The sequence below is a fragment of the Allobosea sp. 05T438 genome, assembly GCF_056396025.1.
On the sequence record NZ_JBFTKQ010000005.1, the window covers coordinates 279,549 to 335,258 of the forward strand.

53 protein-coding genes, 1 tRNA gene and 1 pseudogene (2 of these 55 running past the window's edge) are annotated in these 55,710 nt (G+C 67.0%); 17 read left to right on the top strand and 38 right to left on the bottom strand.

All coding sequences use genetic code 11. The features are described from left to right. From AC1DIN_RS13890 to yajC, 5 genes are all read right to left on the bottom strand, one after another. On the bottom strand, nt 1-569 hold the 5' portion of the coding sequence (locus tag AC1DIN_RS13890; protein WP_476810222.1) for a phytoene/squalene synthase family protein. 319 nt of this gene lie to the left of the window's left edge; the window shows 569 of its 888 coding nt (coding positions 1-569); it begins with the start codon at nt 567-569; its stop codon lies off the left edge, out of view. Between the two features lie 110 nt (nt 570-679). Beyond that, nucleotides 680-1,057: an Mth938-like domain-containing protein gene (locus AC1DIN_RS13895; protein WP_441470662.1), complete on the bottom strand. Its 378-nt coding sequence runs from the start codon at nt 1,055-1,057 to the stop codon at nt 680-682. Between the two features lie 8 nt (nt 1,058-1,065). Further along, on the bottom strand, nt 1,066-2,028 hold the full coding sequence (secF, locus tag AC1DIN_RS13900) for a protein translocase subunit SecF (protein WP_476810275.1): 963 nt from the start codon (nt 2,026-2,028) through the stop codon (nt 1,066-1,068). A 33-nt stretch (nt 2,029-2,061) separates the two neighbouring features. Next, complete coding sequence (gene secD / locus AC1DIN_RS13905) at nt 2,062-3,672, bottom strand: protein translocase subunit SecD (protein ID WP_441470663.1); 1,611 nt, start codon at nt 3,670-3,672, stop codon at nt 2,062-2,064. 88 nt (nt 3,673-3,760) lie between these two features. Beyond that, nucleotides 3,761-4,036 (bottom strand): preprotein translocase subunit YajC, encoded by a 276-nt coding sequence (gene yajC / locus AC1DIN_RS13910; RefSeq protein WP_441470748.1) that lies wholly within the window; start codon nt 4,034-4,036, stop codon nt 3,761-3,763. 324 nt (nt 4,037-4,360) lie between these two features. Between yajC and AC1DIN_RS13915 the strand changes: the two genes are divergently transcribed. Beyond that, nucleotides 4,361-5,245 (top strand): ATP-binding protein, encoded by an 885-nt coding sequence (locus AC1DIN_RS13915; protein ID WP_476810223.1) that lies wholly within the window; start codon nt 4,361-4,363, stop codon nt 5,243-5,245. A 199-nt stretch (nt 5,246-5,444) separates the two neighbouring features. Here AC1DIN_RS13915 and AC1DIN_RS13920 read toward each other — a convergent pair whose 3' ends face one another. From AC1DIN_RS13920 to AC1DIN_RS13990, 15 genes are all read right to left on the bottom strand, one after another. Further along, nucleotides 5,445-6,833, bottom strand: a complete 1,389-nt coding sequence (locus AC1DIN_RS13920; protein ID WP_476810224.1) for a peptidoglycan DD-metalloendopeptidase family protein — start codon at nt 6,831-6,833, stop codon at nt 5,445-5,447. Between the two features lie 169 nt (nt 6,834-7,002). Next, complete coding sequence (locus AC1DIN_RS13925) at nt 7,003-7,665, bottom strand: protein-L-isoaspartate O-methyltransferase family protein (RefSeq protein WP_441470666.1); 663 nt, start codon at nt 7,663-7,665, stop codon at nt 7,003-7,005. A 19-nt stretch (nt 7,666-7,684) separates the two neighbouring features. Then, complete coding sequence (gene surE, locus AC1DIN_RS13930) at nt 7,685-8,446, bottom strand: 5'/3'-nucleotidase SurE (RefSeq protein WP_476810225.1); 762 nt, start codon at nt 8,444-8,446, stop codon at nt 7,685-7,687. Nucleotide 8,447: 1 nt separating this feature from the next. Beyond that, complete coding sequence (serS, locus tag AC1DIN_RS13935) at nt 8,448-10,007, bottom strand: serine--tRNA ligase (protein WP_476810226.1); 1,560 nt, start codon at nt 10,005-10,007, stop codon at nt 8,448-8,450. A 144-nt stretch (nt 10,008-10,151) separates the two neighbouring features. Next, the gene (gene tatC, locus AC1DIN_RS13940; protein WP_441470669.1) at nt 10,152-10,955 is read right to left on the bottom strand and encodes a twin-arginine translocase subunit TatC; all 804 of its coding nucleotides are present in this window, start codon (nt 10,953-10,955) and stop codon (nt 10,152-10,154) included. Beyond that, nucleotides 10,952-11,653 (bottom strand): Sec-independent protein translocase protein TatB, encoded by a 702-nt coding sequence (tatB, locus tag AC1DIN_RS13945; RefSeq protein ID WP_476810227.1) that lies wholly within the window; start codon nt 11,651-11,653, stop codon nt 10,952-10,954. The genes tatC and tatB overlap by 4 nt, the downstream gene beginning before the upstream one ends. A gap of 99 nt (nt 11,654-11,752) precedes the next feature. Beyond that, entirely contained in the window at nt 11,753-11,998 is a 246-nt protein-coding gene (locus AC1DIN_RS13950) for a twin-arginine translocase TatA/TatE family subunit (RefSeq protein ID WP_441470671.1), read from the bottom strand. An 81-nt stretch (nt 11,999-12,079) separates the two neighbouring features. Further along, a complete protein-coding gene (locus tag AC1DIN_RS13955; protein WP_476810276.1) occupies nt 12,080-13,120 on the bottom strand; it encodes an ABC transporter ATP-binding protein in 1,041 nt (346 codons plus the stop codon). A gap of 243 nt (nt 13,121-13,363) precedes the next feature. Next, nucleotides 13,364-14,062 carry an SMC-Scp complex subunit ScpB gene (scpB, locus tag AC1DIN_RS13960; protein WP_476810228.1) on the bottom strand — a complete coding sequence of 233 codons (699 nt, stop codon included), beginning with the start codon at nt 14,060-14,062 and terminating at the stop codon, nt 13,364-13,366. After that, complete coding sequence (locus AC1DIN_RS13965) at nt 14,059-14,889, bottom strand: segregation and condensation protein A (RefSeq protein WP_441470673.1); 831 nt, start codon at nt 14,887-14,889, stop codon at nt 14,059-14,061. The genes scpB and AC1DIN_RS13965 overlap by 4 nt, the downstream gene beginning before the upstream one ends. A gap of 46 nt (nt 14,890-14,935) precedes the next feature. After that, nucleotides 14,936-15,946 (bottom strand): beta-N-acetylhexosaminidase, encoded by a 1,011-nt coding sequence (gene nagZ / locus AC1DIN_RS13970; RefSeq protein ID WP_476810229.1) that lies wholly within the window; start codon nt 15,944-15,946, stop codon nt 14,936-14,938. 117 nt (nt 15,947-16,063) lie between these two features. Next, complete coding sequence (locus tag AC1DIN_RS13975; RefSeq protein ID WP_441470675.1) at nt 16,064-17,158, bottom strand: TRAP transporter substrate-binding protein; 1,095 nt, start codon at nt 17,156-17,158, stop codon at nt 16,064-16,066. A 182-nt stretch (nt 17,159-17,340) separates the two neighbouring features. Beyond that, a complete protein-coding gene (locus AC1DIN_RS13980; protein ID WP_476810230.1) occupies nt 17,341-18,942 on the bottom strand; it encodes an SPOR domain-containing protein in 1,602 nt (533 codons plus the stop codon). Nucleotides 18,943-19,039: 97 nt separating this feature from the next. Further along, the gene (argS, locus tag AC1DIN_RS13985) at nt 19,040-20,806 is read right to left on the bottom strand and encodes an arginine--tRNA ligase (protein WP_476810277.1); all 1,767 of its coding nucleotides are present in this window, start codon (nt 20,804-20,806) and stop codon (nt 19,040-19,042) included. Nucleotides 20,807-20,995: 189 nt separating this feature from the next. Beyond that, nucleotides 20,996-22,249 (bottom strand): deoxyguanosinetriphosphate triphosphohydrolase, encoded by a 1,254-nt coding sequence (locus AC1DIN_RS13990; protein ID WP_476810231.1) that lies wholly within the window; start codon nt 22,247-22,249, stop codon nt 20,996-20,998. An 86-nt stretch (nt 22,250-22,335) separates the two neighbouring features. Between AC1DIN_RS13990 and AC1DIN_RS13995 the strand changes: the two genes are divergently transcribed. Continuing rightward, a complete protein-coding gene (locus tag AC1DIN_RS13995) occupies nt 22,336-22,686 on the top strand; it encodes a HesB/IscA family protein (protein WP_306223936.1) in 351 nt (116 codons plus the stop codon). A gap of 4 nt (nt 22,687-22,690) precedes the next feature. Here AC1DIN_RS13995 and AC1DIN_RS14000 read toward each other — a convergent pair whose 3' ends face one another. The 3 genes from AC1DIN_RS14000 to AC1DIN_RS14010 form a co-directional block, all read right to left on the bottom strand. Beyond that, nucleotides 22,691-23,572, bottom strand: coding sequence for an HD-GYP domain-containing protein (locus AC1DIN_RS14000; RefSeq protein WP_476810232.1), 882 nt, complete (start codon nt 23,570-23,572; stop codon nt 22,691-22,693). Nucleotides 23,573-23,951: 379 nt separating this feature from the next. Then, the gene (locus tag AC1DIN_RS14005; protein WP_441470680.1) at nt 23,952-24,566 is read right to left on the bottom strand and encodes a cold-shock protein; all 615 of its coding nucleotides are present in this window, start codon (nt 24,564-24,566) and stop codon (nt 23,952-23,954) included. A gap of 185 nt (nt 24,567-24,751) precedes the next feature. Next, on the bottom strand, nt 24,752-25,507 hold the full coding sequence (locus AC1DIN_RS14010; RefSeq protein ID WP_476810233.1) for an SIR2 family NAD-dependent protein deacylase: 756 nt from the start codon (nt 25,505-25,507) through the stop codon (nt 24,752-24,754). 107 nt (nt 25,508-25,614) lie between these two features. Here AC1DIN_RS14010 and AC1DIN_RS14015 point away from each other — a divergent pair, with 107 nt between their 5' ends. Next, complete coding sequence (locus AC1DIN_RS14015) at nt 25,615-26,799, top strand: aminotransferase (RefSeq protein ID WP_476810234.1); 1,185 nt, start codon at nt 25,615-25,617, stop codon at nt 26,797-26,799. A gap of 156 nt (nt 26,800-26,955) precedes the next feature. Here AC1DIN_RS14015 and AC1DIN_RS14020 read toward each other — a convergent pair whose 3' ends face one another. Next, complete coding sequence (locus AC1DIN_RS14020) at nt 26,956-27,348, bottom strand: hypothetical protein (RefSeq protein ID WP_476810235.1); 393 nt, start codon at nt 27,346-27,348, stop codon at nt 26,956-26,958. 293 nt (nt 27,349-27,641) lie between these two features. Here AC1DIN_RS14020 and AC1DIN_RS14025 point away from each other — a divergent pair, with 293 nt between their 5' ends. Next, nucleotides 27,642-28,616: a VOC family protein gene (locus AC1DIN_RS14025; RefSeq protein WP_476810236.1), complete on the top strand. Its 975-nt coding sequence runs from the start codon at nt 27,642-27,644 to the stop codon at nt 28,614-28,616. A gap of 18 nt (nt 28,617-28,634) precedes the next feature. Here AC1DIN_RS14025 and AC1DIN_RS14030 read toward each other — a convergent pair whose 3' ends face one another. After that, nucleotides 28,635-30,164: a UxaA family hydrolase gene (locus tag AC1DIN_RS14030; RefSeq protein WP_476810237.1), complete on the bottom strand. Its 1,530-nt coding sequence runs from the start codon at nt 30,162-30,164 to the stop codon at nt 28,635-28,637. A 344-nt stretch (nt 30,165-30,508) separates the two neighbouring features. Continuing rightward, nucleotides 30,509-30,811, bottom strand: a complete 303-nt coding sequence (locus AC1DIN_RS14035) for a hypothetical protein (protein WP_476810238.1) — start codon at nt 30,809-30,811, stop codon at nt 30,509-30,511. Between the two features lie 128 nt (nt 30,812-30,939). On the opposite strand from AC1DIN_RS14035, the gene AC1DIN_RS14040 reads away from it, so the two are divergent. Next, nucleotides 30,940-31,734, top strand: coding sequence for a GNAT family N-acetyltransferase (locus tag AC1DIN_RS14040; RefSeq protein WP_476810239.1), 795 nt, complete (start codon nt 30,940-30,942; stop codon nt 31,732-31,734). Nucleotides 31,735-31,890: 156 nt separating this feature from the next. Here the strand turns inward: AC1DIN_RS14040 and AC1DIN_RS14045 are convergent, their stop codons facing one another. Beyond that, on the bottom strand, nt 31,891-32,238 hold the full coding sequence (locus AC1DIN_RS14045; protein ID WP_441470687.1) for a phasin family protein: 348 nt from the start codon (nt 32,236-32,238) through the stop codon (nt 31,891-31,893). Between the two features lie 293 nt (nt 32,239-32,531). Between AC1DIN_RS14045 and AC1DIN_RS14050 the strand changes: the two genes are divergently transcribed. Next, a complete protein-coding gene (locus AC1DIN_RS14050; RefSeq protein WP_476810240.1) occupies nt 32,532-34,196 on the top strand; it encodes an SPOR domain-containing protein in 1,665 nt (554 codons plus the stop codon). Between the two features lie 157 nt (nt 34,197-34,353). Here the strand turns inward: AC1DIN_RS14050 and AC1DIN_RS14055 are convergent, their stop codons facing one another. Further along, a complete protein-coding gene (locus AC1DIN_RS14055) occupies nt 34,354-35,073 on the bottom strand; it encodes a DnaJ domain-containing protein (protein WP_441470689.1) in 720 nt (239 codons plus the stop codon). Continuing rightward, a complete protein-coding gene (locus AC1DIN_RS14060) occupies nt 35,073-35,810 on the bottom strand; it encodes a VWA domain-containing protein (protein WP_476810241.1) in 738 nt (245 codons plus the stop codon). The genes AC1DIN_RS14055 and AC1DIN_RS14060 overlap by 1 nt, the downstream gene beginning before the upstream one ends. A gap of 248 nt (nt 35,811-36,058) precedes the next feature. Between AC1DIN_RS14060 and panC the strand changes: the two genes are divergently transcribed. Both panC and AC1DIN_RS14070 read left to right on the top strand, forming a co-directional pair. After that, a complete protein-coding gene (gene panC, locus AC1DIN_RS14065; protein ID WP_476810242.1) occupies nt 36,059-36,907 on the top strand; it encodes a pantoate--beta-alanine ligase in 849 nt (282 codons plus the stop codon). A 117-nt stretch (nt 36,908-37,024) separates the two neighbouring features. Continuing rightward, nucleotides 37,025-38,119, top strand: a complete 1,095-nt coding sequence (locus AC1DIN_RS14070; RefSeq protein ID WP_476810243.1) for a linear amide C-N hydrolase — start codon at nt 37,025-37,027, stop codon at nt 38,117-38,119. Between the two features lie 9 nt (nt 38,120-38,128). Here the strand turns inward: AC1DIN_RS14070 and AC1DIN_RS14075 are convergent, their stop codons facing one another. Together AC1DIN_RS14075 and AC1DIN_RS14080 are read right to left on the bottom strand one after the other, a co-directional pair. Continuing rightward, nucleotides 38,129-38,566, bottom strand: a complete 438-nt coding sequence (locus AC1DIN_RS14075) for a DUF1489 family protein (RefSeq protein WP_476810244.1) — start codon at nt 38,564-38,566, stop codon at nt 38,129-38,131. Between the two features lie 65 nt (nt 38,567-38,631). Further along, entirely contained in the window at nt 38,632-38,988 is a 357-nt protein-coding gene (locus tag AC1DIN_RS14080; protein WP_476810245.1) for a VOC family protein, read from the bottom strand. Between the two features lie 33 nt (nt 38,989-39,021). On the opposite strand from AC1DIN_RS14080, the gene AC1DIN_RS14085 reads away from it, so the two are divergent. Further along, nucleotides 39,022-39,789, top strand: coding sequence for an SDR family NAD(P)-dependent oxidoreductase (locus AC1DIN_RS14085; RefSeq protein WP_441470695.1), 768 nt, complete (start codon nt 39,022-39,024; stop codon nt 39,787-39,789). Further along, on the top strand, nt 39,786-40,631 hold the full coding sequence (locus AC1DIN_RS14090; RefSeq protein WP_476810246.1) for an aminoglycoside phosphotransferase family protein: 846 nt from the start codon (nt 39,786-39,788) through the stop codon (nt 40,629-40,631). Before AC1DIN_RS14085 ends, AC1DIN_RS14090 begins: the two co-directional genes overlap by 4 nt. Nucleotides 40,632-40,785: 154 nt before the next feature. On the opposite strand, the gene AC1DIN_RS14095 is transcribed toward AC1DIN_RS14090, so the two are convergent. From AC1DIN_RS14095 to AC1DIN_RS14105, 3 genes are all read right to left on the bottom strand, one after another. Continuing rightward, entirely contained in the window at nt 40,786-42,771 is a 1,986-nt protein-coding gene (locus AC1DIN_RS14095; RefSeq protein WP_476810247.1) for an acetyl/propionyl/methylcrotonyl-CoA carboxylase subunit alpha, read from the bottom strand. Between the two features lie 31 nt (nt 42,772-42,802). Beyond that, a complete protein-coding gene (locus AC1DIN_RS14100) occupies nt 42,803-43,495 on the bottom strand; it encodes a cation efflux transmembrane domain-containing protein (protein ID WP_476810248.1) in 693 nt (230 codons plus the stop codon). Between the two features lie 157 nt (nt 43,496-43,652). Next, nucleotides 43,653-44,414: an SDR family oxidoreductase gene (locus AC1DIN_RS14105; protein WP_476810249.1), complete on the bottom strand. Its 762-nt coding sequence runs from the start codon at nt 44,412-44,414 to the stop codon at nt 43,653-43,655. 153 nt (nt 44,415-44,567) lie between these two features. Between AC1DIN_RS14105 and AC1DIN_RS14110 the strand changes: the two genes are divergently transcribed. Both AC1DIN_RS14110 and AC1DIN_RS14115 read left to right on the top strand, forming a co-directional pair. Continuing rightward, nucleotides 44,568-45,653: a Kelch repeat-containing protein gene (locus tag AC1DIN_RS14110; RefSeq protein WP_476810250.1), complete on the top strand. Its 1,086-nt coding sequence runs from the start codon at nt 44,568-44,570 to the stop codon at nt 45,651-45,653. Nucleotides 45,654-45,841: 188 nt separating this feature from the next. Next, nucleotides 45,842-46,507 carry a hypothetical protein gene (locus tag AC1DIN_RS14115; RefSeq protein ID WP_441470701.1) on the top strand — a complete coding sequence of 222 codons (666 nt, stop codon included), beginning with the start codon at nt 45,842-45,844 and terminating at the stop codon, nt 46,505-46,507. A gap of 192 nt (nt 46,508-46,699) precedes the next feature. Here AC1DIN_RS14115 and AC1DIN_RS14120 read toward each other — a convergent pair whose 3' ends face one another. Both AC1DIN_RS14120 and lipB read right to left on the bottom strand, forming a co-directional pair. After that, nucleotides 46,700-48,307, bottom strand: coding sequence for a carboxyl transferase domain-containing protein (locus AC1DIN_RS14120; RefSeq protein ID WP_476810251.1), 1,608 nt, complete (start codon nt 48,305-48,307; stop codon nt 46,700-46,702). 214 nt (nt 48,308-48,521) lie between these two features. Then, nucleotides 48,522-49,226 carry a lipoyl(octanoyl) transferase LipB gene (lipB, locus tag AC1DIN_RS14125; protein WP_476810252.1) on the bottom strand — a complete coding sequence of 235 codons (705 nt, stop codon included), beginning with the start codon at nt 49,224-49,226 and terminating at the stop codon, nt 48,522-48,524. Between the two features lie 134 nt (nt 49,227-49,360). Between lipB and AC1DIN_RS14130 the strand changes: the two genes are divergently transcribed. From AC1DIN_RS14130 to AC1DIN_RS14150, 5 genes and pseudogenes are all read left to right on the top strand, one after another. Beyond that, on the top strand, nt 49,361-49,630 hold the full coding sequence (locus AC1DIN_RS14130) for a FliM/FliN family flagellar motor switch protein (RefSeq protein WP_441470704.1): 270 nt from the start codon (nt 49,361-49,363) through the stop codon (nt 49,628-49,630). Nucleotides 49,631-49,756: 126 nt separating this feature from the next. Next, a tRNA-Leu gene (locus AC1DIN_RS14135) sits at nt 49,757-49,841 on the top strand. Nucleotides 49,842-50,056: 215 nt separating this feature from the next. Further along, nucleotides 50,057-50,830: pseudogene (locus AC1DIN_RS14140) on the top strand (glycoside hydrolase family 25 protein); the annotation flags it as partial. 423 nt (nt 50,831-51,253) lie between these two features. Next, on the top strand, nt 51,254-52,225 hold the full coding sequence (locus AC1DIN_RS14145) for a glycoside hydrolase family 25 protein (RefSeq protein ID WP_476810253.1): 972 nt from the start codon (nt 51,254-51,256) through the stop codon (nt 52,223-52,225). Between the two features lie 90 nt (nt 52,226-52,315). Further along, entirely contained in the window at nt 52,316-53,308 is a 993-nt protein-coding gene (locus tag AC1DIN_RS14150) for a CorA family divalent cation transporter (RefSeq protein WP_441470706.1), read from the top strand. Between the two features lie 55 nt (nt 53,309-53,363). Here the strand turns inward: AC1DIN_RS14150 and AC1DIN_RS14155 are convergent, their stop codons facing one another. Together AC1DIN_RS14155 and dmeF are read right to left on the bottom strand one after the other, a co-directional pair. Further along, complete coding sequence (locus AC1DIN_RS14155; RefSeq protein ID WP_476810254.1) at nt 53,364-54,977, bottom strand: M14 family metallopeptidase; 1,614 nt, start codon at nt 54,975-54,977, stop codon at nt 53,364-53,366. 102 nt (nt 54,978-55,079) lie between these two features. Continuing rightward, nucleotides 55,080-55,710, bottom strand: the 3' portion of a protein-coding gene (dmeF, locus tag AC1DIN_RS14160) for a CDF family Co(II)/Ni(II) efflux transporter DmeF (RefSeq protein ID WP_476810255.1). 356 nt of this gene lie beyond the right edge of the window; only the last 631 of its 987 coding nucleotides appear in the window; its start codon lies beyond the right edge, outside the window — the gene reads right to left on this strand; it ends in the stop codon at nt 55,080-55,082.

Genomic DNA, 55,710 nt, shown 5'->3' on the forward strand with positions numbered 1-55,710 from the left:
TCGGCCGCATGCCACGGGAAAGCGCGCATCAGCCCGGTCAGCGCATAGGCGACGCCGGCATGGCCGCAGGCCGTCGCCCCGCCCGGATCGCGTCCGCCTGCCAGGATCAGGCAGGCGAGTCGGATCAAGGCGCTGGAGGTTTCGCCGGCATAGCCCTCCAGGTCGCGGAGAGAGGGCATCGGATCGTCGTAAAGGTCGAAGATCCGGGCATCGATCAATGCCGTCAGCGGCGCGATCGGCAGGCGGTAGCGCCGGACCGTGTCGAGCAGGGCCGCGGCCACGGGATGCGCCTGCGTCTCGCCGGCCGGCTGGCCTTCCAGCACGTCGCGCCACCATTGCAGCCTGACCTCGCCCGGCAGCGGCTCGCTGACCAGCGCCCTTACCCGTGCAATCTCGAGGCTGAAGGCATAGAGGGCGTAGAGCGCCGCCCGGCGGTCTTCGGAGGCGTAGAGACCGGCGATATAGCGATCCTGATCCTGCTCGCGCACGAGCGTCGCACAATGGGCATAAGCCTCCGGCAAGCGCGCCGGCGCGATATCCCTGCGATCATCAGTCTCGGTCTGCGGCATTGTCCCGCCTCGGCCCGCCAATCGTTAGGCCGCCCCTAATGTAGGGCACTCGCCCTGCCCCTGCTACGCGTCGCTCGCATGGCCGGCTTTCCAAACTGCCGGCAGGGTTCCTAGTCGATCGCGATCAACGCAGCGGCGACGCGTCGGTCCTCTGCGACGAGGATATTGTAGGTGCGGGCAGCCGCGCCTGTCGCCATACCCTCGACGGTGATCCCGGCCAGCCTCAGCGGATCACGCAGAACGGGCGGAATGAAGGCAATGTCGGCCCCTGTCCCAATCAACAGGAAGTCGATGCTCTCGGCCTCGTCCAGCACCGGCTGCAGGCTCTCGATCGTCACCTCGGAAAAGCGCGTCACCGGCCAGATGCGGATGCCCGCCGGCGTCGCGATAATCGAGCCCTTGTGGCTCATCTCCGCGAAGCGGAAACCGCCCGCCCCGATCGCATCGAGCGGGAAACGGCCGGGAACGAAGCCGTCGAAGCGCGGCATGAAGCCGCTCAGGCCTTCGCCTTGGCGGCCGACGAAGCCTTGGCGCGCGCCGCCTCCTGCGCCTCCTCGCGGGCGCCGGCCGAGCGGACATCCATATAGAGCAGCACCGGCGTCGAGATGAACATCGCCGAATAGGTGCAGATCACCACGCCGAAGAGCATCACGAGCGCGAAGCCCTCGATCGCGGTGCCGCCGAACAGCACCAGCGCCAGCAGCGACAGGAAGGTCGTCGTCGCCGTCATCGCCGTGCGCGACAGGGTCGAGTTGACCGACAGGTCGAGAAGCTCGGCAACCGGCATCGTCTTGTAGCGGCGCAGCAGCTCGCGGGTACGGTCGAACACCACGACGGTCTCGTTCAACGAGTAGCCGACGATGGTCAGGATCGCCGCGATCGAGGTCAGATTGAACTCGAGCTGGGTGATCAGGAAGAAGCCGATCGTGAGCACGATATCGTGCAGCGTGCCGAGGATCGCGCCGATCGCCAGCGGCATCTCGAAGCGGAACCAGAGATAGATCAGCACGCCGACGATCGCGAGCACGACGCCGAGCGTTCCCGCCTGCACCAACTCGCCCGAAACACGCGGGCCGACCGTCTCGACGCGGCGGAATTCATAGTTCGAGGCGAAGGCCTCCCGCGCCTTCACCACGACAGCCTGCTGAGCCGTCTCGCCGCCCGGCTGCATGCCGAAGCGCATCGAGACCTCGCCGCCCGTGCCGAATTCCTGCACCTCCGCTTCGCCGAAGCCGAGCCCGTTCGCGGTATGGCGGATCTGGCCGATGTCGACGGTGCCCGCCTTCGACTGCATCTCGATCAGCGTGCCGCCTTTGAAGTCAATGCCGAAATTCAGGCCGACCGTCAGGAACAGCACGATCACGAGGACCGAATAGGCAGCCGACAGCGGATAGCTGAAGCGACGGAACCAGACGAATTTGAAGCGGGTGTTATCGGGAACGATACGAAGCAGGCGCATGCGCATGGCCAATCTCCTGAAGGGTTGGCAGCGTCAGAACGGGAGGTGCTTGGGCTTGGCCCAGCGATACCAGAGCGCGATCAGCATCCGGGTCAGCGTCACCGCCGTGATGACGGTGGTGAGGATGCCCAGGATGAACACGACCGCGAAGCCACGCACCGGGCCGGAGCCGAGCGAGAACAGCGCCACCGCCGCGATCAGCATGGTGACGTTGGAATCGATGATCGTGGCGAAGGCGCGCTGGAAGCCGGCCTCGAGCGCCGAGACGAGGCTGCGGCCCTGATGCTCCTCCTCGCGCATGCGTTCATAGATCAGAACGTTGGAGTCGACCGCCGTGCCGATGGTCAGCACGATGCCGGCGATGCCGGGCAGCGTCATCGTCGCGCCGAGGAAGGACATCAGCCCGAAGATCAGGCCGACATGGACCAGCAGCGCGATGCTCGCGATCAGGCCGAAGATGCCGTAGGTCGCCAGCATGTAGATCACCACCATCACGGTCGCGATCAGGGTCGCCATCTTGCCGGCGCGGATCGAGTCGGCGCCGAGGCCGGGGCCGACGGTGCGTTCCTCGACGATGGTCATCTTGGCGGGCAGTGCGCCGGCGCGCAGCAGGATCGAGAGGTTGTTGACCTGCTCGACCGTGAAGTTGCCGGAGATCTGGCCCGAGCCACCCGTGATCGGCGACTGGATCACCGGCGAGGAGATCACCTTGTTGTCGAGCACGATCGCCAGCGGGCGGCCGAGATTCTCCGTGGTGATCTGGCCGAAACGCTGGGCGCCGCGGATGTTGAAGCGGAAGTTCACGATCGGCTGGCCGCTGCGCGAATCGAAGGCCGGCTGCGCGTCGATCAGGTCGGCGCCGTCGACGGATGGCTGGCGCAGCACCGGGACGGTCTGGCCGCCGGCATCCTGCGAGGGCAGCATGTCGACTTCGCTGCTGTTGGCGTCGCCGACGAGGCGGAACTCCAGCTTGGCCGTGTCGCCGAGGATCTGCTTCAGGCGCTGCGGATCCTGCAGGCCCGGCACCTGGACCAGGATGCGGTCGAGGCCCTGGCGCTGGATGTTCGGCTCGGTCGTGCCGAGCGCGTCGACGCGCCGGCGCAGAACTTCCATCGCCTGCTCGACGGCGCGGCGGATGCGCTCGTTCGAGCCGGCTTCCGTCACCGTCAGCTGGATCAGCCCGTCAGGCTGCTCGGCAATGGCGATCGACTGGTTGCCCGAAGGGCCGAAGGCGCCGAGCGTGCCGATCGGCTGGGCGAGCTCGCGCAGCTTCGGCAGCACGCGGGCGCGCTCGGCCGCATCCGGGACGCGCACTTGAACACCGCGCGTCGTGGTCTGGATGCCACCTTGAATGCTGATGCGCTCTTCGCGCAGGACGCGGCGGACGTCGTCGCGCAGCTGGGTCACCTGGCTGCGGACCAGCTCGGCCCGGTCGATCTCGAGCAGGACGTGCGAACCGCCCTGCAGGTCGAGGCCGAGCACCACCGCATGGATCGGCAGGAAGATGCGCGGAATCCAGGACGGCGCGTTCTCGGCAATGGACTTGCGCGTCTCCGGGGAGAACAGGTTCGGCACGGCGAGCCCGCAGCCGACGATCAGCACGAGCAGGACGAGAATGACCTTGCGGGCCTGGAGACGAAGCATCTGCGTGAACAGCCTTGTTGTCGTGCCTCAGATCACGTCGCATTCGGACGATTCCGTCCGAATGCGAAAACGCGATCGATTGTCAAAGTCAGCTTTTGACCGGCTCGCTCTTGGAGCGGACGTCCTGAATCATGCCGCGCACGATGCGCACGCGCACGCCATCGGCAATCTCGGCCTCCAGCTCGCCGTCGTCGACGACCTTCGACACCTTCGCGATCAGGCCGCCCGAGGTCACGATCGTGTCGCCGCGGCGGACGTTCTTGATCATCTCCTGATGGGTCTTCGCCCGCCGCTGCTGCGGCCGGATGATCAGGAACCACATGATAACGAAGATCAGCAGGAACGGCACGAGCTGGATCAGCATGTCGGCGCCGCCACCGGCTCCTGTCGCCTGGGCGAAAGCGGGGGTGATCACTGAAGGACTCCTCTCTAACGACGGCGCAGCAGGCCGCCGGCCGCAAGACGCGGCAAAAGCATCGCCCGGCCAAAATCGCGCGGACTATAGCCAGCAACGCCGTGAAATCAATCGGACATGCCCGGTCTCCCGGGCACGGCTCCTCACCTATGGGCTTGCTGCCATTCGCGCAATGCCCCTTGCGCTCGATCCACGACGCGGTTTAGCTAGCCACCGGAACCGTACCGGACGGTACGGTACGGTTCGACAGGATGAAATGAAGGCGCCAGTGCCATGACCACGACCGAGATCACCCCCGACCAGACCCTCGCGACGCTGCTGCGGATCGCCGATGCGCTCGAGCGCATCGCTCCGCCGCGGCACAAGCCGGCCGACCTCAAGGCCGCGGACGCCTTCGTCTGGCAGGCGGCAGGCTCGGAGCTGGTGCCGGTGCCGAAGGTCAACCGCGTGGCGCTTTCGCTGCTGCGCGGCGTCGACCGCGTCCGTGACACGCTGGCCGAGAACACCGAGCGCTTCGCCAAGGGCCTGCCGGCCAACAATGTGCTGCTCTGGGGCGCGCGCGGCATGGGCAAGTCCTCGCTGGTCAAGGCGGTGCATGCCGACACCAACCAGCATCTGCCCAAGGGCGCCCTGCCGCTTAAGCTGATCGAGATCCACCGCGAGGACATCGAGAGCCTCCCTGCCCTGATGAGCCAGCTGCGCAACGATCCGCACCGCGCCATCGTCTTCTGCGACGATCTGTCCTTCGACAGCGACGACACATCCTACAAATCGCTGAAGGCGGTGCTGGACGGCGGCGTCGAGGGCCGGCCGGAGAATGTCGTCTTCTACGCCACCTCGAATCGCCGCCACCTGCTGCCGCGCGACATGATGGACAATGAGCGTGCGACCTCGATCAACCCGGGCGAGGCGATCGAGGAGAAGGTCTCGCTCTCGGACCGCTTCGGCCTCTGGCTCGGCTTCCACAAATGCAGCCAGGACGAGTATCTGGAGATGATCAACGGCTATGCCGGCCATTTCGGGCTGGCGGTCGGCCCCGAGGAGTTGCGCCGCGACGCTCTGGAATGGGCGACGACGCGCGGCTCCCGCTCCGGCCGCACCGCCTGGCAGTACATTCAGGACCTTGCCGGCCGGCTGGGCAAGAAGCTGGAAGGATGAGGACACGTCATTCTCGGGCTTGACCCGGGAATCTCATGACCAGAAGGCACCGGCTTCCGAGATACTCGGTCAAGCGCGAGCAGGACGGCCTGGGGCAAACGAAAACGGGGCGGCCCTTCCTGGGGCCGCCCCGTCCTTTTTTCGATCGGGAGGGTCTCGCGAACCGATCGAAGGCTTAAATCTTGCGCCCGGGCCCGGCTCAGTTGTTGAGGTAGGGCGTCGGGTCGACCGGGCTCGAGCCCTTGCGCAGCTCGAAGTGGAGCTGCGGCGAGGAGACGTTGCCGCTCTGGCCCGAATTCGCCACCACCTGGCCGCGCTTGACGGTGTCGCCGCGCTTCACCTTGAGCTCGCCGTTGTGGGCGTAAGCCGAGACATAGCCGTTCGGGTGGCGGATCAGGACGAGGTTGCCGTAGCCCTTCAGCTCGCTGCCGGCATAGGCGACGGTGCCGCCCTCGGCCGCCTTGACCGGCGTGCCTTCCGGCACCGCGATGTTGATGCCCTCGTTGCCGCCCTTGCTGTAGCCGTTGATCACGCGGCCGCGGGCCGGCCAGCGAAAATCGGCCTTGTCACCCGAAGACGCCTCCTCTTCCTGCTTGGGCAGGCTGGCGGTGGTCTTCGGCTCGGATGCAGGCTCGGCCTTCGGGATCGCAGTCGGCTTCGGCAGTGCGGACGGCTTCGGCTCGGCGGCAGGCGCGTTCGCCACCACGACCGGCTTCGCCGGCTGCTGAGCAGGAGCGGCGGCTTTCACCGGCTGCTGGACGGGCGCGGGCTTCACATCGACGGCAGGCTTCGCGGCGGGCACGGCCGCCACGGTGGCGCCGACCTTGCGGGCATCGGCCTTGGCCTTGGCTTCGGCAGCGAAACGGGCACGGGATTCGCGCATGGCCTGAGCGTCTGCTGCGGCCTTCGCCTTGGCTTCCGCGGCAGCGTTCGCCTTGGCATCGGCAGCGGCCTTGGCCTGCGCCTTCGCATCGACAACCGGAGCGGGCTGACGGACCGGAGCCGGGCCGGCGACGAAGCGTTGCGAAGGAGCCGGAGCCGGAGCCGGCGCGGCCTGGGGCGCCGGCGCAGCAGCAGCAACCGAAGCGGGGGCGCCGCTCGCATTATAAACCGGGATCGTGATCCGTGTGCCCGGCGGCACGTTAGCGCTGCTTAGCCCGTTGGCGGACATGAGCGCCGCACGCGGCACGCCGTAGCGCGACGAGATCATGTCGAGGTTTTCGCCCTGCGCCATCACGACCGGCGTGCCGCCCTGCGCCGACCAGCCGGCGGCGCTGCCGGAAACGGCCTGCGGGGGCGCCGAGCTCAGCGCAACGGCAGACTGCGGCGGCGGCAGGGGCTGAGCCCGCACCACCGGGGCCGACGGAACCGGCTGCAGCGGCGCGCTGGCAGAGCGCCCGATCGAACCGGTGGTAGCCGGGTCACGAGCAGGCGCCGGGGCCTGTGCAGTCCTGAAGGGGTTGTCGAAAGGAGTCTCGGTGAAGCGCAGCGCATCCGAGGAGCAGGCGCTGACACCGACGGCAAGCAGGCACACCGTCGAAAGGCGACGGAGAGCGCGATGATTGATCGATCCGGCTTGGCTACGCATGAACAGAGTACTCGCGAACGACGCAACTCGATGACGGTCATTAAACTCCCGTTGAGGTTACGAAAGCGTTTCGCTGGCGAAGCCGTCTTCACTTTTTTGGATTTTCGCCGGCGGGCGCTGGCCCCCCCTTGCCATGTCACCGCGCGCCGCCGGTTGGTGCGGCCAGGCGTCAGAGCGCGCGCGAAATCCCGGGCACCAGCGGCGGCAGGCGCAGCACGGGCCCGGTCGCATGGTCGAACTGGTCATCGCCGAGGCGCGTGACCACCACCCGCCGCGCCACCCCCTCGATTCGCAGGGCGCCGACCAGCCGCCCGCCATTCGACAGCCGCATCAGCAGCGCCTCGGGCACCGTCTGTGTGACACCGTTGACGAGGATACGGTCGAAGCGGCCGAGCGTGCGATCGGGCTGGAAACCGTCCGCATGGCGCAGATCGATCAGTTGGCCGAAACCGCTGCCGCTGACCCGCTCATGCGCGGCGAGCGCCAGCGAACGATAACGCTCCAGTGAAACCACCTCGCCGCCGAGCGCCGCGAGCAGCGCCGAGACGTAGCCGGAGCCCGTGCCGACTTCGAGGACGCGCGCGCCGATTTGCATATCGAGCGCGCCGAGCAGATTGGCGACGGTATGCGGCGCGGTCATCGTCTGGCCGCAGGGCAGCGGCACCGAGACGTCCTCGCGCGCGAGATCGGCAAAGCGGGACGGCGCGAACCGATCGCGCGGCACCCGCTCCATCGCGCGCAGCAGCGGGAGGTCGCGCACCCCCCGCGCCCTCAGCGACAGCAGGAAGGCGACAGTGCGTTCGCCCTCGCTGGCCGGCGCCTCCTCGCTCATACCCCCTCCCCACCGCCTCTCAGGCGAAGACCTGCGCGAAGCGGGTCAGTGTCGGCTCATGGGTCAGGTCAAGTTCCAGCGGCGTGATCGAGATTCGGTTCTCGGCCATCGCGCGCAGATCGGTGCCGTTCGCCGGCTCCTTGCGGCTGCGCTGGAAGGCGATCCAGTAATACGGATTGCCGCGCCCATCCTTGCGGGGCTCGAGCTGGACAAGTTCCTGGTCGCGCCGGCCCTGCACCGTGACGGAGACGCCCTGCACCTCGGCCGGCCCCGCATTGGGGAAGTTGAGGTTGAAGAGCACGCCCTCGGGAATGCCCTCCTCCAGCAGCCGGCGGATGATGCCGGGCGCATGATGCTCGGCGCAATCCCAGCGGATATTGGTGCGGTCGCCCGGCGTATAGGCCTGACTGACGGCGATCGACGGGATGCCGAGCAGCGTGCCCTCCATCGCCGCCGCGATGGTGCCGGAATAGGTCACGTCCTCCGCGACGTTGGAGCCGCGGTTGACGCCCGAGAGCACGAGATCGGGCTTGGCCTCGGCCAGGATCGAGCGAACGGCCATGATGACGCAGTCGGTCGGCGTACCCGCCACGGCAAAGCGCCTCTCGCTGATCTGGCGGAGTCTCAACGGGTTCGACAGCGACAGGGAATGGGCGACGCCGGACTGGTCGCTCTCCGGCGCCACGACCCAGACGTCGTCCGAAAGCTGGCGCGCGATCCGCTCCAGCACCTCGAGCCCTTCGGCATGGATGCCGTCGTCGTTGGTTACCAGGATACGCATGTCAGGCCGCCTTCTCGATCTTCGTCACGCCGCGCATATAGGGCACCAGCACCTCCGGCACGGTGATCGAGCCATCGGCGTTCTGGTAGTTCTCCATCACCGCGATCAGCGCGCGGCCGACGGCCGTGCCCGAGCCGTTGAGCGTGTGCACGAAGAACGGGCCCTTGCCGTCCCTGGTCTTGTAGCGGGCATTCATGCGCCGCGCCTGGAAATCGCCGCAGACCGAGCAGGACGAGATCTCGCGATAGGCCTTCTGCCCGGGCAGCCAGACCTCGATGTCCCAGGTCTTCTGCGAGGCGAAGCCCATATCGCCGGTGCACAGCGTCATCACGCGATAATGCAGGTCGAGCTTCTTCAGCACGTTCTCGGCGCAGGCGAGCATGCGCTCATGCTCCTCGCGCGACTTTTCGGGGGCCGTGATCGAGACGAGCTCGACCTTCTCGAACTGGTGCTGGCGCAGCATGCCGCGCGTGTCGCGGCCGGCAGAGCCGGCCTCGGCCCGGAAGCAAGGCGTGAGCGCGCTGAATCGAAGCGGCAGCTCCTCCTCGGAAAGGATTGATTCCCTTGCCAGATTGGTCAGCGGAACCTCGGCGGTCGGGATCAGCCAATGTCCGCCGCCGAAGGCCTCGCCCCATTGCTCGGCACGGGCCTGCCCATGGCGCGCGACGGCAAGGTCGCGACGCTGCTTCTCGAAGAACGCCGTGATCTGCTGGCGTTCTTCCGCAGAGACCTTGTCGTCGTAGAGCGCCTGCATCACCGAGTTGAAGGTCGCCTGCTCCAGCTTGCCCTCCTCGGAAGCCCCGCTTTCCGCCAGCGACTCCCAGAGTTCGGCGGCTCGGCCATGGTCCTTCAGATGCTCCGGCATCTCGAAGGCGACGGCACGGAACTGGTCGCCCGCGAATTTCGGCAGCTGCGCCGTGCCGAACATTGCATCGTCGCGCACCAGCAGCGGCGGGTTCACCTCGGTATAGCCATGCTCCTCGGTGTGCGTATCGAGCATGAACTGCCCGATCGCCCGCGAGAGCCGCGCGATCTGCTTCTCAAGCACGACGAAACGCGAGCCCGAGAGCTTCGCGGCCTTCTCGAAATCCATCTGGCCGAGCGCTTCGCCGAGCTCGAAATGCTGCTTCGGGTCGTTGACACCCCTGAGCAGCCCGCGCTCCTCCGGCTTCACCCCATGGACATGCGACACGACGTTGTCGTGCTCGTCGGCACCATCGGGCACGTCGTCGAAGGGTACGTTCGGGATGGCGGCGAGCTTCTCGTCCAGCGCCTCCTTGGCGGCCTTCTCCTCGGCCTCCAGTGCCGGCTGCGCTTCCTTCAGCGCCGCGACCTCGGCCTTCAGCTTCTCGGCGAGCGCGACATCCTTCGCGCCCATCGCCTTGCCGATCTCCTTGGAAAGCGCGTTGCGGCGCTCCTGCACGCCCTGAGCCTTGGCGATGGCGGAGCGACGGACATCATCGAGCGCGAGCAACGACGACGACAGCGGCTCCAGGCCCCGTCGCGTCAAGCCTCCATCGAACGCCGCGGCGTTCTCGCGAATCCATCTGATGTCGTACATCGTCGTCCGGCCGTGCATCGCTGCGGAATGCAGCGCAGGATGCTCTAGACCGGGACGACGCGTGAGGGAACAGGGTTCCTCGCCTCAACGCCCCGTCATTCCGGGCGAAACGCCGGAATGACGTAAGACGTTGCGCAAAAGGCCCTACTCGGCAGCCTCTTCAGCCGCCTCTTGTTTCTTCTCGACGCGGCGGACCGAGAAGATCGAGAGCTCGTAGAGCAGCAGCATCGGCACGGCCAGCATCAGCTGCGAGATCACGTCCGGCGGGGTCAGCACCGCCGCGACGACGAAGACGAAGACGATGGCGTAGCGGCGCTTGTCCTTGAGGAACTGCGAATCGATGATGCCTGCCTGCCCCAGCAGCGTCAGGATCACCGGCAGCTGGAAGGCGACGCCGAAAGCGAAGATCAGGGTCATGATCAGCGAGAGATATTCGCTGACCTTGGGCAGGAGCGCTATACCGGCCTGCGTCTCGGTCGCTGCCTGCTGCATGCCGAGCGAGAATTTCATCAGCACCGGCATGGCGAAGAAAAACACCAGCGCCGCGCCGAGCGTGAAGAACACCGGCGTCGCCACGAGATAGGGCGCAAAGGCCGCCTTCTCGTTCTTGTAGAGGCCGGGCGCCACGAATTTGTAGATCTGCGTCGCGATCACCGGGAAGGCGAAGAAGCCCGCGCCGAAGGCGGCCACCTTGATGTGCGTGAACAGCAGCTCGAGCGGGCCGGTATAGATCAGTTGCGCATTGGCTGCACTGCCGGCCGCCCAGACATAGGGCAGCACCAGCAGGTTGTAGATCTGCGTCGAGAAACCGAAGCAGATGAAGAACATGATGAGGAAGGCGATCAGCGACTTGATCAGCCGCGAGCGCAGCTCGATCAGATGCTCGATGAGCGGCGCGCGCGAGGCCTCGATCTCATCGTCGCCCTCGCGAGGATTGGCGACGCTCATGCGGAAGTCTCCTCACCCTTGGCGGTATCGGCCTTGGGCTTGCGCTTGCGGGTGGGCTTCGGCGCGCCCTGCGTCGCCTCGCTCGAAGTGGCCTCCGGGGCGGGCGCTTCAGGCTCCTCCGGTGCATCCGCCGCGACCTTGGTTCGGCGCGAGCGTGCCGGCTTCGCCTTCTCGGCAGTCTCGCTCATCTCGGCAGCGGGTGCGGCTTCGGCAGCCGGGGCGCTATCGGCCACCCGCTCGTCCTGAGCCTTCGCCTTGCGCGTCCGCTTCGGCTTGGCGGCCGGAACAGGCTCGTCGGCGGGCGTCGGCGTCTCGGCGGCGATGTCGACCGGCGGCAACTCCGGCATCGGCAGCGCAGCAAGCTTCGCCTCGGCCTCCTTCAGCGCCGCGTCATCGGGCGCAGCGGTCTCGCCCGCGCTCGACGCCGAAAAATCCTTCGGCTCCTCGATCGGCTTATAGTCGCTGTTGAGCGCGCTCGACACCGACCCGCCGACATCCTCGACCTGTTTCTTGAGGTCGGCGAGTTCGGCCTCGCGCATCGCCTCGTTGAACTGCCCCTGGAATTCGGTCGCCATGCGGCGAATACGGCCGACCGTCTGGCCGACCGTGCGCAGGGCTTTGGGCAGATCCTTGGGGCCGATCACCACCAGCGCCACCGCGCCGATCAGCACCATCTCGCTCCAGGCGATGTCGAACATCGACGGCTCGTCCTCCCGGCGCGCCTCCGTTCGGCCGTCAAGGCCGAGGGATCAGAACGCGCGCATCACCAAAACCGCGTCCAGCGGACGCAAGCCGCATCAGCCCTTGTGCTCGGCCTTGGCCTGAGCCTGCGCAGCCGTGTTGCTGGCCTGGGTATGGTCGATCACCTTGGGGTCGACATTCGTCGCGCTCGGCGTCGGCTCATCGTCCTCCGCCATCCCCTTCTTGAACGATTTGATGCCCTTGGCGACATCGCCCATCAACTCGGACACCTTGCCGCGCCCGAACAGCAGCATCACGATGACGCCGACGACGATCCAATGCCAAATGCTCACGCCACCCATGGCGAAACTCCTCCGAAATTGCCTCGACCGGGGGAAATCCCCAACCCAATCCCTGCCCGGTCGATCGCTCGGCGGCGGAACCTATTGATCTGCCGCCGGAAACACAAGGACTTCGTCGGACGGAATCTCAACGCCGACCTCGTGGCCCACCGCGATCTCATCCGACAGCGCCGCCCGCACCGAGAGCGCACGGTCGAACCCCTCCACGGCGATCAGCAGATGATCGACCTCGCCGAGGAAGCGCCGCGCGACGAGCCGCCCGGGCAGGTAGTAGCCCTTAGGCACAATCCGCACCCGATGTGGCCGGATGCAGGCGATCGCCTCGCTTCCCTCCGGCAGCCCCGGCGCCGCGAAGCGCCCCAGCGGCGTATCGATCGCGCCTCCCGAGACGCGACCTTCGACCTCGGTAAAATCGCAGAAAAATCGGGCGGCAAAGAGGCTGGCGGGCTTCCGATAGAGTTCCTCGCCCGTGCCGATCTGGACGATGCGCCCGGCCCGCATCAGCACGATGCGGTCGGCGATCCGCATCGCATCCTCCGGATCATGCGTCACGATGATCGAGGTAGCACCGGTTTCCTCCAGCAGCGCCGCGGTTTCGTCGCGCACCACGTCGCGCAGCCGCCGGTCGAGATTGGAGAAGGGCTCGTCCATCAGGAGCACGCCGGGACGCGGCGCGATGGCACGCGCCAGCGCCACGCGCTGCTGCTCGCCGCCGGAGAGCATATGCGGAAAGGCCCCGTAGAAATCGGCAAGGCCGACGCGCGCGAGCGCCCTGAGCGCGGTCGCCTCCGCCGATGCGGCGCTCTGCCCGCGCAGGCCGAAGCAGACATTCTCGCCGACGGTCAGATGCGGGAACAGCGCGTAGTCCTGGAAGACGAAGCCGACACCGCGATGCTCCGGCTCGACGAACCGGCCGGGCGCCGAAACGTCGCGCCCCTCCAGCAGCACCCGTCCGGCGCTCGGCCGTTCGACACCCGCGGCGAGCCTCAGCAGCGTCGTCTTGCCGCAGCCCGATTGGCCGAGCAGCGCAACGATCTCGCCCGGATTGACCGCCAGCGAGAGATCGGACAGCGCCGTCACCTCCCCGAAACGCTGCGTGACGCCCTCGAAGCCGAGCGCCATCGGAATCGCCGCGCCGGCTGTCCCGCGCCGGCCCCAGCCGAGCCAACCCGCCTTGATCTCGCTGCGTGCCAACCTCGTCTCACCTCTTCACAAACTCGCCGTCATCCCGGACAAGCCGCGAAGCGGCGCCGATCCGGGATCCATGCCAGAGCGTTTCCGGCATGAGGTTCAGGCATGGATCCCGGGTCTCCGCTTCGCTCCGCCCGGGATGACGCGGGGCAATCGCCGCGCGAATAGCTGCCCTCACCCCTGTTGCGGCCCGCCCTCGCCGTCGTCAAGCGGGCCGAACAGGTCGCCGAGCGGGTCCTCGTCGTCGCGCAGGCCCGGATCATCGTCGGGAACCGGCACCTGCAGGTCGCGTGTCAGGCGCCCCTCGATGAAGCCGGTTCCCTTCAACTCCTCCAGGCCCGGCAGGTCGTCGATCCGGTCGAGGCCGAAATGGTCGAGGAAGCCGGGCGTCGTGCCGTAGGTCACAGGACGCCCCGGCGAGCGCCGCCGCCCGCGCAGGCGGACCCAGCCGGCCTCCAGCAGAATGTCGAGCGTGCCCTTGGCGGTGGCGACGCCGCGGATCTCCTCGATCTCGGCCCGCGTCACCGGCTGGTGATAGGCGATGATCGAGAGAACCTCGAGCGCGGCGCGCGACAATTTGCGCGGCGGCTCGGCCTCCGCCGCGAGCAGATATCCGAGGTCCGGCGCCGTTCGGAAGGCCCAGCCGCCCGCGACCTGGCGCAGGTTGACGCCGCGCGTGGCATAGCTCTCCACAAGCCGGGCCAGCACCTGCTCGACCGCGATGCCGGCCGGGATCGCACGGCCCAGTGCTTCTGCCGACAAGGGCACGGGCGAAGCGAAGAGCAGCGCCTCCACAATGCGCTGTGCCTGGGCGAAAGCTTCGACGCCGCCGCCATCCTCGGCGTCCAGGGTGTCGACCGGCGCGGCGGTCATGACGCATCCTTGCCGGCGAAGGGCAAAATCCGCGGGCGCGCCGAACGACGGCGCAGCTCGATCGGCGCGAAAGCCTCGTCCTGCCGCAGGTCGAGGACCCCTTCCCTGACCATTTCGAGCATGGCCGACAGGGCCGAGGCCCTGACCGTCGCCTGCATCTCCCGCGCCGGCAGGCCATGAGACGTCATGTACTGCGTCAGATAGCTGTCCAGTTCGGTCCAGTCACCGGCCTCGCCGACCAGTCGCTGCAAGGCCTCGCGGGCCTCGACCAGCGACCAGACGACGCGATGGCCGACCGAGATATGCCCCTGCACCCGCTTCTGCCGCTGCTGCGCATAGGCCGCGAGCAGATCGTAGAGCTCGGCTTCCCAGACAGGCCGGGCGCCTGCGACGATCTCCTCCGGTGCGCCGCGAGCGAAGACGTCCTGGCCCAGTCGCTCGCGCGCGGCGAGCTTGCGCGCTGCGGCGCGGATCGCTTCCAGCCGGCGCAGGCGGAGCGCCAGCGCCGTGGCGAGATCGGCCGCGCTCGGCTCCTCGCCCTTGGGCGGTTCGGGCAGCAGCAGCCGCGATTTCAGATAGGCGAGCCAAGCCGCCATCACGAGATAATCGGCCGCGAGTTCCAGCCTGAGCGCCCGCGCCTGCTCGACAAAGGTGAGATACTGCTCGGCGAGCGCCAGGATCGAGATGCGATGCAGATCGACCTTCTGGCGGCGTGCGAGATCGAGCAACAGGTCGAGAGGCCCCTCATAGCCGTCGACATCGACGACGAGCGACGGCTCGCCTTCACGGCGCGCGGCGTCCTCCTCGAATGGCAACTCGGCCGTCATCTGAGGCCCTGCCCCGCTGTCATCCCCGAGGTGCAGATTTGGCTGTTCAGGCGCTCAACGCAAGCGCGGCCGCCAGTTCCGCGCGCGCAGCCCCGAGATCGATCGGCTCCGGCTCGTGCCGGATGCGGCCGAGCGCAGCCGCGGCGCGGCGGGCGCGGGCCCCGGTCATCTCCGGCACCGTGCCGGCGATGGCGACCATCTCTTCCATGATGCCGTGGCAGTGCAGGATCACGTCGACGCCCGCGCGAATCGCGGCGCGGGCCTTGGCCTCGAAGGAGCCGGAGAGCGCTTTCATCGAAATATCATCGGTCATGATGAGCCCGTCGAAGCCGATCTCGCCGCGCATGATCTCGCGCACGATCTTCCGCGAGACCGTCGCCGGATGCTTCGGATCGAGCGCCGTGAACACGACATGTGCCGTCATCGCGAGCGGCATGTCGGCGAGGTGCCGGAACGGGCGGAAATCATGCGCCCGCAGCTCGTCGAGCGATGCGTCGACGACGGGCAGGTTGTGATGGCTGTCGGCCCGCGCCCGGCCATGGCCGGGCATATGCTTGACGACCGGAAGCAYGCCGCCAGCGATCAGCCCTTCCGCCGCGGCCCGGCCGAGCCGCGCCACCTGATCGGGATCATGGGCATAGGCGCGGTCGCCGATCACATCGTGACTGCCGGCGACTGGCACGTCGAGCACCGGCAGGCAGTCGACATCGATGCCGACGCTCTTCAGGTCATGCGCCATCAGCCGCGCCGAGAGCCGGACGATCTCGCGCTGGCGGACGGAATCGTTGATGGCGAGGAAAGCGCGCGCCGAGGGATATTTCGGCCAGTTCGGCGGCCCCATGCGCTGGACGCGCCCGCCCTCCTGATCGATCAGGATCGGCGCATGCCAGCCGACGGTCTCGCGCATCTCGGCCGTCAATGCCGCAACCTGCTCGGGCGTCTGCGTGTTGCGCTTGAAGAGGATGAAGCCCCAGGGGCGGGCATCCCGGAAGAAGGCCCGCTCATCCGCGGTGAGACTCGTGCCGAGGCAACCGGCTATGAAGGCGCGCGATGTCATGGCACCGGGTTACGGCATCGGCCCGAAAAGTGGAATGCGGTTTTCGGGCAATGCCGATGCGAGAATGCAGAAAGCGGCGCGGGCGCGGTCAAGAACGATCCGCGCCCGCGTGCAAACTCACTTCACCTGCTGGTAGTTCTGCGCGTTGAACGCGTCGAACGGCAGCTCGGCGATGCGGAACCAGAGCTGCTCCTTCTTCCAGTACGGCAGGAAGGAATCGTAGAAGGTCTTGAAGTTGGGATTGCTGGCGGCGAGCTCGCCATACATGGCGAAGGCTTCCTTGAACGCGGCCGCCATCACCTCCTGCGGGAAGGGCCGCAGCTCGGCGCCGGTACCGGCGAGGCGAATCAGCGCATCGGGATTGTTGTGGTCGTACTTCGCGACGCAGAGCGCATTGGCCTCGGCGCAGGCCGCTTCCACGATCGCCTTGTAGGACGCCGGCAGTTCGTTCCACTTGTCCTGGTTGGCGAGGAAGCTGACATTGGCGTTCCCTTCCCAGAATCCCGGATAGTAATAGTACTTGGCGACCTTCACGAAGCCGAGCTTCTCGTCGTCATAGGGGCCGGAGAACTCGACGGCATCGAGCGTGCCGCGCTCCAGCGCCGGGTAGATGTCAGCGCCGCCGATCGTCTGCGGCACGACGCCGAGGCGCGCCATGATGCGCCCGCCAAGGCCGGCGATGCGGAACTTCAGCCCCTTCAGATCCTCCAGCGACTTGATCTCCTTGCGGAACCAGCCGCCCATCTGCGCACCGGTGTTGCCGGACGGGATGGTGTAGATGTTGTAGTTCTTCATGAAGGCGCGGCAGAGTTCCAGCCCGCCGCCCTGATAGAGCCAGGCATTCTGCTGGCGGGTGTTGAAGCCGAAGGGCAGCGAGGTCTCGAAAGCGAAGGCGGGATCCTTGCCGATATAAAAGCTCGCCAGCGTGTGGCTGCACTCGACGGTGCCGTTCTGCACGGCGTCGAGAGCCTGCAGGGCCGGCACGATCTCGCCGGGCGCAAAGACCTGAATCTGGAAATTGTTGTCGGTCGCCTCGGCGACGCGCTTCGCGACATGGGTCGAGATACCGTAGAGCGTATCCAGGCTCTTCGGATAGCTCGAGGTCAGCCGCCAGTTGATCTTGGGCTGCGACTGCGCGATGGCGGGCGCAGCGATGGCCGCGCTGCCGGCAGCGCCCGCGCCTGCGACCTTGACGAAATGACGGCGATCCATGGGGTAACCTCCAGCTAGCAACGGCCGCCGTGATGGTCGAGGCAGCCTTCTGTTGTTGGCAGGCTACTCGCACGGTCGAAGCGGCGAAACAAGCGCACCCCCCCCCGCCATGCGCCGGTCTCAAAGCAGAACGGCGGCACCCTGCGGATGCCGCCGCCCGATTTTCAACCTGTTCTGCGCGCTCAGTTCTTCGAGATGAAGCACTGCCCGCCAGCCGCCTGGAGCGCCGAGCACATCGTCGACGCATCCTCGCGGGAATAGGGTCCGACGCGCAGGCGATAGACGGTCTTTCCGCCCGCCAGCTCCGTCTTGCGGACGATCGGCGACTGACCGCCGAGCTGCTGCGGATATTTCCGCTGCAGAGCGGCGAAGGTGGCGCGGGCCTCGGACTCGCTGCCCGGTGCGCCGAGCTGCACCACGAAATCGCCGGTGCCGGCGCGTACCGCGGCCGTTGCCGGTGCGGCATCGGGGGCGGCGGACGCTGGAGCGCTGGCGAGACGGGTCGGAGCCGCCGGCGTGGTCGCGGCAGGTGGGGTCGTCGCGCGCTCCTGAACCTTGGGAGCGGCAGGAGCGGGAGCCCCGGCGGCCGACCGCTGCGGCGAGGGCTGGGCGCTCGCCGTGGCACTACCGAGCGAGCGGCTCGGGGCCGAGCCCGTCGCGATCGGCTGATTGCTGTCGATGCCGGCCGGAACCGGCGTTCCGTCGGGACGAATCGCAACCGTACGGACCTTGCGCGGCTCGCCGAGCCCCGGCACAGGCGGCATCGGGGTCAGGCCAGGCTCGGCCGGCGTGATGCTGCGTTCCGGTGCGCTCGGCGCGGCAGCCAAGGCCGACCCGGCACCGGGCCCCGGCATGACGACGCGGGGCGGCATCGAGCGGGCAGCCTGCTGCACGTCGACCGGCTGCTCCTCGTTGTTGACCAGCTTGCTCTGGCCCTGCGGAGCCTCGGCATTGCGCTCGTAGATCTGCTTGTTCTGGTTCGGGATCTCGGCGCCGCCCGGATTGGCGGGCTCGACCTTGACCGGGCCGCGATCGGCCGTGATCATCGGCGGCTGGCCGTCCTTGGTCGCAGGGCCGCCGCGCAGAGCGAAGGTCGCACCGACGCCGATGAGGCCGACGGCAATGACCGCTGCGGCCGCCCAGAGCCCTTTGCGCGAACGGCGCGGCTCCAGATCCGGCAAATCGTCCTCGGCATATTCGTGGACCGGAGCGCCGTGCTGGGCTTGCCCATAGGAATGCTGGGCCTGCGCGTAGGAATATTGCGCAGGCTCCTCGTCATAGGCCGCCGGCATCGCATGGGCACCGACCTCCTCGTCGAGGTCGCGGGCCGGAACGCCTCCCCGCATCGGCGCGGGCTGGGTGTAGGGCAGCGGTTCGGGCACGTCGTAATCGTGGTGCTGAGGCTCGGCACGGATCTGCTGCGGCACGACCGGAGCTACGGGAGCCGGCGCCTGCCGTCTCGGCTCGGCCTGCCGCAACAGCGCCTCGAATTCATCGAGCGCACCACGCAGTTCCGCCGGCGGCGCAGCCTGCACGGGCACGGCTGGCGCAGGAGCCGGCGGCACCACCTCGAAGCTCGGCTCCTGCCGGGAACCCGGCCGCGGGGCCGGCGCGCGACGCTCGGCAAAGATATCCTTCAGCGGATCGTCCTGTCCGACGATGCGGGTCAGCTCCGCCAGCGGATCAGGCGCATGGCCGGCGCGCGGCGCCTGCCCCGCCCCGCGAAGCTGGCGCTCGAGATCTTCAAGATCGAGCGCGAAACGATTCCTAGCGGGCTCACTCATGGTACGATCCATTGCAGCACAAGCTGCCTCCCCCTATGGAAAAGGCGATACCCCGTGCGGTCAACTTGACCTCGTGCGCGCCGCCGGAAAACGACCGTCAGCGCATCTCTTCCGGCGCCGCAACTCCGGCGACAGCCAGTCCGGAAGCAAGGACGCTGCGCACCGAGTGCACGAACGCCAATCTTGCCAAGGTCGACTTTCGGTCAGTTTGATTAACGAATCGTAATTGCGGCGAGTCTTTGCCCTTGTTCCACAAAGAGTGGAAGGCGCTCGCCAGTTCGTGGACGAAGAATGCCACGCGATGCGGCTCGTGAGCCGCCGCTGCTCCTTCGATGATTCGCGGATAGGCCGCGATCGCCTTGATGATCCCGACCTCGGCCTCGTCGGTCAGGATCGCGAGATCGGCCCCGGCCAGCGCCTCCGACGAGAGATCGAGATCGGGGAAAACCTCGCGCGCCTGACGGAAGATCGAGGCGCAGCGCGCATGCGCGTACTGGACGTAGAAAACGGGATTGTCCTTCGATTGCTCGACCACCTTGGCGAGGTCGAAGTCGAGCGTCGCGTCGTTCTTGCGGAAGATCATCATGAAGCGCACCGCGTCGCGGCCGACCTCGTCGATGACCTCTCGCAGCGTCACGAAATCGCCGGAGCGCTTCGACATCCGCACCTGCTCGCCATTGCGCAGCAGGCGCACGAGCTGGCAGAGCTTGACGTCGAGCGAGCCCTGCCCGCCCGTCACTGCCTTAACGGCCGCCTGCATGCGCTTGACATAGCCGCCATGGTCGGCGCCCCAGACGTCGATCATCTCGGAGAAGCCGCGGACGAACTTGGAGCGGTGATAGGCGATGTCGTTGGCGAAATAGGTGTAGCTGCCATCCGACTTCAGCAGCGGCCGGTCGACGTCGTCGCCGAACTGCGTGGCGCGGAACAGCGTTTGCTCGCGATCCTCCCAGTCCTCGTCCTTCTGGCCCTTCGGCGGCGGCAGCCGGCCTTCGTAGACAAGGTCGCGCGAGCGCAGATCCTCGATCGTCTCAGCGACGGCGTCCTTGTTCCCGTCGACATTCTGGAGCGAGCGCTCCGAGAAGAAGATCTCGTGGACGACGCCGAGCGCCGCAAGGTCGTCGCGGATCATCGCCATCATGCCGTCGATCGCCGCCTTGCGGACGAGCGGGAGCCATTCGGCCTCGGGCGTGTCCTTCAGCCCCGCGCCATGCGCTTTCGCCAGCGCCTCGCCGACCGACTTCAGATAGTCTCCGGGATAGAGCCCCTCCGGGATCGCCCCGATATCCTCGCCCAGCGCCTCGCGGTAGCGCAGGAAGGCGGAGCGGGCGAGCACGTCGACCTGCGCGCCGGCATCGTTGATGTAGTACTCGCGGGTGACGTTGTGCCCGGCGAAGGCGAGCAGGCTCGCCAGCGCATCGCCGAAGACGGCGCCGCGGCCATGGCCGACATGCATCGGCCCGGTCGGGTTGGCCGAGACGTATTCGACATTGACCCGGGGCTCGGATCTCGGCTTGCCGCGCCCATAGTCCATGCCGGCTTCGATCGCGGCCTTGAGGACCGCGGTGAACACGGCCGGCTGCAGCGTCAGGTTGATGAAGCCGGGGCCAGCGATCTCCGCCTTGACGATCTCCGGATCCTTCGACAGCTCCTCGACCAGCAGCGCGGCCAGCGCGCGCGGATTGGTGCCGGCATCCTTGGCCAGCACCATCGCGGCGTTGGTGGCGAGGTCACCATGGGCCGGATCCTTGGTCGGCTCGACCACGACGCGCGCGAGGTTGAGCCCGGCGGGAAGCGCGCCTCGCTCGGCAAGAGCCGAGAGCGCGGCATTGAGGCGGGCGGAAAAGATCTCGAACAGGTTCATCGTGGTCACATCTTGTCCGTTGAAAGCCTCTGAGCCCTCATCCCGAGGAGCAGCCGCAAGTCGCGTCTCGAAGGATGCTCAAGCTGATTCCGGGGCCTCCCGGAGCATCTTTCGAGACGCGCTTGGACGAAGCGCTCCTCAGGATGAGGGCTCATCCAGGCTCGAACATATTTGTACAGGCGCCCGGCCCTATCGCAGCGAGGGGGTGACGTCAAACAGGCGGCGGTGCTCGTCGAGCGCGTACCAATCCGTCATGCCGGCGATATAGTCGGCAATGCGGCGCATCCGGCGGTGATCGTCGAGCCCGTCGCAGCCCGCCGCCCACTCCTCCGGCATCGCAGCCGGATCGGCGCTGAAGCGGGCGAACAGCTCGCGCACCACCTGCGCCGCCTGCTCCCTGATCGGCGCGATCCGCGGGTGCCGGTACATGTTGGGGTAGAGGAATCCCTTGATGTCGCGGTCGGCAGCCTCGATCGCAGGCGAGAAGGCGACGACCGGCGCATCCGCGCGCCGGATCGCATCGGCGTCGGCAGGTGCCAGCACCGCCAGTCGCGCCTGCGCCTCCCGGATCACGTCCTCGACGAATCGGGTGATCACCCGGCGGACGAGCTCATTGGTCAGGCGCGGCCGCTCCAGCCCGGGATGCAGCCGCTCGATCTCGTCCAGCAGCTCCGCCAGGAACGGCACGGCTCGGAGTTCGGCATGGCCGAACAGCCCGGCCCGCAGGCCGTCGTCGATGTCGTGGGCGTTGTAGGCGATGTCATCGGCCAGCGCCGCCGCCTGCGCCTCGGCCGACGCATAGCTGTCGAGCCAGAGATCCTGACGCTGCTGGTAGTCGACGATCGCGACCGGGATGCCGGCCTTGGCATAACGCGCAGTCGGCCTGCCCTCTCGGTCGAGCAACGGACCGTTGTGCTTGACCAGCCCCTCCAGCGTCTCCCAACTCAGATTGAGCCCGTCGAAATCGGCATAGCGCCGCTCCAGCCGCGTCACGATCCTCAGCGTCTGTGCGTTGTGGTCGAAGCCGCCGAAGGCCGCCATGCACTCTTCCAGCGCGTCCTCGCCGGTATGGCCGAAGGGCGTGTGGCCGAGGTCATGTGCCAGCGCCAGCGCCTCGGCCAGGTCCTCGTCGAGGCCGAGCGCGCGTGCCAAGGCGCGGGCGATCTGCGCCACCTCGATCGTGTGGGTCAGTCGGGTGCGATAGTGATCGCCTTCGTGCGAGACGAAGACCTGCGTCTTGTGCTTCAGGCGGCGGAAGGCGGTCGAATGGATGATGCGGTCTCGGTCGCGCTGGAACTCGCCGCGCGTCGCCGAGGCGGGCTCACCGATAAGGCGCCCGCGGCTGGTGCTGGAGCGGCAGGCATAAGGCGCGCGCCAGCGCTCTCCCGGCTCGATACCGGGCGGCGAGGAGAAGCCGGAAGGCGGGCTCTGTGGATGCGGCATGGCTGCCCCGTCACGGCCCCGTGCTTGTAGAGGCGCTGCCGGGCCATTACCTTTCCCGGCAACCAAGGTGCAAGGAGCATCTGACCATGTCGACCGATCTTGCGGTCAATCCGCGCGGCATTGCGGTGACTGCAAACGCAGCGAAACGAATTCTCTCGGTAATGGCAAACGAGCCGCCGGGCTCGATGCTGCGCGTCAGTGTCGCCGGCGGCGGCTGTTCGGGCTTTCAGTACATCTTCGATGTCGACCGGGAGAAGGCGCCCGACGATCTCGTCATCGAGCGCGACGGCGCCACCGTCCTGATCGACGAAACATCGCTCGATCTGCTGGAGGGCTGCACCATCGATTTCGTCGACGACCTGATCGGCCAGTCCTTCCGCATCACCAACCCGAACGCAACGAGCTCCTGCGGCTGCGGGACGTCCTTCGCCGTCTAGCGCACTAGCCGACACTCCCGGAGCGACGTGTGGGTGCCGTGCGCGTCTCGACACGCCGCCCGAGCCGCGCGGTGGATGCCGCGACGATCACCTCTCCAAAGACGCGGACCAGATCCAGGTCGAGCTTGCTCTCCATGCCGATAAGGATGGCATAGGCCTCCTCGGGCGGCATCGGCGCTCTGTAAGGTCGCCGTTCGATCAGCGCCGCGTAGATGTCGCAGATCGTGATCATGCGGACAGGATCGGAGATCTGTTTTCCACTCAAGCCCTGCGGATAGCCTGATCCGTCGAGGTATTCGTGGTGAGAGAGCACCGCAGCGAGAACCGTCTGTGCGAACCCGCCTTGAGCCACGAGCATGTCGTATCCGATCTGCGGATGTTGCCAGATGATCTTGCGCTCTTGCGCCGTTAGTTTGCCGGGCTTGCGCAGAATATCGAGCGGAATCCGTGCCTTGCCGATATCGTGCAGCACGGCCGCGCCGGTGATCAGCCGCCGATCGGCTTCGCCGAATCCGAGACGATGAGCGAAAGCGGCCACCAGCCCCGAGACGAGCAGGCAATGCTGATAGGTGGCGTCATCGTGCTGCCAGACGAGATCGAGCCACGCGTCGAGATCCCCGCCTTCGGCCGCCCGGTTGAGAGCCTCGACACTGCCGTTGATCGCCGCAATCGGTATATGCCCATCGCTCGCGGCCGCGTCGAGCAGATCGCCGAGCGCTGCCGAGGCTGCGATGAAACGGCGCTGAATCCCGGCGCCGGCGCTCGTCGGAGCGGCCGAGCCGAGCAAATTGCCGACCTTGTCCAGAAGAACGGACCGAGGCGTATCGACGGGCAGGACCTCGCGCGCGCCGAGTGCATGGGCCTGCGTCTGGGAACGCGGCGACATGTCTCTCAGCAAGAAAAGGCAGGGCGCTCCCGCGTGTCGATAGAGCGCCAGCACGGTGCGCGCCGTCTCGATGGCGCCCCGGCCCGACAGATCGAGATCGACGACGAGCAGCCGTCCGCGCTCCCTGGCGGAGCTAACCTCGTCCGGACCGGTTGCCGAACATGCTCCCCAAAGCGAGAGCGTGCGCTGTAGCGACTGGCGCCGGCCTTCGTGATCGCTGACGAGAACGAGAATGGGGAGGCCTCCCGAGAAGGCCTCATCATAACCGTGCCGATTGAGGAAGCGTAAAAGCGGACTGCCGGCTTAAGCCGATAGCCGGCGAAGTCCCCAGCAACAGGTCGGCTACACCCACGGTTGCGCTGTCATGCTTAGCGGTTCGTCAATGCGAAACGGCAGCGCCGCCCTGCTCCAGCCGGACCTCGGCGGCCATCAGCCCCTTCGGTCCGGGTCCGTAGCGCACCAGTACGGTCTGTCCCGGGATCAGCTCGACGAGGCCATAGCGCCGCAGCGTCTCCATATGCACGAAGATGTCGGGCGCGCCTTCGCCCTTCGAGACGAAGCCGAAGCCCCGCAACCGGTTGAACCATTTCACCACCATGCGCTCGAGTCCGCTGGTCGGCGTCACGGCGACGTTGGTGCGCGCCATCGGCATCTCGGAGGGATGGCGCCCGGAGGAGGTGTCGATCGAAAGAACCCGCACAGCCTGGCGCCCACGGTTCTTCTCGACCGCTTCGAGCACAATGCGAGCGCCTTCCGCTATCGTATTGAAACCATCGCGCTTCAGAATGGTGACGTGCAGGAGTATATCGGTACCGCCCGCCTCGGGAACGACGAAGCCGTAACCCTTCGAGACATCGAACCATTTGACGTAGCCGGCGATCTCGACCGGAACCTCGGAAGCGTGACCGCTTGGTCCATCGAGCCGCATGACGCGGTTGAGTGACTGGATGGGACCCATCGGTGGCCGCCCGCTCTCACCGAATTCGTCGGACATGTGCCGCTCACCCCCACGCACAACGCTTGATTCGTGTTGCCACGATAGCATCGCTGCGGATTCGGTATACAGCCCGCAAATGGTCGTCCACATCATCCGCGGGCTCCGGTGTTGCCGAAATAGCCCGCTCATGCTCGCGCCGCTGTCGGGCCGGCCTCCGACCGCACGGGTCACACCCCTTCGGCTCAGGAGGCGAGCCGCCGCAACGCAACTCCGCTCTCCGCGCGGATGACGAGATCGGCGATCGGGTCGAGCTCCGTCGGCTCGCGGTTGAGGATGACGAGCTTGGCGCCCTGCCGCTTCGCGATCACCGGCAGCGTTGCCGCCGGGTAGACGACCAGCGAAGACCCCACGACGAGGAAGAGGTCGCATTCCAGCGTGAGCGCCTGCGCCCGCATCATCGCCTCCTGCGGCATCGCCTGGCCGAACGAGATCGTCGCCGACTTCACCGGCCCCGTGCACATCATGCAACTCGGCGGCTCGCCGCTCGCCTCGAAGGCCGGGCGGATCGCCGCCAGTTCATGCCGCCAGCCGCAGGTGAGGCAGGTGGCGTAGGTGCCGTTGCCGTGCAGCTCGATCACCTGATCGGCCGGCACGCCGGAGGCCTGGTGCAGCCCGTCAATATTCTGCGTCAAGATGGCCGGGGAGCGCCGGTCCGCCACCAGCCGCGCCAGTGCCCGGTGGCCGACATTGGGCCTAGCCTCGCGATAATGGTCGTCCATCGCGAATTTGCGGCGCCAGGCCTCGATGCGCGCTTCGCGGCTCTGCACGAAGGCCTCGAACGGGATCGGCTTGTTGACCATCCAGGGCGAACCGGGCGAGCGGAAATCCGGCACGCCCGACTCCGTCGAAATTCCCGCGCCGGTGAAGCTGAGAATGCTGTCCGCCCGGTCGAGCATGGCATGGAGCTCGGCGATTGCGTCCTCGGTCTCGTCCTGCATGGGGGCCGCCCGCTCGGTTGAATGGAAGCCTTGCAGATATGGACCGCGCTTGCGACGCTTCCAAGGCGATTGACGGAACGGGGCGCACGCCGCAAACCAGTCGGATCATGCCGACGACCGCACCCGCCTCGTTCAATCCCGATCTCATCGACACCGGGACCCCGCCAATCCCCGAGGCGCAGGGTTGGGCGCGGGCTTATGACGGACGCTTCGGCCCGCTGATCGACCTGTCGCAGGCAGTCCCCGGCTCGCCGCCGCCTCAGGCGCTGCTCGACAAGCTTGCCGAAGCCGCCGCCAATCCTGCCGCCACGCGCTATGGCGGCATTACCGGCGACGCCGGGCTGCGCGAAACCTATGCGGCGGAGATTTCGCGCGTCTACGGCGCGTCCTTCGCCCCCGGCGAAATCGCCGTCACCTCGGGCTGCAACCAGGCCTATGTCGTCACGATGATGGCGCTCGCCCGCGCGGGCGACAACGTGCTGCTGCCGACGCCCTGGTACTTCAACCACGAGATGACGCTGACCATGGTCGGCGTCGAGGCCCGCCCGCTACCCTGCGCGCCGGAGGCCGGATTCGTGCCGAACGCCCAGACGGCCGACGCGCTGATCGACGATCACACCCGCGCGATCGTACTGGTCACACCCAACAACCCCACCGGCGCGGTCTACCCGCCCGAGACGATCGCCGCCTTCGCCGCGCTCTGCGCCCGGCGCGGCATCTGGCTCGTGCTCGACGAGACCTATCGCGACTTCCTGCCGGCGACAGTTGCCAAGCCGCATGAGGTCTTCGCCACAAGCGGCTGGCAGGATTCCGTGATCGGCCTCTACAGCTTCTCCAAGGCCTATGCCGTTCCTGGCTGGCGGCTCGGCGCCATCACAGCCGGCGACCCCGCCCTCGCCCAGATCAGCAAGGTGCTCGACTGCGTCCAGATCAGCCCGGTTCGGGCCGGACAGACTGCCGTCACCTGGGGCATCGACGGTATCCGCGACTGGCGCGAGCGCAACCGCGCCGAGATCAACAACCGTGCCGCACTGTTCCGTCAGGCGATGGCGCCGCTGAACGACTGGCGCGTGCTCTCGGCAGGCGCCTATTTCGCCTATGTCGCCCACCCCTTCGAAGGCACCCCGGCGGCCGATGTGGTGCGCCGGCTGGTCGAGGAGCGCGGCGTGCTCGCCCTGCCCGGCCCCTATTTCGGTCCCGGGCAGGAGAACCATCTGCGCATCGCCATCGCCAATGTCGCGGCCGAGCGGATCGGCCTGCTCGGCGACCGGCTCAAGGGTTTCTCGATCTGAGAGGTTTTCCGAGAGCGTCGCTGAACCGTCATGCTCGCCCTCGTGGCGAGCATCCACGTCTTGGACACCGCTATTGACGATGGAAGACGTGGATGGTCGGGGCAAGCCCGACCATGACGCGAGAGTCGGCCGGAGCCTCCGGACAGGAAGTCGCTTCTACCGGAAAAGCGCCCGAAAGCGATCGCGATAGGCGAAGACAAGCAGCAGTCCCAGCACCGTCATGATGAGCGCGACGGGGATGCCCTGCGGGTTCAGCACGAGGTGGAAGAACACGATCACCGTCATGATAGGTGCAAGCAGCACGAGGCCGAAAGCCGGCGCCAGGTTGAGCAGCAGGCTCAGCCCCCCGGCGAGGTTCACCACCTTGACCATCGGCCAGATGAAGCCCGAGTTCTGAAGCGCCGCCTCGAAGGCCAGCCCGCGTTCGCTCGTCGGCGGATGAATGAGATTGGTCCCGGTCGCCAGCCACCAGAAGCCGTCGACGGCGCTGACGAGGAAAAGCAGCCCGAGCAGAACACGCGGGATCGTAACGAGAAACACGGTCTTCATGATGTCCCCAACCGATGACAGAGAAGCCGGCCCGCCTCGACGGCCGCGCCGGCCCGGTTCTTGGTCGCGGCCGGGACCGATCCGGTTCAGAGCGCGGCGAGAATTGGGAGCGTAGGCTTTCCGTCCCCAAGACTAACCTGAAAACGAGACTTGCCCGAAAACGAGGCCTCCCCGACGGCGTGACTTGCCCGAAAAGCCGGCCCGGCGACATCCGCCCACGCGCTTGTGAGGTGCACGCCGCCAGATTTCATGGCCTTGAAGCGCATCCAGCCACTGCGCAAAGCCTCCCAACGATGAACAGCGCCCTCGCCCGCCGCACCTTGCTTCAACTCGCCGGAGCCTCGTCGCTCACAGCCGCCGCCTCCTTCGCCGCCCGGGCCGAGGGCGGGCCGGTCTCAGCGCCGGCAGCGGGGCCTGGCTTCGCCAGCAAGACGCCGATCCGGGTGGGCGCCGCGGCGCTCAAGGTGCGCGATGTCGAGCGTGTAACCAGCTACTACCGCGACGTCATCGGTCTGTCCGTGCTGGCGCGCGGCGCCGCCTCCGTCACCCTCGGCACCAGCGAAGGCGCCCTGCTCACGCTGGAGCCGCGGCCGGACGCGGCGCTGGAGCCTCCCACCTCCGCCGGGCTATTCCACATCGCTTTCCTGATGCCGAGCCGGCGGGATCTGGCGCGCTGGCTCGTCCATGTCGCGCGCGATCGCACGCCGCTGACGGGCTTCGCCGACCATAGCGTCAGCGAGGCCGTCTACCTCAACGATCCCGAAGGCAACGGCATCGAGGTCTATGCCGACCGCCCTGCCGAAGGCTGGCGTTGGGACAACGGTCGCATCGTCATGGGCACGCATCGGCTCGACGTCGACGACATCCTGTCGCTGACCGACACGAGCGCGAGCGACTACATCAGGGCGCCGGAGGGGCTGCGCATCGGGCACATCCACCTGCGTGTCGGCGATGTCGATGCGGGCGACCGCTTCTATCGCGATCTGCTCGGTCTGGCGCCGACGAGCCGGCGCGATACCGCGAGCTTCCTGTCCTCGGGCGGCTACCACCATCATCTGGCGCTGAACACCTGGAACAGCGCCGGCGCCGGGCGGCGCGACGACGGCAGCACCGGTCTCGCCTGGTTCTCGCTGATGACGGAAAAGCCGGAGCTTATGGCCGCTCAGGCCGACCGCTTCGCGGCGGCCGGCATCGCGACGACGCCGCTGTCCGGCGGGTTCGAGAGCCTCGACCCCTGGGGCACGCGCGTCAGGCTGCTGCAGGGCTGAGCGAGCCCCGCCCGGCCCTCACATCGTCGCGCCGATCTGCCAGGGCACGAACTCGGCATCGCCATAACCGAGCTGTTCGGACTTGGTCTTCTCGCCCGAGGCGACCTTGAGCAGCTTCTCGAAGATCTCGCGGCCCTTCTGCTCCAGCGAGACGCCGTCGAGCACATCGCCGCAATTGATGTCCATGTCGTCGATCATCTTCTCGTAGATCGGCGTGTTGGTCGCGAGCTTCATCGAGGGCGTCGGCTTGCAGCCATAGGCCGATCCGCGGCCGGTGGTGAAGGCGAGGATGTTGGCGCCGCCGGCCACCTGCCCCGTGGCTGCGACGGGATCGTAGCCGGGCGTGTCCATGTAGACGAAGCCCTTCTCCGTCACCGGCTCGGCATAGTGATAGACCGCCGAGAGCGTCCTGGTGCCGCCCTTGGCCGCCGCGCCCAGCGACTTCTCCAGGATGGTGGTGAGCCCGCCCGCCTTGTTCCCCGGCGAGGGGTTGTTGTTCATGCTCATGCGGGCGCGCTCGGTATAATCCTCCCACCACTTGATGATCCCGACGAGCTTTTCGCCGACCTCGCGCGTCGCGGCACGGCGCGTCAGCAGATGCTCGGCGCCATAGATCTCGGGAGTCTCGGAGAGGATCGCCGTGCCGCCATGCTCGACGAGAATATCGACGGCGGCCCCTAGTGCCGGATTGGCGGTGATGCCGGAATAACCGTCCGAGCCGCCGCACTGCAGCGCAAGCATCAGCTCGGAGGCCGGCACCGTCTCGCGCACCGCCCTGTTGGCGATCGGCAGCATCGTCTTCAGCGCGTCGATGCCGGCGGCGACGGCCTTCTTCGTCCCCCCCGTCTCCTGGATCGTCAGCGTGCGGAAGACGTCGCTTTCGCTGATGCCATAGGCTTCCTTCATGCGACTGATCTGGAAGCCCTCGCAGCCGAGGCCGACGACCAGCACCGCCGCCATGTTCGGGTTGCAGGCATAGCCCCAGGTGGTGCGCTTCAGCACCTCGAAGCTCTCGCCATTATAGTCGATGCCGCAGCCCGTGCCGTGGGTGAGCGCGATCACGCCGTCGACATTCGGATAGTCGTCGAGCAGGCCCGAACGCTTCACCTCCTCGGCCATGAAGCGCGCCGCCGAGGCCGAGCAGTTCACCGAGGTCAGGATGCCGACATAGTTGCGCGTGCCGGCCTTGCCGTTGGCGCGGCGGAAGCCCTCGAAGGTCGCCTGCTGCTCGATCGGTAGCACGAATTCGGGCTTCGCCTCCGCAGCGAAGGCGTAGTCGCGATCGAAGGCGTGGAAGCCGGTATTGTGCTCGTGCACCCATTCGCCGGGCACGATATCGGCTGTTGCGAAGCCGATGATCTGGCCGAACTTGCGGATCGGCTGGTCCTTGGCGATCGGGGCGATCGCCATCTTGTGCCCGCGCGGGATGCGCTTCAGCGCCTCAACGCCCGCCGCCGTCACGCCGGCATCGACCGGGTCGACGGCGACGACGACGTTGTCGGCGGCGTTGAGCTTGAGCGTGCGGGGCGGCACTGATTTGTCGAGCATGGCGAGAACCGAAACCTCCGGCACCGCGACGGCGGCGCACACTCCTAGAAATGCGCCCAACCGGCCGCGTTTTCAATCGGTTCAAAAGAGGAAACGGCCATGCGCCGTCGTGATGATGCGGAAAGCTGTCGGCTTAGCGTTGTAGGTCGGCTTCCGACCCGTTGCCGACGTTTCGAGCGTCCACTTATGGGGGCCGACGCTGGCGCTTCCAAATCCCCTCGACATCTCATCCGCTGCGTGGTKATTTTGCGTAACGCAAGCCGATCAACCAGTGCAGGGATATCTACGGAGCCCCTCGTCAGTTCGTCGGCCGCCGGCCAGCGCGCCTCCCGCCGCCGGGCCCACTAACTCAGGTTGTTGCCCCAGATCATGACCGACAGCGAGAAGGTGATGAGGCCGATGACCGCCAAGATGAACGCGCGACGTCGGATCCCTGCATCGCTGTGGTTCAAGCCGGTTAGCAGCGTTGCAACCGACCAGAGGCCCGTGAATGCCAGCAGCATCAGGGTGTAGACTAGGCCGGAGAGGTCATAACCGCCCCCTCCGATCGATGGATATTCCGAAGAGCCGTGGCTGAGGCTCCAAACCAGCACGCCCACGACCACCGCGAAGCCGGCAATCCACGCGTAGAATGCCCTGTCTTTCAATTAGTCCTCCTCAGCCATCCGACGGCCCGAAAGTGGATCGAGCCCTTTCGCTTGGTCCGATCTCAACCGGTTGCGGACACTCGATATCTGAGTTTCAATTCGGCTTCGACACCCTGGCCGGAAGTTAAATGGCGGAATACGCACTTGCTCGTACCGAATTAATCGGCGATCTGGAACGAGAGCCTTTGCGCAATGCGGTCCTGCTGAAACAGCTCGCCGCTTTCCCTGAGTACACCACCGGTTATCGCGCCACGAATTACGCTGGAGCAGCTGCCCATCTCGTGGTCCTGGATACGCAGGCAAGCTCCTATGACCGGGAGACATATCCTACGGCAGCCAGGGTTGCGCTCATCAGCAGCAATGACGCTGCAATGACCACACGGGTGATCGGCGTCATGCCACGGGATCAGGCGATCGTTTTCAAGCTCGCAAGCGCCGTTGATCGTGAGGTGATCGCGTCGCGCTTTCCAATCGAACGCAAGGCCGCCTTCCAATCGTTTACTGCGGGCTCCGAATTCGCGCGCGACGGAAGTGTCCGTGTGGGCGACGAACTCCAAGATTTGGCGACCGACTTGCTGGAGACCCAAGGACATTCCCGCGGCTGGCTGCTGCCTCTGCTCCGCTCCGGCAGGGCATTCGTCTGCCACCTTGATATCGGTGGCGAGCTTGCCTCGGTGTGCATAGCCTTCGAAAGCTATGGCCGTGTTTGGGAGGTTGGAGGTGTTGTCACTCCAGAACCATTTCGCGGTCGCGGTCTCGCTGGGCGGGTTGTGCGCAGCGCGATGGCGGTGCTGACCGAATGCGGACTCATCGCTCGATATCAGGTAAATAGCGGCAATCACGCGTCACTTTCGGTGGCCCGCAAGATCGGGCTCAAGCGCTTCCTCACGCTTGAGCACCACCTATACGATCCATGCCGATAAAATTCGCGTGCCGTCTCCTAGCGACCGACCCTCAACGGACATTCGGACACGAGGAGCCACACGACCCAAAGAAAAACCCCAGCCTTGGGGGCCGGGGCTCTCAAACGCAACTCGAACTCTCTCGAGATCAGGCTGCCTTGCGGCAGCCTGCCGGCATCACGCCTTCGGAGCGGTCGGGACAGCCTTCGCAACGATGCCCTCGAACGGCTTGTAGGCGTCCTTGGCGAGAGCGGTGTAGAGCTCGCCCATCTTGGTGAGCTGGGCGACCGCGCCCTCGAAAGAGGTCTTGATGTAGTCGGCCTGGATCTCCAGGGCCTTGTCGAAGGTCTTCACGCCGGCGAGCTTCTCGAGCGTGGCGGTGCCAGCCTCGAAGGACTTCTTGGCGTAATCAGTCGCCTCGACGGCGATCGTCTGGACGCTCTTGGAGGTAACACCGAAAGCCTTCAGGGCCGCATCGACGTTCTCTTTGGAGGCCTTCTGGATGGTCTCAAACTGCTGGATCATGGGTCGTCTCTCCTGGCACCCCGGGTGCCGCCTCAGAGTGAATGGGCCAGAGCGGCCGTCGTGTCGCCCCAAGGTCGTATGAAGAGTTCACCACCGGGACTGCCTGCATATTGTGCATTGCAACATGAAAGTCAATAGGACGCTGCAATGCACCAAACGCAGATCGTTCCGGTCGCAACCGTTCAAGTTTTAACGGCTCCGTAACCGCATCCTCCTAATCTCGCCCTACTGTGTCCTGCGTGCCACGAAAAATGAGCGCGGGACGGGAACGACAGTGAGTTCGAGGCGAGTTCATGGTTCTGGGTTGCGTTGTGTTTCAGCGGCCGCGTCTGCGGGCCGTTGTCGGGCTGATCGGCATCGCCGCAGTCGCGGCCACGATGGCCTCCTCCCCGGCCGAGGCGCGCAAGCGCCGGCATCATGCTGCAGGCGGCGGCTACACGCCGCCCTACGCGGCGATGGTCGTCGATGCCAGGACCGGCCGCACGCTGCACGCGGTCAACGAGGATGCCGCGCGCATCCCGGCGTCGCTGACCAAGGTCATGACGCTCTACATGCTGTTCGAGCAGATGGAGCGCGGCCGCTTCTCGATGGATTCCGAGCTCAAGGTCTCGTCCTATGCCGCCTCGCAGCCGCCGACCAAGCTCGGCCTGCGCCCCGGCTCGACCATCGCGGTCGAGGACGTGATCAAGAGCATGATCACGCTCTCGGCCAACGACTCCTCCGTCGTCGTCGCCGAGAACATCGCCGGCTCCGAGGAAGCTTTCGCCGAGCAGATGACGCGCAAGGCGCGTTCGCTCGGCATGAGCTCGACGCGGTTCTACAACCCGCACGGCCTGCCGCATTCGCCGCCGAACCTGACGACCGCGCGCGACCTCACCATCCTCGCTCGCGCCATTCAGGAGCGCTTCCCGAAATACTACCCGCTGTTCTCGACGCGGGCCTTCCAGTACGGCAGCCGCACCATCCGCGGCCATAACCGCCTGCTCGGCAAGGTCGAGGGCGTCGACGGCATCAAGACCGGCTATACCCGCGCATCCGGTTTCAACCTGATGACCTCGGCCAAGTCGGACGGCCGGCACGTCGTCTCCGTCGTGCTCGGCGGCCGCTCCGGCGCCTCGCGCGACAAGATCATGACCGATCTCGTGCTGGCCAACCTGCCGCGCGCCGCGACCAGCGGCCGCTCGTCGGTGATGGTCGCCGAGGCGCCCGAGCCCGAGGAGCGTCCGCGCTTCGAGGAGCGCCCGCGCGCCGCGGCCGTCCAGCAGGTCGCCGCCGAGCCGGCGCCGATCCCGGTTCCGCGCCCCCGCCAGCAGACCGAAGAGCAGCAGCCGCTGCCGGCCGCCGCACGCGCCTATGCCCCGATGCCGACGACGACGCCGATCGCCCCGCCGCGCCCGGTCGCCATGGGCGCCCAGCCGGTGCAGCTCTCCGGCATGCGCCCGGTCACCGCGACCACGACGCCGTCCGCCATGCGCTGGTCGATCGGCGCCCAGCCGGCCGACGCCAAGGTTCTGCGCCCGCCGGCGAATGTCGACGTCACCTCTTCGATCACCAAGGCGCCGGAGCCCGTCGCCGAGCCGGTGAAGGTCGCCGAGGCCAAGGCCGAGATGCCTGCCGCCAGCGTGGCCCGCAAGGCAGACACTGTCCCGGCGAAAGCGCAGGCTCCCGAGCCGGCCCCCGCCATGTCACACCAGGCGGCCGTCGTCGCCTCCGGCAAATGGGTGATCCAGCTCGGTGCGACCGATGACGAGGGCAAGGCCAAGGAGATCCTGGCCCGCGCCCGTGCCAAGGCTTCCGGCTCGCTCGCCAGCGCCTCGCCCTTCACCGAGAAGGTCGAGAAGGGCGGCTCCACCCTCTTCCGCGCCCGCTTCGCCGGCTTCGACGATCCCAAGGACGCGCAGAACGCATGCGCGCAGCTGAAGCGCGGCGGCTTCTCCTGCTTCGCCACCCGCAGCTGAGCATCGGACTCAAAAGTGGAATCCGGTTTTCGGGAGAATCCGATGCGCAATCGCAAAGACAGATCGCCGAACTTGCGTCCGTCAGGACGCAAGGCGAGCTGACCGGCCAGGGAAAGGAGTTCACGCCATGTCGCAGACGCACTCCCCTCACCCCTCGCTATCGCTGCTTCACAAGGACGTCCTTGGCCTGGTTGACGCGAGCGGCAAGGCCGCTGGTGCCCCCGGCATCCGGGTGGATGCGCTTCATCAAAGCCCGGTGGGCTTCGCGGACCGCCTCCTCGCTCGCCCCCGGCTGAAGCCCCAGGATCTCGTAGGCCTCCTGCTGCGTCATCGCGCCCGCGCCCGGCGCGCCGCGCTGCCCCGCGTCGCGATCACGCTGAGCGTCTTCACGCCAGCCGGGCGACCGGCGGTCGAGATATGCCTCTAGCAGGCGTGCTCCATCGGGATCGCGCGCCAGGCATTCACGCATCAGCGCGCTGAGTTCGCTCATCGTCAGGCCGTCGAGCGCGCGCCCCGCATAGGTGCCCGCCCTGACGCTGCCGGTCATCGCGCCGCTGTCGTGGTCGAGCTCCATCTCCAGCAGCGTCGAGCCGACCTTCGATGTCGTGCCCGCCGTMGGCCCGGACCTGTCGGCCCAGGGAAAGCGGATGCCACCCGGCCCGGTCGCGCTCCAGCCGAGCAGCCAGGCGCCGACGCCGCCGAGGAAGATCGCCATATCCATCCGGCCGCGCACGATCAGCAGCCCGGCTACGCCGAGCGAGGCGACGCCGCCGACCGTCTTCATCACCCGCGCCAGCGCCTTCGGATTGGTCCCGGCGAAGAGCTTCGCCAGCCACCACACCAGGATCAGGACGGCGACGCCGTAGAGCAAACCCACTAGCGCCCTCCGTCCATGGCGGCGATCAGCCCCTTCACCGCCGGGCTCGATCCGGCGAGCCGCAACATCGCCTCCCGGCCGCCGGCAGCATAAGCAGCCGCACCGCGCAGGAGTTCCAGCAGCGAGGCCGGCGCGTCGACGTCGAAGCGCGCATGGGCGCCACCGGTCAGCCGCGCGATCGTCGCGAAGGCCGCGCTCGCGGCGGGATCGAACCCCTCCTGGAAAACGAAGCCGCGGATGCCGCGCAGGCCGAGCTCTCCTGCCAGCGTCGCCAGCGCATCGACATCCTCTTCCATTGCGTCGCCGACAAAGACGAAAGCGCGCACCGGCACCTTTGCAGCCTCGTCACGGACATGGCGGAGAACGCGGGCGATCTGTGTCTGCCCGCCCTCGCAAGCAATCCTGCGCATCAACCCGGTCAGCCGCTCGGGCTCGCCGACCCATCCCGATGCCCGGCATTCGCCGATGCCCCGGAAATAGACGAGCTGGACGGCCAGCCCGCCGCTCTGTCCGGTGACCTCGAACATCCGCGCCTGCAGCGAACAGGCGAGATCCCAGCTCGGCTGGCGGCTCATCGTGGCGTCGAGCGCGAAGACCAGCCGTCCGGCCTGGCCCGTTGCCAGCGGCGCCAGCCGCTTCGCCGCTCCGAGGAAGCGGTCGATTTCCCCTGGCTGCGAATGCCCTGTCGGCGTGGTCGCGGCGGCCTTGCCGACAGCGCGATCGTTCTTCTCGTTCATCAACCCATCGATCCGACGGAATCGTTCCGTTCGTTCTGATATTGGCCATCGCCACCGCATTTGCTACCCGTCCCGGACGGAGGTCGGCCTGTTCCTCTCAGCCCTCATCCTGAGGAGCGGACGAAGTCCGCGTCTCGAAGGATGCTTCAGATGGTTCCGGAACCTCCTGGAGCATCCTTCGAGACGCCGCGACGCGGCTCCTCAGGATGAGGGCTGCGAAGATCGACGCAGACGAGAAAGAGAAGTCCATGGCTGGGATCACGGTATTCGAGACGGTCGCCGCGATGCGCGAAGCCGTCGCCGGCTGGCACACGACCGGCGAAAAGGTCGCGCTGGTGCCGACCATGGGCGCGCTGCATGAGGGCCATATCGCGCTGGTCACCGAAGGCCAGCGGCACGCAAGGCGGGTCATCGTCTCGATCTTCGTCAACCCGACTCAGTTCGCGCCGCACGAGGATTTCAAGAAGTACCCGCGCACCTTCGACGACGACTGCGCCAAGCTGCTCGCGGCCGGCGCGGATGCCGTCTTCTTCCCTTCGGTCGACGAGATGTATCCGGCGGGCTTCGCCACCCGGGTGCTGTTGCTGGGTCCGGCCGCCGTCGGCCTCGAAGACCGCTTCCGCCCGACGCATTTCGAGGGCGTCGCGACGGTCTGCTGCAAGCTCTTCACCCAGTCGCGCGCCGATTGCGCGATCTTCGGCGAGAAGGACTATCAGCAGCTCAAGGTCGTCACCCGCATGGCTGTTGATCTCGACCTCGGCATCGCCGTCGTGCCGCTGACGACGATCCGCGAGGCGGACGGCCTCGCCATGTCCTCGCGCAACCGCTATCTCTCGGCCGAACATCGGGCGCTCGCACCGGTCCTCCACCGCGTGATGCAGGAGCTCGCCACCCGCATCCGCAACCGCGACGAACTGTTCAAGGCGGTCGCCGACGCGCAGAACGCGATCATCACCGCCGGCTTCGAGCTCGATTATCTGGAAGCACGCCACGCCGAGACACTCGCGCCGATCACCTCGCTCGCCGACGGCCCGATCCGCCTGCTGCTGGCCGCCCGTATCGGCAGCACGCGCCTGATCGACAACATCCCGGTCTGAACGCCGCCGCGACCATGATTGCGGCGTTAAACGGAAACGCTACGCTGGCAGGGCTCGGGAAACCGTCGGGCCAGCCGTCGGCATCCTGAAAACGCCCGAGCCAGAGGAGAGCGGTGGATGATCCATGCATCGGGGAGCGCGGCGCGCGGCCGAAACACTTTCCTGCGCCGGGGCGCCGGCATCGTTCTCGCTTGCGCGCTGCTCGCCGACACGGCTGCCCAGGCCTGCACCCGCTTCGTCTATTTCGGAGCGAATGGCAGGGTCGTGACCGCGCGCTCGATGGACTGGAAGAGCGACATCGCCACCAATCTCTGGATTCTGCCGCGCGGCGTCGAGCGTACCGGCGAGACTGGCGCGAACACCGCGCGCTGGACGGCGAAGTACGGCAGCGTGATCGCCTCGGCTTACGACATCTCCAGCAGCGACGGCGTCAACGAGGCCGGGCTCTCGGCCAATCTGCTTTGGCTGGTCGAGTCCGAGTATCCCAAGTTCGAAGCCGGCTCGAAGCCGGGGCTGAGCATTTCCCTCTGGGCGCAATATGTCCTCGACAACTTCGCCACGGTGAGCGAGGCCGTCGCCGCACTGCGTGAGGAGCCCTTCACCATCATCACGGACGCGATGCCGGGCGAGGACCGCCTCGCCACCGTGCATCTTTCGCTTTCGGATTCGAGCGGTGACAGCGCCATCATCGAATATGTCGGCGGTAAGCAGGTCATCCATCATGACCGCGCCTATCAGGTGATGACCAACTCACCGATCTTCGAGAAGCAGCTCGCGCTCGCCGAGTACTGGAAGCAGATCGGCGGCACCGTGATGCTGCCGGGCACCAACCGGGCTTCCGACCGCTTCGTCCGCGCCGCCTTCTATGCCAACGCCATCCCGAAGGACCCCGACCCGAACCGGGCCGTCGCCAGCGTTTTCAGCGTCATCCGCAATGTCTCGGTGCCCTACGGGCTGACGACGCCCGACCAGCCGAACATTTCGTCGACGCGCTGGCGCACCGTCTTCGACCATGCCCGCAAGCTGTATTTCTTCGAGTCCGCGCTGACGCCGAACACCTTCTGGGTGGACCTCAAGAAGATCGACTTCTCCACTGCGGGCGGCACCCGCAAGCTCGATCTCGGCAAGGATCAGGACCACACCTATTCCGGCGATGCGACCGGCAGCTTCGTCCCGGCCAAGCCCTTCGCCTTTCTCGGCCTGAAGGGTTGAGCCCGTCGCTTACAGAAGCCCGAGCCCAGCGAGCTCTCGCCGCAGCTCCTCCGGCATCTCGCCGAGATCGCCGCCATGCTCGGAGAGATCGCGCGGCGCGTCCTTGGGCTGGAGATAGCGCCAGCCCTGGAACGGGCGGAACGGGCGTGGCTCGACCGGAACCACCACGGGCTCCATGACGAGATGGCAGCGGCCGATGCCGTCGGCGTCCGTGAAGGGCCGGATATCGGTCAGGCGCTGACGCGCCGAAATCTGGCCCTTGATCACCCAGTAGAGCGAGCCGCCATCGAGGATTTCCTCGACCTTCTTCGGCACCATGCGTGTGGTGTGCAATTGTTCGGCCGGCTCGCCACGGGCACGCCGCTGCGCCTGGCGTTCGGCGATCCACTCTTCGAGGTCGCCGATCGATTCCGCGCCGACGCAGAGCTTGAGCAGGTGAAGGGACATGGCCGGCAAAATAGGCCTCGAAGCGCCCGCCGACCAGTCTCCCCGGCCCTTCTCCACAGATCGCCTCAGCCGCGATGCGCCAGCACATTGACGAGCCGTCCGAACGGGTCACGCAGGAAGAACCGCCTGACACCCCAGGGCTCGTCAACCGGCCCGTACTCAATCGGCAAGCCAGCCGCCTCGACCCTGGCGAACACCGCATCGAGATCATCGACCTCGATCGACAGGTCCGGCACCGGCGCACCCGAGCCGCCCTCGCTGGCGAAGCTGAGCTGCGGCCGGGCCGCGTCGCCATCGGCGGCATAGGTCTGGATCCAGCCGTGGTCCATGACCGGGTGCATGTCAAAAATGCCCCCGTAGAAGGGTTTTGCCAGCCCCGGTTCGGCGGCTAGCATGTTCGCTACGATACGCTTCACCGTCATGCTCTTTTCCTCGACAGGCTACGGACGATCATCATGCGCGGACTCACAGGCAAGGCCATCCTCGTCACCGGCTCCTCAACCGGCATAGGCTATGCCATGGCCGAGCGCCTGATCGCCGAAGGCGCGAAGGTGCTGATCCACGGCCGCGACCGGGCCGATGTCGACGCGGCGGTCGCCCGTCTCGGCACTGCCGCCAGCGGCATCACCGGCGACCTCGCCGAGCCTGCCACGGCACAGGCGATCGTCGATGCCACGGTCGGCGCCTTCGGCCGCATCGACGGGCTCGTCAACAATGCGGGCATCTATCCGCGCGGCATCCTCGGCGAGACCACCGCCGCCTTCTTCGACCATATGTTCGCGATCAACACCCGTGCGCCGCTGCTCTGCGCCGAGGCGGCGATCGGCGCCTTCCGGGCCCAGAAATCGCCGGGCGCCATCGTCACCGTCGGCTCGATCAACGCCTATTGCGGACTGTCGAACCTGACCGTCTATTCGATGTCGAAGGGAGCGCTGATGACGATGACGCGCAACCTCGCCAACACGCTCGGCCCCGAGCGAATCCGCGCCAACCAACTCAATGTCGGCTGGACCTGGACCGCCAACGAGGACGCGACGCAGCAGCGCGAAGGCCAGCCGCTAGGCTGGCAGAACCATGTCCCGCTCCGCCATGCGCCGACCGGCCGCATCATGCAGCCCGAGGAGATCGCCGCGCACACCGCCTTCTGGCTCTCCGACGACAGCGCACCCGTTTCCGGCCAGATCTACGAGGCCGAGCAGTTCCCGATCATCGGCCGCGGATGAACGAGATTTCTCCAAGGCCGTTCGAGCCCTGGCTCTCGCGCTGGAGCCTTGTCCCGGACGGCGCGCCGATCGCGACGCGCGCCAGCCACCTGCTGCCCGTCCTGCGGCACGGCGCGCCCGCCATGCTCAAGTTGCCCGAGGCCGAGGACGAGCGGCGTGGCTACCTGCCGCTGGTATACTGGAACGGCGACGGCGCCGCCCGCCTGCTCGCCCGCAGCGAGAATGGCGAGGCGATGCTGATCGAGCGTGCCACCGGTCGGCGTTCGCTGGCCGCCATGGCCCGCAGCGGCGCGCAAGGCGACGACGAGGCGACGGCCATCCTCTGCGACGCGATCGCCGCCCTGCACAAGCCGCGCGGCCCGGCCCCCTGCGGGCTGATCCCGCTCGAAACCTGGTTCAAGGATCTCTTTCCGATGGCGGACGAACGCGGAGGCCTCCTCGCCCGCTCGGCCGCGGTTGCGAACGAACTCCTCGCCGCCCAGCGCGAGGTCATGCCGCTGCACGCCGACCTGCATCATGACAACGTCCTCGATTTCGAGGAGCGCGGCTGGCGCGCCATCGACCCGAAATCCGTGATCGGCGACCGTGCCTTCGAATACACCATCCTGTTCTGCGACCCAGACCTTGCCGATCCACAGCCGCCCGTCGCGGTCGCGCCGGGCGCTTTCGAGCGGCGGCTGGAGATCGTGCTGGCAAAATCAGGGCTGGAGCGAGGGCGCCTGCTGAAATGGATCGTCGCCTGGTGCGGTCTCTCGGCCGCCTGGTTCATGGGCGACGACGATCCGCTGGCGGAGATCAATTTGACGATCCTGGCGAAGGCCGCCTCAGCGCTGGACGCTTAGCGCGTCGTCATGCTCGCCCTTGTGGCGAGCATCCACGTCTTGAGCGTGGCCCTCGACCAGCGAAGACGTGGATGGTCGGGACGAGCCCGACCATGACGAAAGCAGCTCGAATCAGAATCTCAGCAATCGCCCACAAGCGATTCCACCGATTCGGCTATTCGCCGATCACGACCACCTTCGCACCCTCGGCCACCTGAGCTCCCGGCTCGCCCACGACCTCGCTGACCGTGCCGTCGCGTGGGGCTGTCAGCACATGCTCCATCTTCATCGCCTCGACGATGGCGAGGCGCTGGCCCTTGGTCACCGCCTCGCCGGCTGCGACGAAGAGAGCGACGAGCTTGCCGTGCATCGGCGCCTTGACCACGCCGCCGGAGCCGGCAGCCGCGTCGAGATCGACCTTGAAGGAATCGAACAGGGACACCGCCGTCTGGCGGCCGCGATGCAGGGCGAACCAGATGCCGCCTTCACCCTCGGCCAGTGCGATCTCGTGCTCGCCCTCCCCGATCTCGTGACCGGGCAGGCTGACGCGCGCATCCTCGCCATGCCATTCGATCTGCGCCTCGATGCGCTCGCCATCGACCAGCAGCGGCAACCCGAGTGGCTGGCGCGGCATCAACGAGAAGGAGTCGGGGTCGAGCCAGGGCGAGCGCGCCTCGCCTTCGGCCCGCCCGGCCGCCTCGATCATGCCGTCGGCCTGCCGCTCCTCTTCGAGCTGCAGGGCCGCCGCCGCCACGGCCGCTGCGTCGAGCGGCTGCGGCTCGGCCCCGAGCGCGCTCATGTTGCGGTCGATGAAGCCGGTGCCGAACGGCCCGGTCCGGAAGCCCTGGGCCTCGCTCAGCTTCTTCAGGAAGGCGAGATTGGTGCGCGGCCCGGCGACGACCGTTTCTCCCAACGCCGCGCCCAGCCGGTCGAGCGCCTCGTCGCGCGTCGCGCCATGGGCAATCACCTTGGCGATCATCGGATCGTAGAACGGCGTCACGGTATCGCCGGCTTCGACACCGGTATCGACGCGGATGCCCTCGCCCTCCGGGAATTGCAGCGCCCAGAGCTTGCCGGTCGAAGGCAGGAAGCCCTTCTCCGGGTCCTCGGCATAGAGCCGCGCTTCGACCGCATGGCCCGACGCCTTGACGTCGCCTTGCGTGAAGCCGAGCGGCTCGCCCGCCGCGACCTTGAGCTGCAGTTCGACGAGGTCGAGCCCGGTGATCGCCTCCGTCACGGGATGCTCGACCTGGAGACGCGTATTCATCTCCATGAAGTAGAAGCGGTCGGCCCGCAGGCCGTCACGGCCATCGGCGATGAACTCCACCGTGCCGGCCCCGACATAGCCGACAGCCCTCGCCGCTTCCGTCGCCGCCTTGCCCATGGCGGCGCGCACTTCGGCCGTCATACCCGGCGCCGGCGCCTCCTCGATGACCTTCTGGTGGCGCCGCTGCAGCGAACAGTCGCGCTCGTAGAGGTGGACGACATTGCCATGGCTGTCGCCGAAGACCTGGATTTCGACATGGCGCGGCGAGAGCACGTATTTCTCGACCAGCACGCGGCCATCGCCGAACGCATTCTGCGCCTCGCGCTGGGCGCTGGTCAGGGCATCGGTGAAGTCCTCGGGCCGCTCGACCTTCTTCATGCCCTTGCCGCCGCCGCCGGCAACCGCCTTGATCAGCACGGGATAGCCGATCCGCTCAGCTTCTTCAGCCAGGAAGCCGGCATCCTGCTCGGCGCCGTGATAGCCCGGCACCACCGGCACATCGGCCTTCTCGACCAGCGCCTTGGCGGCGTCCTTCAGCCCCATCGCCCGGATCGCGGAAGCCGGGGGGCCAACGAAGACGATGCCAGCCGCAGCACAGGCATCCGCGAACTCGGCATTCTCGGAGAGGAAGCCGTAGCCGGGATGGATGCAGGCCGCTCCAGCCTCCTTCGCCACGGCGAGAATCTTGGCAGCGTCGAGATAGCTCTCGCGGGCCGGTGCCGGGCCGATATGGTAGGCCTCATCAGCCATCTGCACGAACAGCGCCTCGGCATCGGCGTCCGAATAGACGGCGATGGTGTGCAGGCCCAGCCGCTTCGCGGTGCGAATGACCCGGCAGGCGATCTCGCCGCGATTGGCGATCAGGATGGAGGGCAGCTTGGCGGCGATCGTCATGGCGGCGGCATCCTCGAAAGACGTGCCGCCTTTATAGCCCGCCCGCCGCTTCTGTCTGCGCCTTGTTGCGCAAACCCGGTTGGGACGCTTCCGAATCCGCACCCCGTCGCAGCGAGCGCCAGATCGCCCAAGTCGCCTGGAAGCAGAGCCCGGCGACGAAGAGATCGAACAGATATTCCGGCCAGCGCACCGGCGCGACACGCGCGGCAAGCCCGACCAGCGCGAAGCCCGTCGTCGAGATCGCGTCGTTGCGGCTCGACAGCCAGGTCGCCTTGATCACTGGGTTATCCTCGCGCCGGAAGCGCCAGAGCGCAGCGATGACAAGCAGCGCGATGACGATGGCGCTCGCGGCGGCGAAGCCCAGCGTCCAGATCTCGATCGGTCGCGGGCGGAGGATCTTGTCCCAGAGGTCGTAGAGCGTGTGCAAGCCGGCAACGGCCATGACGGCGCCGATCGCAACCGCCGCCAGCCGCTCGGCCCGCGCATCGCGGCCGAACACGACCGCCGCGATGCCGTAGAGCGCGACGTCGTAGACCCAGTCGACGGCGTCCTTGAACAGCTGGACGTTCCCGATGGCGAGCGCCCAGGCGACGGTCGCCACCGCCTGCACGAGGATGCCGAGCGCGATGCCCCAGATCGTCAGCGTGTAGGCGCGGGCGAGCGCGGGGCTCGATGCCGAGCTTCCTGCGCCATCCTCATGGCCGGGCTCGTCCCGGCCATCCACGTCTTGCGTCCCTTCGACCACCCTCGCCCCTGTCATCCCGGACAAGCCGCGTAGCGGCGCCGATCCGGGATCCATGCCGGAGCGCGAGTCGGCAAGGCTCAGGAATGGATCCCGGGTCCACGCTGCGCTCCGCCCGGGATGACTGGCAAGGGCGGAGTTAACCGCGCCCGACGAGCGGGGCCTTCGTCGCCATCACCGTGACGAAGAGGATGTTCGCGTCGAGCGGCAGCCCGGCCATGTGCAGCACGGTGGTGGCGACGTGGTCGACATCCATCACCGGTTCGACCTTCACCGAGCCGTCGGCCTGCGGCACGCCGGTCGTCATCTTCTTCGCCATGTCGGTCAGGGCGTTGCCGATATCGACCTGGCCGACGGCGATGTCGTATTTGCGCCCGTCGAGCGAGGCGGTCTTGGTCAGGCCGGAGATCGCGTGCTTGGTCGCGGTGTAGGCCACCGAGTTCGGCCGCGGCACCTGTGCCGAGATCGAGCCGTTGTTGATGATGCGGCCGCCGCGCGGCTCCTGGTCCTTCATCGCCTTGAAGGCGGCCTGGGTGCAGAGGAAGGGCCCGGTCAGGTTGGTGTCGACGACCTTCTGCCAGTCCTCAAGCGAGAGGTCCTCGAGCAGCACGCCGCCCGGCGCGTTGACGCCGGCATTGTTGAAGAGAACATCGACCCAGCCAAAGGCCTCCCTGGTCTTCGCGAAGAGGTTCTCGACCGAGGCCTTGTCGGTCACATCGGTCGAAACCGCGAGCGCCCGGCCCTTGTCGACGCCGGAGAGCGCGATCGTCTCCTCCAGCGCATCCGCCCGGCGCCCGGCCAGCACGGTGCGGTAACCATCCTTCAGGAAGGCGATGGCGACCGACCGCCCCACGCCCGAGCCGGCTCCGGTGATGATCGCGACCTTGTTATGCCCAGACATGCGTTTCCTCGTGTTTCCCTAGGCCTAAATCGTTTGAGATGGCGAACGACCATAACGGCCGGAACCGCTCGGGGGAACTGTGCGGCGGCCGGCGCTCCATGCACTTGCCGCCCGCCAGCCCTGCCTTATCGTTGTAGTCGGGAGGACGACGCGATGACCAGCCTGAACCGCCGCCATCTGCTCGCTGCCGGCGCAGCCGCGCTCGCCGGCCCGGCGCTGGCCCAGCAGCCGGGCCACGAGCATCACGGCCCGCAATACGAGCGGCTCGCCCAGCCGGGGCGGATCGAGAAGCCCGCGCTTGCCGCGACGCAGAGCGTCTTCGATTCGCCCGCGCCGAAAGCCACCGCGCCCGGCCGCTGGTCCGCCAAGGCGCCGCTGCCGCTGCCGCGCTCCGAAATGGCCTGGGCAACGGCCTTCGAGGACAGGATGCATGTCGTCGGCGGCTATGGCGAGCAGCGCACGGACCGAGCCTATCACCATGTCTACGATCCCAAGGCCGACAAGTGGCAGGACGGCGCGCGCCTGCCCCAAGGCGCCAACCATGTCGGCGTCGCCTTCCTCGATGGCAGGCTCTACGCCATCGGCGGCTTCCTCGAGCAGAACCGCAAGCCGCATCCGCGTTGCTTCACCTATGACCCCAAGGCCGATCGCTGGGCGGAGATCGCGTCCCTGCCCCGCGCCGCCGGCTCCACCGCGGTCGTCGGGCTAGGCGGTGTGCTGCATGTCATCGGCGGCGCGATCGGCGAGACCACCGAGACCAAGCGCTCGATCGACTGGCATCTGGTCTATGACCCCAGGGCCGACCGCTGGAGCGAACGCACGCCCCTGCCCACCGCCCGCGACCACACCGGCACACTCGCCATCGGCAACCTGATCCATGTCATCGGTGGCCGGGTCGATTCCTTCCATACCAACTCGAACCTGCACCATTCCTACGATCCGGCCACGGATAAATGGACGATGCGCGCGCCCGCGCCGACGGGCCGCTCCGGCCATGGCGCCGTGCTTTATCGCGGCAAGGTCTTCGTCATGGGCGGGGAAGGCACCAATCGCGTCTTCGGGCAGATGGAGGCCTACGATCCCGCCGCCGACGCCTGGGAGCAATACGCGCCGATGCTGACGCCGCGCCACGGGCTTGGCGCCGCGCTGGTCGGCGATGCGATCCATGTCGCCGGCGGCGGCCCGATCATGGGCGGCGGCGTGCAGAGCGCGGTCCACGAGGCGTTTTCGCTGGGGTGACGCCGGAACCCGGCCTGCGCAACCGCCCGAAACGGCTCCGGGAGATCTTTGGCGAAGCAGAACCCAGCGGCGCCTCCGCTCTCCGAGTGCAGTTGTGTTAAGATAACCTTGGAACGGCCACGGGATTTCGAGGAGCAACCGGACGACCAACGTATCCAAAATCATGGACGACGATGGGAGGACCAACGATGGGCACAGGATGCGTTACGCTTGCCGCAGCCCTCGGGCTGCTGGCGCTGGCCGGCGGTGTGGCTAAAGCCCAGACGGCAGAGATGAGCTTTTTCGTCACCAGTGCCGGCTCCGGCAAGGGCGCGGACCTCGGTGGCCTCGAGGGAGCAGATGGGATTTGCCAGCGTCTCGCCCAGGCGGTTGGCGCCGGCAGCAAGACCTGGCGAGCCTATTTGTCGACGCAAGCAACTGGTGACGCGCCAGCGGTCAATGCGCGTGATCGTATCGGCGCCGGTCCTTGGCGTAACGTCAAGGGAGTGGTGATCGCCGCCAGCGTCGCAGATCTGCATGGCGCTGCAGCGAATCTCACCAAGCAGACCGCGCTGACAGAGAAAGGCGAGACCGTAAACGGCATCGGCGACAAGCCCAACGAGCACGATATGCTGACGGGCTCGCAGATCGACGGCACAGCATTCGGTCCGGGTGAGGACCGTACCTGCGGCAACTATACCAAGAGCGGCACGGAGGGGGCTGTGATGATGGGCCACCATGACCGCACGGGGCTCGATCAATCGCCGCCTGCGAAATCCTGGAACATGTCGCACCTCTCGCGTGGCGGCTGCAGCCAGGATGCTCTGAAAAGCACAGGCGGCGCCGGCCGCTTCTACTGCTTCGCTACCAACTGACGCGATTTCGCGCGACGGCCGCCGAAGGTCACGACCGACGATCGGCGCCGTTCGCGCGGACCGCACCGCGGATTTCCGCGCCTTCCGAAGCGCAATCCATCCGGTCGCCCTACGCAGCAGGCTGTGGAGCCGCCCGAGATTCTCGGGTCTCTCTGCAGTCGCCCGCGAATGACGGAGGCGGCGCGCGGCGGATCACATCCGGAACACGCCGAACTTCGTCTCCGGGACCTCGGCGTTGAGCGTGGCTGAGAAGGCCAGCGCCAGCACGCGGCGGGTCTCGGACGGCAGGATGATGCCGTCGTCCCAGAGCCGCGCCGTCGCGAAATAGGGCGAGCCCTCCTCCTCGTATCTGCTGCGGATCGGTGCCTTGAAGGCTTCCTCGTCCGCCGCCGGCCAGCTCTTGCCCTCGGCCTCGATATTGTCGCGGCGGACGGTCGCGAGCACGCTCGCCGCCTGCTCACCGCCCATCACCGATATCCGCGAATTCGGCCAGGTGAACAGGAAGCGTGGGCTGTAGGCGCGGCCGCACATGCCGTAATTGCCGGCGCCGAAAGAGCCGCCGACCAGCACGGTGATCTTCGGCACCCGCGCCGAAGCCACCGCCGTGACGAGCTTGGCGCCGTCCTTGGCGATGCCGCGGGTCTCGACGTCGCGGCCGACCATGAAGCCGGTGATGTTCTGCAGGAAGAGCAGCGGAATGCGCCGCTGGCAGCACAGTTCGATGAAATGCGCGCCCTTCAGCGCACTCTCCGAGAACAGGATGCCGTTATTGGCGATGATGCCGACCGGGATGCCGTGGATGCGCGCGAAGCCCGTCACCAGCGTCGTGCCATAGAGCTTCTTGAACTCGTCGAACTCCGAACCGTCGACGAGCCGCGCGATCACCTCGCGAATATCGTACTGCTTCTTGAGATCGGTCGGGACGACGGCTTCCAGCTCGGCCGGGTCATAGAGCGGCTCGACCGGCTCGGCGATGTCGATATCCGGCCGCTTCACGCTGTTGAGATTGCCGGCGATGCGCCGGGCGATGGCGAGCGCATGGGTGTCGTCGCCGGCATAGTGGTCGGCGACACCCGAGAGTCGCGCATGGACGTCGGCGCCGCCGAGATCCTCGGCCGAGACGACCTCGCCGGTCGCAGCCTTCACCAGCGGCGGGCCGCCGAGGAAGATCGTGCCCTGCTTCCTGACGATGACCGTCTCGTCCGACATCGCCGGCACATAGGCGCCGCCGGCGGTGCAGGAGCCCATCACCACCGCGACCTGCGGGATGCCTTCGGCCGAAAGCGTCGCCTGGTTGTAGAAGATGCGGCCGAAATGCTCGCGGTCGGGGAAGACCTCGGTCTGGTGCGGCAGGTTCGCACCGCCGGAATCGACGAGGTAGATGCAGGGGAGACGGTTCTCGCGCGCGATCTCCTGGGCGCGCAGATGCTTCTTCACCGTCATCGGATAATAGGTGCCGCCTTTGATCGTCGCGTCGTTGCAGACGATCATGCACTCGCGGCCGGCGACACGCCCGATTCCCGCGATCATGCCGGCGGCATGGACGTCGCCCTCATACATGCCGAACGCGGCGAGCGAGCCGATCTCGAGGAAGGCGGACCCGGGATCCGTCAGACGCAGCACGCGCTCGCGGGGCAGCAACTTGCCGCGGGCCGTATGACGCTCGCGGGACTTGGCATTGCCGCCGAGCGCGGCAGTGGCGCGGTGCTGCTGCAATTCATCGCGCAGGGTTGCCCAGGCTTCGGCATTGGCGCGCGTTTCGGCCGAACTCAGATCGACCTTGCTTTCGATGACCGGCACAGCGCGCTCCCTCGACGACAATCCTTGCCCGAGGTTATGGCGCGCCACGTCTCAAACGCCAACCGGCACGGACGCCCGGACGCATCCCGGCAAATCCGCGCCGGGCGCTGCCGCTCATTCTCTCATCTTGTTGATCGAGCCGGTCACGGACGGCGCAGCGATTGCCCAGCCCCCCGGCCGAGGACGAGATTCGGCATGGCTAACGAGGGGTAAATCAGGCCGGAGCCGTCGGCCCGAAGACGCGCTCGAAGGCCTCTCGCAGCACCGAATCGGCCTCCGGCATCGTCATCGGCAGACCGAGATCGACGAGCGAGGTCACGCCATGCTGGCTGACGCCGCAGGGCACGATGCCGTCGAAATGCGAGAGATCGGGATCGACATTGAACGAGATGCCGTGGAACGACACCCAGCGGCGGACGCGGATACCGATCGCGGCGATCTTGTCCTCGACGGCTGCACCCTTCTCCGGCCGCCTAACCCAGACGCCGACCCTGTCCTCGCGGCGCTCGCCACGGATGTTGAAATCGTCGAGTGCACCGATCAGCCAGCCTTCGAGCGCAGCGACGAAGCGGCGCAGATCGGGCTGGCGCCGCTTCAGGTCGAGCATGACATAGGCCACGCGCTGGCCGGGGCCGTGATAGGTGAACTGCCCGCCCCGCCCCGACCGGAAGACCGGGAAACGCTCCGGCGCGATCAGATCCTCGTCGCGTGCCGAGGTGCCGGCCGTGTATAGCGGCGGGTGTTCGACCAGCCAGACGCGCTCGCGCGCCTTGCCGTCGGCAATCAGGCCGGCGCGCAGCTCCATCTCGGCGACGGCCTCGTCATAGCCGGTCAACCCCTCGGCCACGACCCATTCGACAGGCTCGGAGGCCACCTCCGGCAGGAAGGAGACGGCCAGTTCCTCACGCATCTTCACCATGGCTTAACCATGTTCCGTTCAATCTTTCCCAGCCGGATGCCCGGCGCAACCATCGGCAAGCCTGATGCGCCGAAAACCGGCAGGCAGGCAAGTTTCGCTGGTCCAATTCTGAAGTAGGGTTCCGGAGGCAGGACTTGAAGGCCGATCTCGATCTCGTTCCTGTCGAGCTCACTGTCGTGCTGGGGCAGACCCAGATGCCGATCTACAAGCTGCTCCGACTCGGCCGCGGCGCCATCATCGAGCTCAACGCCAGCGAGACCGACGAAGTCCAGATTCTCGCGAACAACCACCCCTTTGCCAAGGGAATCGTCGTCGTCAGCGGCGCGAAGATCTCCGTCGAGATCACCCAGATGCTGAAGCGCCCGACGATCTACACGCTGCAGAGCGTCGCCGAGGCCGCCTGAACCGGCCCATTCTGGGGAAAATTCGATATCGTTCGTTTTTCCACAGTGACACCCTTGTGGCGGCGGATTCGATTTGCTAGATCGGCGCCGCTCCCTGGTTGCACCGCCCGCAACCGGAAACGAGCTGCGGTCGTGGCGGAATTGGTAGACGCACTACCTTGAGGTGGTAGCGGGGAGACCCGTGGAGGTTCGAGTCCTCTCGACCGCACCAAATTCGGATGAAATCCAGCGAAAGGCGACCCTAGGGTCGCCTTTCGTGTTTCCGGCGACATCGCGAGGCGTTGCGACGAAAGCTTTGCGATCGACCGCAACACCGAATCGCGTCCTTGGGGCGGGATCACGCGGCTGCCGCGGATTGGGCTGACAGGCGGCAGAACTTTGGTAGCGTAAACCGGCCGTCAAGCATTCTCCGCAATTCTCGGCGAGATGAACTCCCACCGCATGCAGCGCTCCCGCCTCCTGCCCTTTCTGGCTGCCGCCGCTTTCGCGGCCCTCGGCGGCTGCGTGGCGCTCGACAACTATCCGTCGAAGGGCGATGCCCGGCCTCATCCCGGCGTTGCTGCCGCCCATAGCTATCCGATTCACGGCATCGACATCTCGCGCTGGCAGGGCGATATCGACTGGGCTTCGGTCAAGGCGGCCGGCACCCGTTTCGTCTACATGAAGGCCACCGAGGGCGGCGACCATGTCGATCCTGCCTTCCAGCGCAACTGGGAGGGCGCGCGTCGCGCCGGCATCCCGCGCGGCGCCTACCACTTCGTCTACTGGTGCCGTCCGGCGCACGAGCAGGCAGTCTGGTTCAAGCAGCAGATCCCCAACGACGCCGATGCGCTGCCGCCGGTGCTCGACGTCGAATGGAACGGCCACTCCCGCACCTGCCCGCAGAAGATCGACCGCGAGCTGGCGCGCGAGAAGATCCAGCTCATGCTGAGGGAGCTGGAGCAGCTCACCGGCAAGAAGCCGGTGATCTACACGGACATCACATTCCACCGCGAGGTCCTGGAAGGGCAGTTCAACGAGTATCCCTACTGGATCCGCTCGACGGCAGCCCTGCCGGAAACGCGCTACAACAACCGCACCTGGGGCTTCTGGCAGTTCACCACCACCGGCCGCGTGCCCGGCATCAAGGGCGACGTCGACCGCAACGCGTTCTTCGGCACGGAAAGCCAATTCGCCGGCTGGCTGCGCGGCGAATACGACATCGGCACGCGCATTTGGGACAAGCGGGAGGCTGCTCCGCAGCCGGCAACGGCTCCTGCGCCTCAGCAAGCCCCCGCGCCGGCTCCTGCTCCCGGCCCGGCACCGCTGCCGGCGCCGGAAGTACCGAGCGATGTGCCGGTCGCGCGCATCCCGGGCAGCGCTCCCTCCGTCGCTTCGTCCTTCCAGTCGAGCCGCATGGCCGCGAAGGCGGCCCAGGACTCTGACCTCGACGATTGAGCAGGCCGCCAGCCCGGCAGTTAACCAAGGCTGAAACTCTTCGTTAGACTGCGCTGCAATTCTAACCGCTGCTTAACCACGCTCCCGCCATCTGGAGATGTGATGCGGGAGGAACACATGCCAGCGGGCAAGCTGACGAAATCGCCGCGCGTCCTATCGGACGCAGGGTGGCGATCTCTCTCTTTGTTGAAACATCGGATTGATCTGAAAAGTGGATTCCACTCTTCGGTCCGAAGCTCCAGCGGACGAGCCGGCCTCGGAGCCCTTGCCCTTGCGGCGCTTCTGACCTGTTTTGTCGAGCCGGCACTGGCGCTCTATCCAAAGAAGGGCGACAGCGCCCCGCATCACGGCGTCCGCGATGCGCGGCGCAAGGTCATCCAGGGCATCGACGTCTCGCGTTGGCAGGGCGAAATCGACTGGGCGAGGGTCAAGGACGCCGGCACCCGCTTCGCCTTCATCAAGGCGACCGAAGGGGGCGACCACCTCGATCCGAACTTCAAGCGCAACTGGGCGGAAGCGAAGAAGCACGGCATCCCGCGCAGCGCCTATCACTTCGTCTGGTGGTGCCGTTCCGCGAAGGACCAAGTGCGCTGGATCAAGAAGCACATCCCGCGCGACCCCGATGCACTGCCGCCCGTCCTCGACGTCGAATGGCAGAACGATTCGCAATGCACCCGCAAGATCTCGCGCGAACTGGCGCTCGCCAAGATCGCCGAAATGCTGAAGGGCCTGCGCGAGCACACCGGCAAGAAGCCGATCATCTATACCGACATCAATTTCCACGAGGACGTGCTGGAGGGCGAACTCAAGGATCACCCCTTCTGGCTGCGCTCGACCGCCGCGCCACTGGCCAAGCGCTATGACAGGGATCGCTGGGAGTTCTGGCAGTTCACGACCACAGGGCGCGTGCCCGGCATCTCCGGAGATGTCGATCGCAACGCCTTCTTCGGCAGCGAGCGCGAGTTCGAAGCCTGGCGCCAAGGCCGCTTCGACATCGGCTCGCGCAAATGGCATGGCGGTGAGCCGAAAGTCGCCGAACACAAACCACTGCCGACGCCGGCGGGCGCCCGCGCGCCGAAGGCTGCGGGCGGGACGCAGCTCAAATTCGTCCCGCCGGGGCGCATCCCACCCGCGCGCACGGCCGCGAACCGCAACTGAGCTTCAGGCGACAACTGTCACGTCGCTGTCACATACGCGGCGCCCTTAGGCGCGCCGCCGACCAGCCTGCGGCGGTAGCGGAAGCAGACAATGCCCGGCGACGTGCAATCCCAATCCGGTATCATCTGGGCCTACCGCTTCGATGAGAACGGACAGCCGAGCAGGATTCCCCGCGAAGCGCTGCCGAGTCTTGCTCCGACGGAAGGCTTCGTCTGGCTGCATCTCGACCTCGTCCACACCCGCGCGCAGGCGTGGATTGCCGAGCAGGCCCTGCCGGACGCAACGCAGGAAGCTTTCCTTTCCCACGAGCAGCACCAGCGGCTCGACCATTCCGCCAACCTCGCCTGGGGCGTCTCGCACGACCTGATCCGCGACATCGCCGACAAGTCGGAGGATGTCGGCGCGCTACGCTGGATCATCAGCGACAAGTTCCTGCTGACCGGCCGCCGCGAGGCGCTGCATTCGATCCGCATGACGGCGGAAGCGCTCGACCGTGGCGAGCCGGCTGCGAGCCCGGCCGGGCTGTTCGAGCAGATCATCGAATACATCATCGACGACATCACAGATGCCGTCGTCCGTCTCGTCGAAGAAACCGACAGCGTCGAGGACCATATCCTGCTCGACAGGCTCCATGACGGGCCGCAGCGCGTCGGCGCCGTGCGCCGGACAGCCGTGCGCCTGCATCGCCAGCTCAGTGGACTGCATGTGCTGTTCCGCCGCTTCGCCGAGACCCAGTCCGGCCGCAGCGCCCCGGACGCGGTCAAGGCGGCGGCATTGCGGCTGCTCCAGCGCATCGACGGCCTGCACCATGATGTCCAGTCTGTACAAGATCGTGCTCGGCTGCTGCAGGACGAGATCGCCGCCCGCTCGGCCAGCCGCACCAACCGACAGCTTTATGTCCTCTCGCTGCTCACGGCGCTGTTCCTGCCCGCAACCTTCATCACCGGCCTGTTCGGCATCAATGTGAAGGGACTGCCCTGGGTCGAGTCGGATTTCGGCGCCGGCTTCGTGACCATGTCCTGCATCTGCGCCGCGCTGTTCACGCTGATCCTGCTGCGCCGCCGCGGCGTGATCGGCGACTGAGCCCCTGGAGCACGCGCCGATCAGGTTGCTCCAACCTGATCGGCGCGGCTCTGGGTCATGGACCCGCGAGAGCTGCTGCCGGCCGCTCCGTGATGCGGATCACGTCAAGCACCCCACCTTCGACCACCGGCAGAACCCGGTTCGCCGCGAGCCCGGTCTGGCTCTCCGGTTCCAGCATCACCGACAGCAGCGCCGCCAGGGGCTGGTCGAGGCCGATATAGACGTCGCCGGGCTCGAGCTGAATCGAAGCCTGCTCGAGTGCGTAGCTGCCCTTCACGATCTGCCCGGCACCGGTGTCGTCACCGCGTCCATCCTCCTTGGCGCCGAGCTCGACCTTGACGACGCGGTAGCGCTCGCCCGCCACCGTTGCCGCCCTGGCGACGGCCTGCGTCGTAAGGCCGAGCCTGCGTAGCGCTTCGATCGCATCGCCGTCCTTCGCGGGCAGGACATAGCCGGCCGGCCGCGGACGCGTCAGCGTGGTTTCCATGTCGAGGGAGGAGAGCCATTTCACCTCGACCACCCGATCCTGCCCCGTTACCGGATCGATGAAGGTCAGCTTGCGCTGCTCCGGCCGCTGCCGCGCCGTGACGATGAAGGGCGTGCCGGGCCTGATCGCGACAACCTCGGCCTCCGCCCGGCGTGTCGCCGCCAGGATGTCTCCGGGCTGCCGGGCCGCAAGCGTCAGCATCGCCTCGGCAGCGACGACATGGGAATGGACCCGCCGCGCCAGATGTGCCCGGCCAAGCCCGACACCGCGCGTCTCCAGCAAAAGGCTCACCGCATTGCGCAATCCGGCAACGTTGCGCCCGGTATCGGCCCCGATGCTGCCCATCGCCACCGGCGAGGCCGGGTTGGCGCCATCGGTCGTGTGATACCAATCATAGGTGACGCCGGCCGCGTCGAAGGCGGTGCGGAGCGCCGGCAGCACGACCTCGTCCTGGATCTGCTTCAGCGCCGGCGCGAGGTTCGGCACCGTCGCGGCCTGGATCATCCCGTCGATCCGCACCAGCCCGCCGGTCTTCTCGACCCAGCGCCCGCCGACGGTGAACTCGTGACAGTCGAGGAGGATGTCCGGGCGATAACGCGTGAACAATGCGGCGATCGCCCGGATCTCGGGGGTGCGCAGCTGGGTGTGATCGCGGTTGGGATCGACTCCATCTGCCAGGGCGCGGCGAAAGCGGTCGGCTCCATCCGGATTGCCGCGCGGCACGATCACGACATCGACCGCATCGAGCAGCGGCGTGAGATCACCCGCGCCGAGCCGCTCGGCCAGCACCAACATCGCCTCGCCGCCGGCCGGCTCGTTGCCGTGCTGCTGGCCGATCAGCATCACCACCGGCCTCTGGCCCTTGCCGACCGTATCGACGCCATGGCGCGTGAACACCAGGGCGGGCATGTCGCGTCCCTCCTGGCTCTTGGCCACGATCGACAGCGTCATCAGCGGCGCGCGGGCAGCGAGCCCGGTCAGGAACGCCATCATCTCGCTTTGGCTGGTAAAGTCAGCCTTGCCGGGCGCGAAGGCCGGGGTGGTGTAGATGACAGGCGGATCGGGATTGCGCTCCGCCGCGGCCGCACTCTCGCGATAGGCGGATTCGGGCTTGAACTGGGCCTGGGCCATGCCGCCCAGCGCGACGATCACACAAGCCGCGAGGATGTTCCGACCGCTCATGGCGCCCTCCCGGCCCGGTGCATCGGCGGCCATCCTAGACGTCGAGCCGCGCGCGCCGCAATGTCCGCGGGAGGCCCCGCAGAGATACGAAGACGGGTGCCTTCACGCCGCGGCAGGATGCGTGTTCACCTCGACCGTGACATGCGAGAGCGTGGGCAGATCGGCGAGCAGCGCCTTGTAGGCTGCGGGGGGCTTGGGTTGGCCGGTGACGATCGAGACGATCGCGCTGCGATGCCCCGGCCCGACCTGCCAGAGATGCAGGTCGGCGATCTCGGCTCCCTCGGCGGCGAGCCTCTCGCCAATGCGCTTTGCCAGCGCCTCGTCGGGCACCGTATCGAGCAGCACGGCGCCGGAAGCGCGCAGCAGCCCGATCGACCAATGCGCGATGACGCAGGCGCCGACGATGCCTATCACCGGATCGAGCCAGACCCAGCCATAGAAGCGGCCGCCGAGCAGCGCCGCGATCGCCAGGATCGAGGTGAAGGCATCCGCGAGCACATGCATGTAGGCGGCGCGCAGATTGGTATCCGCGCCATGACCGCCACGGGCGTGGTGATGGCCATGATGGTGATGATCATGATCATGGCCGTGATGCCCACTGCCGCCATGACTGTGACCATGATCATGGTCATGCCCGTCGCTCAGCAGCCAGGCGCTCACGAGATTGACCAGAAGACCCAGCACGGCAACCACCGTCGCCTGGGTAAAGTCGATCGCGATCGGCGAGTAGAGC

Bases quoted from the DNA above. Each gene is read 5' to 3' on its own strand.
- AC1DIN_RS14060 (WP_476810241.1), bottom strand. From the start codon at position 35,810: ATGAACGAGAAGAACGATCGCGCTGTCGGCAAGGCCGCCGCGACCACG.
- AC1DIN_RS13995 (WP_306223936.1), top strand. From the start codon at position 22,336: ATGTCGACCGATCTTGCGGTCAATCCGCGCGGCATTGCGGTGACTGCA.
- secD (WP_441470663.1), bottom strand. From the start codon at position 3,672: ATGCTTCGTCTCCAGGCCCGCAAGGTCATTCTCGTCCTGCTCGTGCTG.
- tatC (WP_441470669.1), bottom strand. From the start codon at position 10,955: ATGAGCGTCGCCAATCCTCGCGAGGGCGACGATGAGATCGAGGCCTCG.
- AC1DIN_RS14115 (WP_441470701.1), top strand. From the start codon at position 45,842: ATGGGCACAGGATGCGTTACGCTTGCCGCAGCCCTCGGGCTGCTGGCG.
- AC1DIN_RS14080 (WP_476810245.1), bottom strand. From the start codon at position 38,988: ATGACGGTGAAGCGTATCGTAGCGAACATGCTAGCCGCCGAACCGGGG.
- AC1DIN_RS14030 (WP_476810237.1), bottom strand. From the start codon at position 30,164: ATGCTCGACAAATCAGTGCCGCCCCGCACGCTCAAGCTCAACGCCGCC.
- AC1DIN_RS13895 (WP_441470662.1), bottom strand. From the start codon at position 1,057: ATGCCGCGCTTCGACGGCTTCGTTCCCGGCCGTTTCCCGCTCGATGCG.
- AC1DIN_RS14025 (WP_476810236.1), top strand. From the start codon at position 27,642: ATGAACAGCGCCCTCGCCCGCCGCACCTTGCTTCAACTCGCCGGAGCC.
- AC1DIN_RS13920 (WP_476810224.1), bottom strand. From the start codon at position 6,833: ATGCGTAGCCAAGCCGGATCGATCAATCATCGCGCTCTCCGTCGCCTT.
- AC1DIN_RS14090 (WP_476810246.1), top strand. From the start codon at position 39,786: ATGAACGAGATTTCTCCAAGGCCGTTCGAGCCCTGGCTCTCGCGCTGG.
- AC1DIN_RS13925 (WP_441470666.1), bottom strand. From the start codon at position 7,665: ATGAGCGAGGAGGCGCCGGCCAGCGAGGGCGAACGCACTGTCGCCTTC.
- AC1DIN_RS13990 (WP_476810231.1), bottom strand. From the start codon at position 22,249: ATGCCGCATCCACAGAGCCCGCCTTCCGGCTTCTCCTCGCCGCCCGGT.
- surE (WP_476810225.1), bottom strand. From the start codon at position 8,446: ATGCGTATCCTGGTAACCAACGACGACGGCATCCATGCCGAAGGGCTC.
- AC1DIN_RS14110 (WP_476810250.1), top strand. From the start codon at position 44,568: ATGACCAGCCTGAACCGCCGCCATCTGCTCGCTGCCGGCGCAGCCGCG.
- AC1DIN_RS13955 (WP_476810276.1), bottom strand. From the start codon at position 13,120: ATGGCGCTCGGCTTCGAGGGCGTCACGCAGCGTTTCGGGGAGGTGACG.
- AC1DIN_RS14000 (WP_476810232.1), bottom strand. From the start codon at position 23,572: ATGTCGCCGCGTTCCCAGACGCAGGCCCATGCACTCGGCGCGCGCGAG.
- tatB (WP_476810227.1), bottom strand. From the start codon at position 11,653: ATGTTCGACATCGCCTGGAGCGAGATGGTGCTGATCGGCGCGGTGGCG.
- AC1DIN_RS14020 (WP_476810235.1), bottom strand. From the start codon at position 27,348: ATGAAGACCGTGTTTCTCGTTACGATCCCGCGTGTTCTGCTCGGGCTG.
- AC1DIN_RS14045 (WP_441470687.1), bottom strand. From the start codon at position 32,238: ATGATCCAGCAGTTTGAGACCATCCAGAAGGCCTCCAAAGAGAACGTC.
- AC1DIN_RS14075 (WP_476810244.1), bottom strand. From the start codon at position 38,566: ATGTCCCTTCACCTGCTCAAGCTCTGCGTCGGCGCGGAATCGATCGGC.
- scpB (WP_476810228.1), bottom strand. From the start codon at position 14,062: ATGACCGCCGCGCCGGTCGACACCCTGGACGCCGAGGATGGCGGCGGC.
- AC1DIN_RS13965 (WP_441470673.1), bottom strand. From the start codon at position 14,889: ATGACGGCCGAGTTGCCATTCGAGGAGGACGCCGCGCGCCGTGAAGGC.
- panC (WP_476810242.1), top strand. From the start codon at position 36,059: ATGGCTGGGATCACGGTATTCGAGACGGTCGCCGCGATGCGCGAAGCC.
- AC1DIN_RS14015 (WP_476810234.1), top strand. From the start codon at position 25,615: ATGCCGACGACCGCACCCGCCTCGTTCAATCCCGATCTCATCGACACC.
- argS (WP_476810277.1), bottom strand. From the start codon at position 20,806: ATGAACCTGTTCGAGATCTTTTCCGCCCGCCTCAATGCCGCGCTCTCG.
- AC1DIN_RS13975 (WP_441470675.1), bottom strand. From the start codon at position 17,158: ATGGATCGCCGTCATTTCGTCAAGGTCGCAGGCGCGGGCGCTGCCGGC.
- secF (WP_476810275.1), bottom strand. From the start codon at position 2,028: ATGCGCCTGCTTCGTATCGTTCCCGATAACACCCGCTTCAAATTCGTC.
- AC1DIN_RS14095 (WP_476810247.1), bottom strand. From the start codon at position 42,771: ATGACGATCGCCGCCAAGCTGCCCTCCATCCTGATCGCCAATCGCGGC.
- serS (WP_476810226.1), bottom strand. From the start codon at position 10,007: ATGTACGACATCAGATGGATTCGCGAGAACGCCGCGGCGTTCGATGGA.
- AC1DIN_RS14085 (WP_441470695.1), top strand. From the start codon at position 39,022: ATGCGCGGACTCACAGGCAAGGCCATCCTCGTCACCGGCTCCTCAACC.
- lipB (WP_476810252.1), bottom strand. From the start codon at position 49,226: ATGGTGAAGATGCGTGAGGAACTGGCCGTCTCCTTCCTGCCGGAGGTG.
- AC1DIN_RS14105 (WP_476810249.1), bottom strand. From the start codon at position 44,414: ATGTCTGGGCATAACAAGGTCGCGATCATCACCGGAGCCGGCTCGGGC.
- AC1DIN_RS13980 (WP_476810230.1), bottom strand. From the start codon at position 18,942: ATGAGTGAGCCCGCTAGGAATCGTTTCGCGCTCGATCTTGAAGATCTC.
- AC1DIN_RS14155 (WP_476810254.1), bottom strand. From the start codon at position 54,977: ATGAGCGGTCGGAACATCCTCGCGGCTTGTGTGATCGTCGCGCTGGGC.
- AC1DIN_RS14005 (WP_441470680.1), bottom strand. From the start codon at position 24,566: ATGTCCGACGAATTCGGTGAGAGCGGGCGGCCACCGATGGGTCCCATC.
- yajC (WP_441470748.1), bottom strand. From the start codon at position 4,036: ATGCTGATCCAGCTCGTGCCGTTCCTGCTGATCTTCGTTATCATGTGG.
- AC1DIN_RS14040 (WP_476810239.1), top strand. From the start codon at position 30,940: ATGGCGGAATACGCACTTGCTCGTACCGAATTAATCGGCGATCTGGAA.
- AC1DIN_RS14010 (WP_476810233.1), bottom strand. From the start codon at position 25,507: ATGCAGGACGAGACCGAGGACGCAATCGCCGAGCTCCATGCCATGCTC.
- AC1DIN_RS14050 (WP_476810240.1), top strand. From the start codon at position 32,532: ATGGTTCTGGGTTGCGTTGTGTTTCAGCGGCCGCGTCTGCGGGCCGTT.
- AC1DIN_RS13950 (WP_441470671.1), bottom strand. From the start codon at position 11,998: ATGGGTGGCGTGAGCATTTGGCATTGGATCGTCGTCGGCGTCATCGTG.
- AC1DIN_RS14150 (WP_441470706.1), top strand. From the start codon at position 52,316: ATGCCCGGCGACGTGCAATCCCAATCCGGTATCATCTGGGCCTACCGC.
- AC1DIN_RS13915 (WP_476810223.1), top strand. From the start codon at position 4,361: ATGACCACGACCGAGATCACCCCCGACCAGACCCTCGCGACGCTGCTG.
- AC1DIN_RS14070 (WP_476810243.1), top strand. From the start codon at position 37,025: ATGATCCATGCATCGGGGAGCGCGGCGCGCGGCCGAAACACTTTCCTG.